General features: G+C 68.6%; 30 protein-coding genes and 1 pseudogene. 24 read left to right on the forward strand and 7 right to left on the reverse strand.

Annotated elements, in window-relative coordinates; all coding sequences use genetic code 11:
• Positions 1 to 94: 94 nt before the first annotated feature.
• From ACFULV_RS10835 to ACFULV_RS10865, 7 genes are all read left to right on the forward strand, one after another.
• Positions 95 to 868: a hypothetical protein gene (locus ACFULV_RS10835; RefSeq protein ID WP_378655416.1), complete on the forward strand. Its 774-nt coding sequence runs from the start codon at positions 95 to 97 to the stop codon at positions 866 to 868.
• On the forward strand, positions 865 to 1,803 hold the full coding sequence (gene miaA / locus ACFULV_RS10840) for a tRNA (adenosine(37)-N6)-dimethylallyltransferase MiaA (protein WP_378655418.1): 939 nt from the start codon (positions 865 to 867) through the stop codon (positions 1,801 to 1,803). The genes ACFULV_RS10835 and miaA overlap by 4 nt, the downstream gene beginning before the upstream one ends.
• Complete coding sequence (locus ACFULV_RS10845; RefSeq protein WP_378626618.1) at positions 1,800 to 2,636, forward strand: TrmH family RNA methyltransferase; 837 nt, start codon at positions 1,800 to 1,802, stop codon at positions 2,634 to 2,636. The genes miaA and ACFULV_RS10845 overlap by 4 nt, the downstream gene beginning before the upstream one ends.
• Before the next feature lie 44 nt (positions 2,637 to 2,680).
• Positions 2,681 to 3,562, forward strand: a complete 882-nt coding sequence (gene dapF / locus ACFULV_RS10850) for a diaminopimelate epimerase (RefSeq protein ID WP_378628272.1) — start codon at positions 2,681 to 2,683, stop codon at positions 3,560 to 3,562.
• Positions 3,563 to 3,734: 172 nt separating this feature from the next.
• Positions 3,735 to 5,168 (forward strand): GTPase HflX, encoded by a 1,434-nt coding sequence (gene hflX / locus ACFULV_RS10855; protein ID WP_378628273.1) that lies wholly within the window; start codon positions 3,735 to 3,737, stop codon positions 5,166 to 5,168.
• 127 nt (positions 5,169 to 5,295) lie between these two features.
• Complete coding sequence (locus ACFULV_RS10860) at positions 5,296 to 6,159, forward strand: lysophospholipid acyltransferase family protein (RefSeq protein WP_378655421.1); 864 nt, start codon at positions 5,296 to 5,298, stop codon at positions 6,157 to 6,159.
• A 128-nt stretch (positions 6,160 to 6,287) separates the two neighbouring features.
• Entirely contained in the window at positions 6,288 to 7,034 is a 747-nt protein-coding gene (locus ACFULV_RS10865) for a pirin family protein (protein ID WP_378655423.1), read from the forward strand.
• Here ACFULV_RS10865 and lexA read toward each other — a convergent pair.
• The gene (gene lexA / locus ACFULV_RS10870; RefSeq protein WP_266295581.1) at positions 7,031 to 7,669 is read right to left on the reverse strand and encodes a transcriptional repressor LexA; all 639 of its coding nucleotides are present in this window, start codon (positions 7,667 to 7,669) and stop codon (positions 7,031 to 7,033) included. The two genes, ACFULV_RS10865 and lexA, sit on opposite strands and share 4 nt — an antisense overlap.
• Positions 7,670 to 7,975: 306 nt before the next feature.
• Here lexA and ACFULV_RS10875 point away from each other — a divergent pair, with 306 nt between their 5' ends.
• The 3 genes from ACFULV_RS10875 to nrdR all read left to right on the forward strand — a co-directional run bounded on the left by ACFULV_RS10875 (position 7,976) and on the right by nrdR (position 10,590).
• Positions 7,976 to 8,680, forward strand: coding sequence for a hypothetical protein (locus ACFULV_RS10875; protein ID WP_378655425.1), 705 nt, complete (start codon positions 7,976 to 7,978; stop codon positions 8,678 to 8,680).
• Positions 8,681 to 8,841: 161 nt separating this feature from the next.
• Positions 8,842 to 10,068, forward strand: a complete 1,227-nt coding sequence (locus ACFULV_RS10880) for a hypothetical protein (protein ID WP_378655427.1) — start codon at positions 8,842 to 8,844, stop codon at positions 10,066 to 10,068.
• Between the two features lie 57 nt (positions 10,069 to 10,125).
• Complete coding sequence (gene nrdR, locus ACFULV_RS10885) at positions 10,126 to 10,590, forward strand: transcriptional regulator NrdR (RefSeq protein WP_378626625.1); 465 nt, start codon at positions 10,126 to 10,128, stop codon at positions 10,588 to 10,590.
• 33 nt (positions 10,591 to 10,623) lie between these two features.
• Here nrdR and hrpA read toward each other — a convergent pair whose 3' ends face one another.
• On the reverse strand, positions 10,624 to 14,850 hold the full coding sequence (hrpA, locus tag ACFULV_RS10890) for an ATP-dependent RNA helicase HrpA (RefSeq protein WP_378655430.1): 4,227 nt from the start codon (positions 14,848 to 14,850) through the stop codon (positions 10,624 to 10,626).
• Positions 14,851 to 15,107: 257 nt separating this feature from the next.
• Between hrpA and ACFULV_RS10895 the strand changes: the two genes are divergently transcribed.
• From ACFULV_RS10895 to ACFULV_RS10910, 4 genes are all read left to right on the forward strand, one after another.
• On the forward strand, positions 15,108 to 15,749 hold the full coding sequence (locus ACFULV_RS10895) for a Pr6Pr family membrane protein (RefSeq protein ID WP_378655432.1): 642 nt from the start codon (positions 15,108 to 15,110) through the stop codon (positions 15,747 to 15,749).
• Positions 15,750 to 15,802: 53 nt separating this feature from the next.
• Positions 15,803 to 17,026, forward strand: coding sequence for an aspartate aminotransferase family protein (locus ACFULV_RS10900; RefSeq protein ID WP_378626629.1), 1,224 nt, complete (start codon positions 15,803 to 15,805; stop codon positions 17,024 to 17,026).
• A gap of 103 nt (positions 17,027 to 17,129) precedes the next feature.
• Positions 17,130 to 18,188: an AAA family ATPase gene (locus ACFULV_RS10905; protein WP_378626631.1), complete on the forward strand. Its 1,059-nt coding sequence runs from the start codon at positions 17,130 to 17,132 to the stop codon at positions 18,186 to 18,188.
• Between the two features lie 2 nt (positions 18,189 to 18,190).
• Positions 18,191 to 20,017: a hypothetical protein gene (locus tag ACFULV_RS10910; protein ID WP_378655435.1), complete on the forward strand. Its 1,827-nt coding sequence runs from the start codon at positions 18,191 to 18,193 to the stop codon at positions 20,015 to 20,017.
• Positions 20,018 to 20,052: 35 nt separating this feature from the next.
• On the opposite strand, the gene ACFULV_RS10915 is transcribed toward ACFULV_RS10910, so the two are convergent.
• Positions 20,053 to 20,550 carry a GNAT family N-acetyltransferase gene (locus ACFULV_RS10915; RefSeq protein ID WP_378626633.1) on the reverse strand — a complete coding sequence of 166 codons (498 nt, stop codon included), beginning with the start codon at positions 20,548 to 20,550 and terminating at the stop codon, positions 20,053 to 20,055.
• A gap of 77 nt (positions 20,551 to 20,627) precedes the next feature.
• On the opposite strand from ACFULV_RS10915, the gene ACFULV_RS10920 reads away from it, so the two are divergent.
• Positions 20,628 to 21,272: a DUF5134 domain-containing protein gene (locus ACFULV_RS10920; RefSeq protein ID WP_378655437.1), complete on the forward strand. Its 645-nt coding sequence runs from the start codon at positions 20,628 to 20,630 to the stop codon at positions 21,270 to 21,272.
• A gap of 58 nt (positions 21,273 to 21,330) precedes the next feature.
• The gene (locus tag ACFULV_RS10925) at positions 21,331 to 22,668 is read left to right on the forward strand and encodes a hypothetical protein (RefSeq protein WP_378655440.1); all 1,338 of its coding nucleotides are present in this window, start codon (positions 21,331 to 21,333) and stop codon (positions 22,666 to 22,668) included.
• Here the strand turns inward: ACFULV_RS10925 and ACFULV_RS10930 are convergent.
• From ACFULV_RS10930 to ACFULV_RS10940, 3 genes are all read right to left on the reverse strand, one after another.
• Positions 22,665 to 23,366: a PhzF family phenazine biosynthesis protein gene (locus ACFULV_RS10930; RefSeq protein ID WP_378655442.1), complete on the reverse strand. Its 702-nt coding sequence runs from the start codon at positions 23,364 to 23,366 to the stop codon at positions 22,665 to 22,667. The two genes, ACFULV_RS10925 and ACFULV_RS10930, sit on opposite strands and share 4 nt — an antisense overlap.
• Before the next feature lie 143 nt (positions 23,367 to 23,509).
• Positions 23,510 to 24,049, reverse strand: a complete 540-nt coding sequence (locus ACFULV_RS10935) for a carboxymuconolactone decarboxylase family protein (protein ID WP_378626640.1) — start codon at positions 24,047 to 24,049, stop codon at positions 23,510 to 23,512.
• A gap of 41 nt (positions 24,050 to 24,090) precedes the next feature.
• Entirely contained in the window at positions 24,091 to 24,678 is a 588-nt protein-coding gene (locus ACFULV_RS10940) for a peroxiredoxin (RefSeq protein WP_056811330.1), read from the reverse strand.
• An 80-nt stretch (positions 24,679 to 24,758) separates the two neighbouring features.
• Here ACFULV_RS10940 and ACFULV_RS10945 point away from each other — a divergent pair, with 80 nt between their 5' ends.
• From ACFULV_RS10945 to ACFULV_RS10980, 8 genes are all read left to right on the forward strand, one after another.
• Positions 24,759 to 25,667 (forward strand): hydrogen peroxide-inducible genes activator, encoded by a 909-nt coding sequence (locus ACFULV_RS10945; protein ID WP_378626641.1) that lies wholly within the window; start codon positions 24,759 to 24,761, stop codon positions 25,665 to 25,667.
• A gap of 623 nt (positions 25,668 to 26,290) precedes the next feature.
• Complete coding sequence (locus ACFULV_RS10950; RefSeq protein ID WP_378655489.1) at positions 26,291 to 44,437, forward strand: amino acid adenylation domain-containing protein; 18,147 nt, start codon at positions 26,291 to 26,293, stop codon at positions 44,435 to 44,437.
• A gap of 218 nt (positions 44,438 to 44,655) precedes the next feature.
• Positions 44,656 to 45,186 (forward strand): biotin transporter BioY, encoded by a 531-nt coding sequence (locus ACFULV_RS10955; RefSeq protein ID WP_378655492.1) that lies wholly within the window; start codon positions 44,656 to 44,658, stop codon positions 45,184 to 45,186.
• Positions 45,187 to 45,198: 12 nt separating this feature from the next.
• Entirely contained in the window at positions 45,199 to 45,879 is a 681-nt protein-coding gene (locus ACFULV_RS10960; protein ID WP_378655445.1) for an energy-coupling factor ABC transporter ATP-binding protein, read from the forward strand.
• Complete coding sequence (locus ACFULV_RS10965; RefSeq protein ID WP_378655448.1) at positions 45,876 to 46,478, forward strand: energy-coupling factor transporter transmembrane component T family protein; 603 nt, start codon at positions 45,876 to 45,878, stop codon at positions 46,476 to 46,478. Before ACFULV_RS10960 ends, ACFULV_RS10965 begins: the two co-directional genes overlap by 4 nt.
• Before the next feature lie 44 nt (positions 46,479 to 46,522).
• Positions 46,523 to 47,113 (forward strand): TetR family transcriptional regulator C-terminal domain-containing protein, encoded by a 591-nt coding sequence (locus ACFULV_RS10970; RefSeq protein ID WP_378655451.1) that lies wholly within the window; start codon positions 46,523 to 46,525, stop codon positions 47,111 to 47,113.
• Positions 47,114 to 47,229: 116 nt separating this feature from the next.
• Positions 47,230 to 47,970 (forward strand): SDR family NAD(P)-dependent oxidoreductase, encoded by a 741-nt coding sequence (locus ACFULV_RS10975; RefSeq protein WP_378655453.1) that lies wholly within the window; start codon positions 47,230 to 47,232, stop codon positions 47,968 to 47,970.
• 96 nt (positions 47,971 to 48,066) lie between these two features.
• Positions 48,067 to 48,279, forward strand: a complete 213-nt coding sequence (locus ACFULV_RS10980; RefSeq protein WP_378626646.1) for a 4-oxalocrotonate tautomerase family protein — start codon at positions 48,067 to 48,069, stop codon at positions 48,277 to 48,279.
• Positions 48,280 to 48,351: 72 nt separating this feature from the next.
• On the opposite strand, the pseudogene ACFULV_RS10985 reads toward ACFULV_RS10980, so the two are convergent.
• Positions 48,352 to 49,026, reverse strand: a pseudogene (locus ACFULV_RS10985) (hypothetical protein); the annotation flags it as partial.

Consider the following 49,026-nt stretch of genomic DNA (forward strand, 5'->3'; position numbering starts at 1 on the left):
GGCGGGCATCACTACGCCGGACACTCGCAGACCGCCGCGCGCCCGCGCCGCGCCGGATGTGGGCCCCGGTGCGCGCTGCGGCTACGGTTACCGCGTGTTCTCGATAGCGGCCCTGGTCCCGTCGCCGCCGATGCTGGTGCCCGAACTGTGTGGGCGAGTCCCGGTGTCCGGCAGCGATCCCGACGATCCGACCGTGGTGCTGCGCGCGGCCGCCCTCGACGCCGCCGCGGCCCTCGCCGAGGCCGCGGGCCGGTGGGTCGTCGTCGGGGTCGGTAGCCATGACCTGACCTACGGTTCGGCGACCCGGGGGACCTTCCGTGGGTTCGGCGCCGATGTCGTCGTCGGGCTCGGTCCGGCGGGCGAGGACACCGGTCCAGCAGACGCTCAGCTTCCCCTTCCGGTACTGGTCGCCGGATGGTTGCGGGAGCAGGCCGCGCCCCGGATCTCGGTGCGGGCCCGGCTGTTCGCCGCGGGCACGTCGGCCACCGAGTGCGCCGCGGCGGGCGCCGCGTTGCGCGCCGAGCTGGACAGCGAGCAGGACCCGTGCGCGGTGCTCGTCGTCGCGGACGGTGCCGCGACGTTGACGGTCAAGTCGCCCGGCTATCTCGACGAGCGGGCCACCGCTGTTCAGCACGACCTCGACGCGGCGCTGCGCACGGGTTCGCGGGCCGGTTTGGCCGCGCTCGACCCGGAACTGTGTGCGGCGCTGCTCGTCGACGGACGCGCCGCCTACCAGGTCCTCGGCGGTCTGTTCGCCGCCGATTCGGCCGATCCGCGGGTCCGTACCCTGTACCAGGGCGCACCCTATGGCGTCGGCTACGACGTGAGCGTGTGGCAACCGGGTGGACGGGAAGGGATCGACGAGTGACGAGCAGACCGATCGCGGTCGTCGGCCCCACCGCCACCGGGAAATCCGACCTTGCCCTCGATCTCGCCACCGAACTCGGCGGCGAGATCGTCAACATCGACGCGATGCAGCTCTATCGCGGAATGGACGTCGGCACCGCGAAACTGCCGCCCGACCAGCGGCGTGGCATCCCGCACCACCTGCTCGACGTGCTCGACGTCACCGAGACCGCGACTGTCGCCGCCTACCAGAGCGCGGCTCGCGCCGTCGTCGAGGACATCATGGCGCGCGGAAAGACCCCGGTCATCGTCGGCGGTTCGATGATGTACGTGCAGGCGCTGCTCGACGAGTGGGATTTCCCGGCCACCGACCCCGAGGTCCGCGCCCGCTGGGAAGCGCTCCTGGAGCAGGGCGGGGTGCAGGCGCTGCACGCGGCGCTGCGAGAGGCCGACCCGGTCGCCGCGGCGACCATTCTGCCCACCGACGGCCGGCGCATGGTGCGCGCGCTCGAGGTGGTCGAGCTGACCGGTCGCCCGTTCGCCGCCTCGGCCCCGACCATCGGCGCCCCGCGCTGGAACGCCGCGATTCTCGGCGTCGACCGGGAGACCGCCGCCCTCGATGCCCGCATCGAGACCCGCACCGCCCTGATGTTCGAACACGGTCTGGTCGACGAGGTCCGCGCACTGATCGACCGGGGCCTGCGCGAAGGCCAGACCGCCCGCCGCGCGATCGGCTACGCCCAGGTGCTGGCCTACCTCGACGACGAATACGACCTCGACCACGCCCGCGAACGCACCCTGATCGGCACTCGCCGCTACGTGCGACGGCAGCGGTCGTGGTTCCGCCGTGACCCCAGGGTCTCCTGGGTAGACGGTGCCGATCCCGAGCTCGCCGCGACCGCGCTGGCCCTGCTCTCCCCAGCGAACACCGACCCGATAGGACGGACAGCGCAGTGACGCGACGAGTGAGTACCCGCAACGCCTCGGTGCAGGTGTGGCAGGCATACCTCAACAACCGGACAAAACGTCATCGTGACGGCCGGTTCCTCGTGCAAGGCGTGCGCCCGATCACGCAGGCGCTGGCCAATGACTGGCCGCTGGAAACCATGCTCTACCGGCTCGGTGGCCCCGAGCTGTCGAGCTGGGCGCGCGAGATCCTCGACACCGCCGACGTGCCGCAGGTGGGCCTCGTGCCCGAGCTCATGGCGGAGTTGGGGGAGAAGGCGGCGAGCGCACCGGAGATCGTGGCGGTCGCGGTGTCGCGACACCCTGACCTCGCCGACTACGCCCCCGGTGAGCCGGGGGAGGACGCACCGGTGGTCGTCGTGTTCGATCGCCCGAACTCGCCCGGCAACCTCGGCACCCTGATCCGCTCGGCCGATGCGTTCGGCGCGTCCGGGGTGATCGTGACCGGCCACGGCGCCGACCAGTTCGACCCGCAGGCCGTGCGCGCCTCGACCGGCTCGCTGTTCGCCGTGCCGGTGCTGCGCGCGGCGGGCCCCGGGCAGGTGCTCGAATTCCGGGACCGCCAGGCGGCGCGCGGCATCCCCACCCGCATCGTCGGCACCGATGAACACGCGCCGGGCACCATCTACGACCACGACTTCACCGAGGCGACGATCCTGGTCGTCGGCAACGAGACCACCGGCATGAGCTCAGCCTGGGCCGACGCGTGCGACGACCTGGTCACCATCCCGATGGGCGGCACCGCCAGTTCGCTCGGCGCGCCGTCGGCGGGGGCGATCAGCCTCTACGAGATCGCCCGGCAGCGGCGTACCTTCGCCCGGTAGTGAAACCGTCGACGGCGCAGAGGAGAATGACGGACGTGTCCGACATCGAATTCAGCAAGGGCCACGGCACCCAGAACGACTTCGTGGTGCTGCCCGACCTCGAGGTGCGCCTCGACCTGACGGCCGACCGCGTCGCCGCACTGTGCGACCGGCAGCGTGGCCTCGGCGCCGACGGCGTGTTGCGGGTGGCGAAGGCCGGTGCGTTGCTCGCCGCCGGTGTGCTGGAAGCGCTGCCGGAGGGCGTCGGCGCCGACGACTGGTTCATGGACTACCGCAACGGTGACGGGTCGATCGCCGAGATGTGCGGCAACGGAGTGCGGGTCTTCGCGCACTACCTCAATGCCACCGGGCTCGAACAGCGCACCGAGTACGTCGTCGGCAGCCGTGCGGGCGCCCGTCCGGTCGTGGTGCACGCCGCCGGCCGGACCGACGGTGAGGTGACGGTGGACATGGGCGTCGTCCGCGAACTCGGCCCGTCCACCGCGACCCTGGCGGGCTGGGCACTGGCCGGCATCGGCATCGATGTCGGCAATCCGCATCTGGCCTGCGTCGACGACAGTCTGACCGTCGACGCGCTCGCCAAACTCGACCTGAGCGTTTCCCCTGGCTTCGACCCGGACCTGTTCCCGCACGGGGTGAACGTCGAGATCCTCACCGCGCTCGACGCGGACAACACCGTCGACATGCGCGTGTACGAACGCGGCGTCGGCGAAACCCGTTCCTGTGGCACCGGGACCGTGGCCGCCGCCGCTGCCGCGCTGACCGCCGCCGGTGTGTCGATCGGCACCGAATCCGGCGAGGTCACCGTGCGTGTGCCGGGCGGGCAGGTGCGTGTCGGGATCGCCGACGGGCGGGCCTGGTTGCGCGGTCCCTCGGTACTGGTGGCCTCGGGAAGTCTGTCGCAGTCCTGGTGGGACGCGCAGTAGCACCGATAACCGCGTGCACGCTGTCACCCGGACGTGGCAGCATAGAGAACGTATGACGAAACCAGTAGAACCCACAGAATCCACATCGGCCGAGCACACCACCGCGGCCGATCCCGACGTGGCCGCCGATCGCGGTGACGTCGATGATGCGCTGGCCCGCCACGCGGCCCGCATGAAACAGCCCGGTTGGGCGGCCGATCCGACCGTCGGCGAGATGCAGCTCGACGAGCGCACGTCGCTGCGACGCGTCGCCGGGCTGTCCACCGAGCTCACCGACATCACCGAGGTCGAGTACCGCCAGCTACGCCTCGAGCGCGTGGTGCTGGTCGGTGTCTGGACCAGCGGTAGTTCGGTCCAGGCCGAGGGGAGCATGGTGGAACTGGCCGCGCTCGCCGAGACGGCGGGCTCGGAGGTGCTCGAGGGGCTGATCCAGCGTCGCGACAAGCCCGACCCGGCCACCTACATCGGCTCCGGCAAGGCCGAAGAGCTGCGCACGGTCGTTCTCGACACCGGCGCCGACACGGTGATCTGCGACGGTGAACTCACGCCCGCGCAGCTCACCGCGCTGGAGAAGGTCGTCAAGGTGAAGGTCATCGACCGCACCGCGCTGATCCTCGACATCTTCGCCCAGCACGCCACCTCTCGCGAGGGCAAGGCCCAGGTCGCGCTGGCGCAGATGGAGTACATGCTGCCGCGCCTGCGCGGCTGGGGTGAGTCGATGTCTCGTCAGGCCGGTGGCCGGGCGGGCGGCGCCGGCGGTGGCGTCGGCACCCGTGGTCCCGGTGAGACGAAGATCGAAACCGATCGTCGCCGCATCCGCGAACGGATGGCCAAACTGCGCCGCGAGATCCGGGAGATGAAGACCGCCCGTGACACCATGCGCGCGCGCCGCACCGAGAGCGGGGTGCCCTCGATCGCGATCGTCGGCTACACCAACGCGGGCAAGTCCAGTCTGATGAACGCGCTCACCGGCGCGGGCCTGCTCGTGCAGGACGCGCTGTTCGCCACCCTGGACCCGACCACCCGCCGGGCCGCGCTCGACGACGGCCGCGAGATGGTGTTCACCGACACCGTCGGTTTCGTCCGTCACCTGCCGACCCAGCTGGTCGAGGCCTTCCGCTCGACCCTGGAAGAGGTCACCGGCGCCGATCTGCTGCTGCACGTCGTCGACGGCGCCGACCCGTTGCCGCTCGAACAGATCAAGGCGGTCCGCGAGGTGATCACCGATGTGATCAGGGAGCAGGGCACGCCCGCGCCGCCGGAACTGCTGGTGGTCAACAAGATCGACGCCGCCGACCCGAACGAGCTCACCCGGTTGCGCGGCATGCTGCCGCAGGCGGCGTTCGTCTCCGCCCAGACCGGCGCGGGCGTGGAGGAGTTGCGTGAGCGGCTCTCGGAGGTGCTCGGCGGACTCGACGTCGACGTCAGTGTGCTGCTGCCCTACAGCCGTGGCGACCTGCTCGCCCGCATCCACGCGGACGGCCGGATCGTCACCGCCGAGCACGAGGAGGGCGGTACCCGGGTTCGCGCGCGCGTGCCGCACGCGTTGGCCGCCGCCCTGTCCGAGTACGCGCACTCCGGTCCCGCGGAACCGGTGCTCAGCTGATCTTTTTCGCTGATTTGCCCGCCGGTTGCGGACAAATGCCGATGCGACACAGGGATTTTCGAACGCTATGGTCGAATATCGACAGCAGGAGGGTGTTATGTCGAACGACCATCAAGGTACGGAAAATGTGACGAAGAACAGGGTTGCGGTGGGCGACCCTGTTCTCTCGGATGGAGCGCCGCTGAACCCGGCGCCGAGCGAATGGGACATCCGCGCGTTCGAAGCGGTGCTCGCGCCGCTGCGGGCGTGGACCAGCCCGAAGTTCTACGGTCTGGACAATATTCCGGCCGAAGGGCCGGTGCTGATCGTGGCCAACCACAATCTGCTCGGCGGGATCGACGCACCGCTGATCATGCCGGAGATCCTGCGCGTGCGCGGCAGGCTGGTGCGCGGTCTGGCCGAGCATGTGCTGATGGTGCCCGGCGTGCGGGATTTCCTGCATCATTTCGGCGCGGTCCGCGGTACCCGCTCGAACTGCCTGGCGCTGCTCGAGCGCGGGGAGGCGGTGGTGGTGTTCCCCGGCGGTGGCCGGGAGGCGATCCGCCGCAGCGGCGAGAAGTACGAGCTGAAGTGGGAGGGCCGTACCGGTTTCGCGCGGATGGCGATCCAGGCGGGGGTGCCGATCGTGCCGCTGGCGATGATCGGCATCGACGACGCCTACGACATCGTCTTCGACGGTCAGCACCCGGTGATGTCGCCGCTGCGCTGGACCTGCCGCCTGCTCGGGATCAATCCCGAGCTGAGCCCGCCGCTGGTCAAGGGCGTCGGCCCGACGCCGCTGCTCCGCCCGGAACGGTTCTACTTCTCGGCGGGCGCGCCGATCGACCCCACGCCGTGGATGGACGCCGACGATATCGACGGCGCGTCCGCCGATCTGCGTGATGTGGTGCGCAAGGGCCTCGAGGAAGAACTGCAGTTCTTGTTCAACGAGCGTGACCGCGACAGCGGCCGTACGCTGGTCGGCCGCCTGCGCAACGCATTGCCCTGGTGACCGCGACCGCCTGAGCGGCTGGATCGGCGCCGCGGGGCAGATGCGCTCAAGGGGGTGTGGAATGCCCGCGGTGCCGATCTGGTTACCCCAGTTATGCGGACCAAGGTCCGGATAACGAGAGGGTGGCGATGATCGTGACAGAACAGGTCCAGGTCGTGCCCGGCGCCGACCGCAGGCGCTGGCGCAACGAATGGCTCGACTCGCGCCAATCGTTCCCGGCCACCGGCAACTTCGTGCTCGAGGACTACGCGCACGGGCTGCTGCTCGTGCACAACGAGGACATCGTCGACCCGGGCGAGGGCTTCGACACCCATCAGCACCGCGACACCGAGATCCTCACCTGGGTGCTGGAAGGCACCGTGGTGCACCAGGATTCGACCGGACACTCGGGCTTGATCCGCCCCGGCCTCGCGCAGCGGATGAGCGCGGGCGCGGGCATCCTGCATTCTGAGCGCAACGGGGCGGGCTACCGCGAGAAGGAGCGCCTGCACGTCGTGCAGATGTGGATCCCGCCGGACGCGACGGGCGTCGCCCCGAGCTACCAGGAACTCGATATCGAGGGTGACCTCGCCCGCAACGCCCTGGTGCCGGTGGCATCCGGTATGGCGCGCCATCGCGGCGAGGCGGCGATCGGCATCGGCAACCGTCACGCCGCCTTCCACGTCGCGCGGCTGGACCCCGGCCAGGCCGTCACGGTCCCCGATGCGCCCTACGGTCACGTCTTCCTCGCTCGCGGCACCGCCGACTACGAGGGTTACGGCACCCTGGAGCAGGGCGACGCCGTTCGCCTGACAGCGACCGGCGGCCACCGCGTGACCGCGGTGACCGCCGCCGAGCTGCTGATCTGGGAGATGACCGCGACCGCGCGCCGCTAGACCTTGCGGATGACGGTGACGACCTTGCCCAGGATTTGCGCGTCGTTGCCGGGGATCGGCTCGAAGTGCGGGTTGTGCGGCATCAGCCACACGTCCTTACCGCTGCGTTTGAAGGTCTTCACGGTGGCCTCGCCGTCGATCATCGCCGCCACGATGTCGCCACCCTCGGCGACATTCTGCTGACGCACCACCACGAAGTCGCCGTCGCAGATGGCCGCGTCGACCATCGACTGGCCGACGACCTTGAGCAGGAACAGTGATCCCTCGCCGACGAGTTCGCGCGGCAGCGGGAACACGTCTTCCACGGCCTGCTCGGCCAGGATCGGGCCACCGGCGGCGATCCGGCCGAGGACCGGGACGAACGTCGGGGTCGGGCGGCTCGGGTCGACCTCGTCGGTCTGCTGGGGCAGCGTGGTGACCGAGCGGACCGCCTCGTCGAGTCCGCGGACGTTCACCGCGCGCGGCCGGTTCGGGTCGCGACGTAGGTAGCCCTTGCGTTCGAGGGCGCGCAGTTGATGAGCCACCGAGGAGGTGGAGGTGAGGCCGACCGCGTCGCCGATCTCACGGATGCTGGGCGGGTAGCCGCGTTCGGTCACCGAGGAGCGGATGACATCGAGGACCGTGCGTTGACGCACGGTGAGATCCGTCCCGGATCCCGATGTGACGGTGCCGGTGCCGCTTTCGTCACCCGTGTCGTCTGTGTGGGTCACCGTGTCCCGCCCTTCCAGTTGTCGAATTCGCCATCTCGAGGCTAGTCGTGCCACGCCGAACTATCAAACATCTGTTCGAGCATGTCGGGCGTTTCGTGCTGACAGCGGCGCGGGGATCTGGTAGAAATCGAACATCAGTTCGTCGCACAGGTGTTCGAATAGCGGGAGGCATTGCCGCCTCACCAGTACTTTCTCGCAGCAGCGGAGCACACCACCCCGGAGGTTCTTCCGATGAGCACAGCAACCAGCGCCCTGCGTTCCACAGACCCCATCGCCGCCCCGGAGCCCGTGCTCCGCCGGCGCCGGTCCGCCCGCGCCCCACGACCTTTCGCCTTGGTTCGATCGGCGATGTCGCGCCCGGCGGGCATCGAACGCCAGGCCGTCGAAGCATCGTCGGCCGCTCCCATCGCAGGCTCCGCCTCGCCTCGCCGGGTCGCGCCCGCGAGCGTGGCACGCAGTATCGTCCGCTCCGGCGTGTTGAGCCCGCCCGCCAACGGCCTGCCCGCGGCCGAACCCGCCGACATCGTCCGCGTCCCCCGGCGGATCGACCTCACCGACGCCGAACTCGACCTCGCCTTCGCCACCGTGCCCCGCAGCGCGCCGGCGCGCCGTTCCCGTGAGGTCGTTCGCCCGCCGGCGGCGGATCGCGGCCCGCGGCACCGCGCGCCGCACAGCGACCTCTCGCTCTATGCCCGCGGTCCCGTGCGTACCGGCCGCGCGCGGGGCATCCATCCGCTGGATCGAGTCGAGCAGGCCAAGGCCGGGTTCGCCGCGCTCGCCGTGACGGCGCTGGTGACCGCGCTGATCGTCGTCGCCTTTCTCGGGCTCGCCCACGTGCGCGCGGGTAGTTTCGCCGACCACGTCGACTCGACGACGCCCGGAATCTCGGAGCAGGCCGGGTTCGGGTCCGGAGCGCGGTCCGAGCCGGGGCGATGAGTCGAAAATCGCTGCGCGGAAGCATTTTCGGAGCGGGTTCCGGCAGTGTGCGAGATCATCTGTATCGACGAATCACACCCTGAAACTAGAACACGTTGCTACGGTGACGAGCATCCTGAATCGGGGCGGGGGCCCCGGTCGAACCCGGATGTGAGGTCTCGGTGCGCCGCTGCTCGATCGCTCTACTGCTCGGTGTGGTGCTCGGTGCCCTACTGGCACCCGCCGCGCACGCGGTACCCGCCTACACCGAGTATCTCGACCTCCCCGCGCTCAACGGTGTGGGCGAATACGGTGGCGGGCTGCACCCGGCGCTGCCCTCGGCGCAGCAACCCCTGCGGGACGCACTGGCCCAGGCGCGCGAGGACGGCATCGACCCGGCGCGGTACGCGACACTGCTGCACCAGTACTGGCTCGTCGTCGCCACCGACAACGCCGGGATCGACCTCGAAGCCTGGGCGCCCGAGCGTGGCGTCGCGGCCAATTCCGCCACCTTCAGCCAGGTGTACGTGAACTACTTCCGCCTCGCCGCCACCCGCTCCGATCTCTACTGGGCGGGCATGGCGGGCATCGCGGGCGCGTCCTTCGCCGCCGGCTTCTTCGACGTCGGTGACGTCGCCGCCGGTGTGTCCGTGGGCGGAATCCACGAACTCGGCAACGCTGTCGCCGACCTGTTGCGTGCCACCCCGCCCGAATTGCTCACCGGCGTCCCGGCCGATATCAGCGGCCTGGCCGCCCTCGGCCCCCGGCTGACCGCCGCCGACCTCGCCTGGTACCAGACCCGGCTGATGATCATGCAGAAGCACATCTTCATCGATCTGGTCCCGATGCACGAGGCCTATCTCGCCGACAGGATTGCGGGCATCGAGGAGATGTCCGCGGCCGGCCTGCTCGACGACGGCATGCGGGTGGCCTGGACCGGGATCGACGGCGGCACCGAAGCGGGTCGCGGCGACGCGCTGGTCGCGATGGCCGATCGGGAACAGAACCAGATCATCGCCGACCAGTGGGATGTGACAGCACGCGGTCGTGCCGGAATGGGCCGGGTGCTCACCTACGTCACCACGGTCGCGGGCAAGCCCGCCGTCCCCGGCACCCGCCCTCCCGGCGTGTACGCCCCGGTCACGGTGTGGTCGCCGATCGCCGCGGGGCGGCCGATGGGTCTGCGGACGCCACTGCCCGCGTTCAACTGGGCCGACCGGGAGACCCGCTGGGACTACATCACCGCCGATCTGCTGCCGCGCCATCTCGACCTCGCGACCGACGCGGCACGCGCGGTGACGGTGTATCGCGAACCGTTCACCGTCAAGCTCGACCGGGGCCGGATGCTCGCCCGGCTACCCGACATCATCGCGGACCTGGCCACGCAGTGGCAGGTTGTGCCATCCTGACCGGTATCCTGTCAAGAGCCATGGAATAGAAATGCGCATCGACGAAGGAACCCTCGGATGCATTGCCCGTATTGCCGACACCCCGACTCGCGCGTCGTCGACTCGCGGGAAGTCGAGGAGGGCACCGCGATCCGCCGCCGTCGTTCCTGCCCGAGCTGCGCGCGTCGATTCACCACCGTCGAGACCGCGATCCTGTCGGTGGTCAAGCGCAGTGGCGTCACCGAGCCGTTCAGTCGCGAGAAGGTCATCGTCGGTGTGCGCCGGGCCTGCCAGGGTCGTGAAGTCGATGACGACGCCCTGAACCTGCTCGCCCAGCAGGTCGAAGACGCGGTGCGCGCCAAGGGATCTCCCGAAGTGCCGAGCCACGAGGTCGGCCTCGCCATCCTCGGCCCCCTGCGTGACCTCGACGAGGTGGCCTACCTGCGCTTCGCCTCGGTGTACCGATCCTTCACCAGCGCAGCCGATTTCGAACGCGAGATCACCGAGATGCGGGCTGCTCGCGCGGTCGCCGCGACCGACTGATCCACGCCCGGCGCCGCCTCGGCGGCGGATGTCTCAGCGCCGGATCGAGCTGATCGCCTTCTCGATGCGCTTGGCCGACACCGGATACGGCGTACCCAGCTTCTGGGCGAACAGGCTGACTCGCAATTCCTCGATCATCCACCAGATCTCGGTGACGTCGCGGGCGTTCTTGCGCGCCGGGGGCAGCGCGCCGACGAGCTTGTCGTAGGCGGCGAGCATCCGGTCCACCTCGACCATCGCCTGCCGGTCGCGCACCGCCGAACCCGGAAGTGATTCCAGGCGCTGGGCCGCCGCGAGGAGGTAGCGCGGGAGTTCGCGTAGCCGCACCCGGCCCCATTCGGCGACGAAGCCGGGGAACAGCAGGTCGTCGAGCTGCTGACGCACGTCGTCGGCGATATCGGATTCGAGGGTGTCGGCCAGTGCGGCACGCGCCTGCTGGGCAGCGGCCAGTACGGGCACGACGGTACGGATCAGCGCGACGACCGCCGTGGACAGTTGCGGGCGGACGGCGGCCACCAGCTTGTCGAACTCCTCCGGCGAGCGCACCGGGCCGCCTGCCTTGGCGATCAGTTCGTCGGCGGCGGCGATCCGGCAGTCCTCGACCAGCTTGTCCAGGGAACCGTCGGGGTTCTGACTCAGTGCCAGCCGATCGCGGGCGGGCAGTCCGGCGGTGACGGCCCGCGTCGAGGTGGGGATCGCGGTGAGCAGCAGGGTGCGCACACCCGCTCGCATCGCGGCCGCCTGTTCGCCGGGCGAGCTCAGGACACGCACCGCGACGCCCTCGCCCTCGGGCACGAGTGCCGGGTACCCGGTCACGGTCTGGCCGGCGACTTCGCGGCTCACGGTCGGCGCGACCGAACCGAGCGACTCGGAGGTCCACACTGTCGCCGGCGCGCGTTCGGCGCCGGCGGTCGCCCGCGCGACCGATGCCGAAACCTGATCGGCCAGTGCCGCTTTGAGCTGTTGCAGGCTCTTGTTCTTGGCCAGTACCTTGCCGCTCTGATCGACTGCGGCGAACGTCATCCGCAGGTGATCGGGCAGTGCGGTGGGGGAGAGGTCGTCGGTGGTGATGGTGACCGCACCCAGCCGGGACAGCTCCCGTGCGAGCCCGGTGCGCAGCGGCTCGGCGCGCGGAGTCAGCCCCCGCAGGGCCGCCGACGCGAAGTCCGGCGCGGGAACGACCGCGCGGCGCAACGTTTTCGGCAGCGTTTTGATGAACGCGGCAGCCAGTTCCTCACGCATGCCGGGCACCAGCCAGTCGAAGCCGACCGCCCGCACGTGCGCGAGCTGTTCCACCGGGATCCGCGCGGTGACGCCGTCGTCGTCCTGGCCAGGCTCGAACTGGTAGGTCAGCGGGAAGCTGAGTTCACCCTGGCGCCAGGCGTCGGGGAAGTCGGTCGGGTCCAGGGTGGCGACACCGGCATTGACCACGGTGTCGGTCGAGAAGTCCAGCAGCGCGGGGTCATCGCGCTCGGTCTTGCGCCACCAGCTGTCGAAATGGCGCACCGACACGATATCGGCGGGGATGCGCTTGTCGTAGAACTCGAACAGCACTTCGTCGTCGACGAGGATGTCGCGGCGCCGTGCCCGATGCTCGAGGTCGGCCACATCGTCGATCAGGGCGCGATTGCGGGCGAAGAACCCGTGCCGCGTCTGCCATTCGCCCTGTACCAGCGCATGGCGCAGGAACAGCTCGCGCGACAGCTCCGGGTCGATGCGCCCGAAGTCGACCGGGCGCCCGGTCACCAGCGGTACCCCGTACAGCGTCGCCCGCTCGTAGGCACGCGCCGATCCACGCTTGGCCGACCAATGCGGTTCGGAGTAGGTGCGTTTCACCAGATCACCGGCGAGCCGTTCGGCCCACTCCGGCTCCACCTTCGCCGCGATCCGCCCCCACAGCCGCGAGGTCTCCACCAGTTCGGCCGCCATCACCCAGCGCGGCGCCTTCTTGGCCAGCGACGACCCGGGGAAGATCATGAACTTCGCATTGCGGGCCCCGAGGAACTCGCGCGATTCCGCCTCACGCACGCCGATATGCGAGAGCATGCCCGCCAGCAGCGACTGATGGATCTGTGCGCTCGGCCACGGCATCGCATGGTCGTCTGCCGAATCCGAGGACCCGCCAACGGGTGTGGCGGCTGCTGGGTGCTGCCCACCTGTCGCTGCCTCACCACCGCGTCGAGACCGTCCACCTGCCCGGCGTGGGTCTGTGCCCTTGGTCTCGGCCCGGCCGGAGGTGGTGTTCGCTCCGGCGGTCGGCTCCGCCACCGCGCGGGGGGAGTTCCCGCGTCCGCGGCCACGCCGTCCGCGATTGCCCCCTGCGCCGACGGCGCCGTCCACGGTGGTGAGGGCGTCCGCCTGTCCCCGGCTCGCGCCCGCGTCGTTCCAGCCCATCCCGCGGGCGATGGTGCGCAACTGACCGTGCAGGTCCTGCCACTCCCTGATGCGCAGGTAGTGCAGGAACTCGTCGCGGCACATCCGCCGGAACTGGTTGGACGACAGCGACTTCCGCTGCTCGGTGAGGTAGTCCCACAGCCGCAGGTAGGCCAGGAAGTCCGAGCCCTCGACGACGAAGCGCGCGTGCTGGGTGTCGGCCGCCTGCTGGTGCTCGACGGGCCGTTCGCGCACATCCTGGATCGACAGCGCCGCGACGATGATCAGTACCTCGTCGAGGCACCCGTTGCGCTGGGCCTCGACGAGCATGCGCGCCATCCGAGGATCCACCGGCAGCTGCGCCATCTCCCGCCCGATCGGCGTGAGCGTGAGATGTTTACCCGAATCAGCTTCGCCGTCAACAGATTTCGTGCTGCCGTGCGCCAGCGCGCCCAGCTCTTCGAGCAGGGCGATACCGTCGCGGATGGCCCGGCGGTCGGGGGCCTCCACGAACGGGAAACTCTCGATATCGCCCAGACCCAGCGCCGTCATCTGCAGGATGACCGCGGCGAGGTTGGTGCGCAGGATCTCCGGCTCGGTGAACGCGGGCCGCGCCTCGAAATCGTCCTCGGAATACAGCCGGATACAGATACCGTCCGCCACGCGCCCACAGCGACCCGATCGCTGCCGCGCCGAGGCCTGCGAGACCTCTTCGATCGGCAGGCGCTGCACCTTCGTCCGCATCGAATAGCGCGAGATGCGCGCGGTGCCGGGGTCGATCACGTAGCGGATACCGGGCACGGTCAGCGAGGTCTCGGCGACATTGGTGGCCAGCACCACCCGGCGACCGGTGTGCGGGGCGAACACCTTGTGCTGCTCGGCGGCCGACAGTCGCGCGTACAGCGGCACGATCTCGGTGCGGGGGAGTTTCAGGTCGCGCAAAGCATCGGCGGTGTCGCGGATCTCGCGTTCGCCCGACAGGAACACCAGCACATCACCGTCGCCCTCGGCGAACAGTTCGACGACCCCGTCGGCGATGGCGTCGGTGGGGTCGCGATCGACGACCCGGGTGTCCTCGTCGTCGTCGGATCCGGGCAGTTCCAGCGACAGCGGCCGATACCGCAATTCCACCGGATAGGACCTGCCCGACACTTCGACGATCGGCGCGGGCGTGCCGTGCGCGTCGGCGAAATGGCGGGCGAACAGTTCGGGATCGATCGTCGCCGAGGTGATGATCACCTTGAGATCGGGCCGCTGCGGCAGTAACTGCTTCAGATACCCGAGCAGGAAGTCGATATTGAGGCTGCGTTCGTGGGCCTCGTCGATGATGATCGTGTCGTAGCGGCGCAGCATCCGGTCGCGCTGGATCTCGGCGAGCAGGATGCCGTCGGTCATGAGTTTGACCAGGGTGCGATCGGAGGCCTGATCGGTGAAGCGGACGGTGTAGCCGACCACGTCGCCGAGTTCGGTGCCCAGTTCCTCGGCGATGCGTTCGGCCACGGTGCGGGCGGCGAGCCTGCGCGGCTGGGTGTGACCGATGGTGCCGCGGATTCCGCGACCGAGTTCGAGGCAGATCTTCGGGATCTGGGTGGTCTTGCCCGAGCCCGTCTCACCGGCCACGATCACGACCTGGTTGGCGGCGATGGCCGCGGCGATGTCGTCGCGGCGCGCGGAAACCGGCAGTTGTTCGGGGTAGGTGATCTGCGGAAGCGCCGCGCGGCGATTGGCCACGCGGGTCTCGGCGGTGGCGATCTCGGCCTCGACGGCGGGCAGGTCGTCGGGGCGCGCACGGTCGAGCTTGCGCCGGAGCCGATGTTCGTCGCGCAGCGAGACCTCCGCCAGGCGGGTGCGCAGCGCGCGGGTTCCGGTGCTAGCTGTCCTGGTCATTGCGCCTACCAGCCTAGCGAAGCCCGCCACCGGTTTTCCCCCGCGTCGCCCGCTCGCGCCGTCGCGGAGACCAACGACACACCACGACACCCGCCTGTCACGGTCCGCGCGTCCGGTCCGTACCGCGCGACGCGACGGCCGTGCGCACACGAACTCCCGGTCAGCCGGGGCCCGTCGTGCGAGGATCCGGGCATGAGCGGTCAGCGGGCACCTCGCGTCGCCAGGCAGGCCGCCCGACCATGCGGAAGGGACACAGCATGAGCGCTTCGGTGCGAACGGCGTGGTGGATCAGGGCCTATCGGCTCGGTTTCGGGTTGCTCGGGATCCTCGCCCTGGTCTGGATCCCGCTGCGAAACGTCGACTCGGCGACGTTCTCGCTCACGAACTATCTGAGCTACTTCACCATCGAGTCCAACATCTTGGCCGTGATCGTGCTGCTCGTCGGTGGCCTGACAGCGCCGCAGAGCCCGCGCTGGCAGACGTTTCGTGGCGCGGTCACCCTGTACATGCTCATCACGATGGTCGTCTACGCGGTCCTGCTGGCCAATGTCGACGTGATGCTCACCGACAAGTGGATCAACGATGTCCTGCATCGCATCGTGCCGCTGGTCCTGCTGCTGGACTGGCTGTTCGTCGCGATGGCGCAACGCCTGCGACCCAGCCTCGAACTGATCGGCCTGTGGCTGATCTTCCCGGTCGCCTACGGCGTCTACAGCCTGATCCGCGGCCCGATCGTCGACTGGTACCCCTACCCGTTCATCGACCCACGGACGCAGGGGTACGTGTCGCTGACGATCGGGTTGGTGGTGTTGCTGGTGGTGTTCGTCGTGCTCGCGGTCGCGATGGCCGGCCTGGGAGATCTGCCCGCTCGGTGGCGGGAACGCAAGTCAGAAGGCTGACCGGCGGCGGGCCAGGTGCGCGCCGGTCGGCACAGTGGGGTAGATGTGGAGCCATGAATGCGCTCTGGCATGGATTCGCCGATATGGGTGCCGTCGATCGTGACGGTGCGTTCGTTGTCGCTCGCGGTGAGGGCGCCTACGTCTTCGACACCGCGGGCAAGCGGTACCTCGACGCCACCGCCGGGCTGTGGTTCGCCAATGTCGGGCACGGCCGTGGCGAGATCGCCGACGCCGTCGCCGATCAGTTGCGCACCATCGCGCACTACTCCAACTTCGGCGACATCACCGAAGCGCCCACCCAGGAACTCGCCGAGAAACTCTCGTCGATCGCCCCCGTTCCCGGCAGCAAGATCTTCTTCACCTCCGGCGGTTCCGACTCGGTGGAGACCGCGGCGAAACTGGCCCGCCGCTACTGGCACGAGCAGGGCCGCACCGACAAGAAGATCCTGGTCGGGCGACGTCTGGCCTATCACGGCATGCATTACGCGAGCACCGCGCTCGGCGGTCTGGCGCCGAACAAGGAGGGCTACGGCGTGCTGGTGGACGACACCCGCACCGTCGAATGGAACGACGCCAAGTCCCTGCTCGCCCTGATCGAAGAGGTCGGCGCCGAGCGGATCGCCGCGTTCTTCTGCGAACCGATCATCGGCGCGGGCGGGGTGTACCTGCCGCCCGAGGGCTACCTGGCCGAGGTCCGCCAGATCTGTCGTGACCACGACATCCTGTTCGTCGCCGACGAGGTCGTCACCGGTTTCGGCCGCATCGGCGGTTCCTGGTTCGCTTCCACCCGCTTCGACCTGCAGCCCGACCTGATGACCACCGCCAAGGGCCTCACCTCCGGCTACCTCCCGATGGGCGCGGTCTTCATCGCCCCCCACCTGGCCGAGCCCTTCTTCGCCGGCGGCACCTGGTTCCGCCACGGCTACACCTACGGCGGCCACGCCGGCGCGGCCGCCGCGGCCCTGGCCAACCTCGCCATCGTCGAACGCGAGGGCCTCTTGGAGGAAGCCGCCCGCCTCGAATCCACCCTCCACACCGCGTTGGCGCCGTTGGCCGACCACCCCCGCGTCGCTGAGGTTCGCAGCGGACTCGGCGCAGTGGCGGCGGTGCAGCTCGCCGACCCGTCCGAGGGCCCAGCCCTGGTGAAAACCCTGCGTGAACACGGCATCTCGGGCCGGGCCGCCGGTGCGGGCGCCATGCAGATCTCGCCGTCGTTCGTCATGACCGACGCCCAGGTCGCCGAGCTCGCCGCCGGATTCGCCCGCGCCCTGGGCTGATTCGGGAGTCGATCGACACCGGGCCCGTCGGCGAAACTCGCTGGCGGGCCCGGAGTCGTGCGGGCTAGCCTGCTCTGTTCTGATCGAACAGGGGAGGACCTGCGTGCAAGCATCGGTGACCGTGACACCGGACCAACTACCGGAATTGCTGCTGCATGTCGCGGTGGTGCGGCCGGTATTCCTGTGGGGTGCGCCGGGAATCGGTAAGAGCTCGCTCGTGCGGACCTTCGCCGATTCGCTCGGCCTGGAGTGCGTCACGCTCCTCGGCACCCAGCTCGCCCCCGAAGACCTGATCGGTGTCCCGCAGATCGTCGATGATCGCAGCCGCTTCGCACCGCCGGAGCTGATCGCGCGACCGGAGCCCTACTGCCTGTTCCTCGACGAACTCAACGCTGCCTCACCGGAAGTGCAGAAGTCGTTCTACTCGCTGATCCTGGACCGCCGGATCGGGACCTACGAATTGCCCGCCGGTTCGGTGGTGATCGGCGCGGGCAATCGCGCCACCGACAACGCGCTCGCCCGGCCGATGGCGTCGGCACTGGTCAACCGGATGGTGCACCTGCACCTGCGCGCCGATGTCGACGACTGGCTGAAGTGGGCCGCTACCCACGACATTCACCCCTGGATCATCCGCTACCTCACCCAGCGCCCCGATCACCTGTGGTCGGCGCCGCCCAAAACCGAGGCACCTTTCTCCACGCCGCGCGGCTGGCACATGCTCTCCGACGCCCTGCACTCCTGCGGCGACGACATCGACGACACGACCCTGCAGGTCCTCGCCGCGGGGACGCTCACCCTCGGCCACAGTTCCGGCTTCCGCGCCTTCGTGACAACGATCCGCCACGCCTACGACCTGGACGCGGTACTCAAGGGCGACGCCGGATGGCCGCGTGACCCGGCCGACCGTGACCTGCTCTATTTCCTGTCCGAGACGATGCGCGTCCGGTTGATCAAAGATCTCCCCGGCGACCGCGCGCACACCTCGCCGACGGTGCAGCGCTTCGTGATGCGCGCCAAGTCGCTGCTGGTGGAACTCGCCGAGATCTCGGTGGAGTGCGCGCAACTGGTGATCGCCTCCGATGCCGAGGGGATGCCGGTACTGCCGTCGTGGTTCCTCATCGAGGTGTCGCGGGATCTGCCGCGCCTGGCCGCGCGGCGCTGAGCATGGCCACCGCACGCAAGCGGCGCACGGTCGCGGATCCGTGGCAGCAGGCGGTCGACGACGGCTGGCAGGCGGCGTGCGCTCACCCGGCGTTGCGGCCGCTGGCCACCCAGCTGTACCGCCTCGACGAGCGGACTCCTCGTGCGGTGTGGGCGCGGCTGAGCGGCAGTTACGTGGGCTATCACCCGAAACGCCGTGCCACCGCACAGGAATGGGCGTGGGTGTTCGCGCATTGCCTGCTCCACGCCGGATTCGGTCACCTCGATCCGCGAAACACGGTGCCCGCCAACATCACCGGCCTCGATTCAGGCGACCCCGAGGGCCGGCGAGACGTGCGCGCACCGCATCCGGCCTATCGTGCGGCCTGCTGCGCCGCCGTCGACACCTACCTGACGACGATGAAGATCGGCACCCGCCCCACCGACATCCCGCCGACACCCGAGTTGGCCGACGAGCACGCTGCCGCTGCCCGGTGGCGCGATACGGCGGTGCCGGATGCCTTCGCGCGCACCGGGTTCGCCGACTTCCTGCTCACCTCGGCCGAGACCGCGAAACGCGTCGACAACCCCGCCCGGTTCGCCAGGGGTATCGCGGCCGCCGCCCGTGCGGCGCTGGCCACCGCGGGCGGAGAACGCACCGCCGACGGTGTACTGCGCCACCGCACCCCGTGGGACAGCGCGCTCGGCTGGTTCGTATCGTCGTTTCCGTTGCTCGGGGCCCTCGCCGCGGGCATGACCGTCGTCGCCGACGCGGAACTGGCACGCAGCTGGAATATTTCGATCGCCGCGGTGAATGCCGAAGCCGCCGAGATCTACGTCAACCCGCTGATCGGATTCGGTGAGGAGCAGTGGCGGTTCGTGCTCGCCCACGAAATGCTGCACGCCGCACTGCGTCACGGCGAACGCGCCGACTGGCGCGACCACTACCTGTTCAATATCGCCTGCGACTATGTGGTCAACGGCTGGCTGGTCGAGATGAAGGTCGGTCAGATGCCGGAGGGCCTGCTCTACGACCCGTCGCTGAAAGGCTGTTCCGCCGAGGAGATCTACGACCGGATCGCCGTCGACCTGCGCCGGCTCCGCAAACTCGCCACCCTGCGCGGACGCGGCCTCGGCGATGTCCTCGGTGAACCGCTGGCCCACCCCGGTAGCGCGGGCCGCTACGTCGACCTCGACGAGTACTACCGCAGCGCGCTGACGACGGGGTTGGCGTACCACACCGACAGCGGCCGCGGATATGTCCCGGCCGCACTGGAACAGGCGATCCGCGCGCTCGACCAGCCACCGCTGCCGTGGGACGCGCAGCTGGCCCAGTGGTTCGACGAACACGTTCCCACCATCGACACCCGGCGCAGTTATGCTCGCGCCTCCCGCCGACAGGCCTCGACACCCGACATCCCGCGACCGGCGTGGGTGCGCCCCGAGGAGAACGTGCGGTTACCGACCTTCGGGGTAGTCCTCGATACCTCGGGTTCGATGGACGTAACCCTGCTCGGCAAAGGGCTCGGCGCGATCGCGTCCTACGCGCTGGCCCGAGACGTGCCACGAGCCAGAGTCGTCTACTGCGACGCGGCCGCCTACGACGCGGGCTACCTGCCGGTGGAGGAAATCGCCGCCGGCGTGCGGGTCCGCGGGCGCGGCGCCACGTTCCTGCAGCCCGGCATCCGCCTGCTCGAACGAGCCGAGGACTTCCCGGTCGACGGCCCGATTCTGGTGATCACCGACGGGCAGTGCGACGCGGTACGGATCCGCCGCGAACACGCGTTTCTCGTCCCCGCGGGGGCGTGCCTACCGTTCGCCCCCAAGGGCCCGGTCTTCCGTCTGCGCTGAGCCGAAAGCATGGCGGGGCGGACGCCGATCCGGGATCAGCGAGGATCGAGCCGCAGGGTGAAGAAGCGGCTCAGCGGGTCGATGGAGTAGCTACCGAACGGGCCGCATTCGGCGAACCCGTGGCGCAGGTACAGGCGGCGGGCGGGGGCGAAGAAGTCCTCGGCGCCGGTTTCCAGGCTCAGCCGCCGGTACCCGCGCTCCCGGGCTACCGCGACCAGGTGGGCGAGCACGGCGGCGGCCACGCCACGGCCGGTATGCCCGTCGGCGGTGCGCATGGACTTGATCTCGGCGTGCTCGGCGTCGAGCTCCTTCAGCGCGCCGCACCCGACGAGGTCGTCGCCGGACCACGCGCTCCACACCGTGACCGCGGGATCGCGCAGGGCGGTGAGGTCGAGGGCGTGCATGCTGCAGGCAGGGGTGGTGTCCGCCATTTCCGCGTGGTGGGCGGCCAGCAGAGTCCGGATTTCCGCGCCGGTGAGGTCATCGGCCACCACGCGAAGCTGGTCGACCGCAGCAGTCGGGTTATCGGTCATAAGTCCAGTTTGCAGATCGATACCGGAGCCCGTCGATCCGGGTCGCCCAGGGATCACCCGACCGCGGAAAACGCCCCGTGGCGACCAGTACGGGTGCGAGCATGGTGACGCGGGTGTCGACTCGAAAGTGGTGGGGTGTGGCCGATTTCGTGCAGCAGTATGCGTTCGTGCGGTGGCCGGTGGTCGCCGCGTTCGTCCTGGCATCGCTGATCGTGGCCACCCGGTTGACCAGGCGAACCCCGTCGGAGCACCGGATCGATACCGCCTCCGACAGCGCGCACCTGCTCATGTGCCTGGTGATGCTGGCGATGCTGGTGTTCCCCGCCGCGACCGACCCGCACGCGATGCGCGGACTGCTCACCGCCCTCACCGTGGCGTTCGCGATCCTGCTCGCCGAACGCGTCATGGGATGGCGCACCGGTTCGCTGCCCGACGGTGTGCCGGCGCTGGGCTATCACACCGTCGCCGCCGCGGCGATGCTGTACGCGATGGCCGGGCACGGGGCCGTGCACGGCACCGGTGCGGCGGGCTGGCCCGCCGTCGTGCTGGCGGTGCTGTTCGGCCTCGACGCGCTGCTCGTCCTCGGTACGGCCGGTCACCGGTCACGCTGGCACCGCTTCGTTCATCCCGCCGGCTCCCACCCGCTGACCTCGGCGCTGGTGCCCCATGTGGTGATGGACATCGGGACCGCTTTCATGCTGATCGCCGCGATCGGCCGGTGAATACCGATCCACAACCGCTCGCGCTGCGAATTGCCTTAGTGCGGGCAGGAATTCGACGATGAGTGGGCAGCGCGGTCCCCAACCGCCGCCGGGGTCGCGCGGCGCCGGTCCGCGGATACCCCCGATCGTGGCCGGTGCCGACGATCGCGAGGAGATGCGCGCGCTCTATCGCGCCACCGGCGCCGCCGCGTTCGGGCTGGCCCTGCGGGTGCTGCACCGTCGCGGTGCCGCCGAAGACGTGGTCCGCGAAGGTTATCGACGGGCGAGATCGGCGCAGTGGATCGTCGACGAGGACGACACCGGCCGGGAACCCGATTTCCCCTCCGCGGAATCCGGGGACGACCACACCGAGCCGGCCCCGCTGTCGCGTCCCGGGCCGGACCTCGGGACACCGTGGGGGCGTTCGGCGTTCGTCGCGACCGAACAGCGATCCGATCTGGCCCCCCGCACCTACGGTGGGATGGATGTCGCCTTCGGTCGCGGCGTCGTCTACTCCCACGACGGTGCCCGCCTGCCCGACGGCGCGAGCACCGAGGATCCGGATCACCTCGGCACGGACCACCCGGACCGACGCCACACGGGCGCTGAAGACGCAGTCCACGGTCTCCCCGGCTCCCACGCGGACCACCCAGCCGAGGTCATCGGCTCGGGAAATACCGGTACCGAGCGTGTAGACGCCGACCAACGGGCTTTCGGCCACGTCGATGTCGAACGATCGAGCACGGTCGGCATCGACACCGAACGTCTCGGGACGGATTGTTCCGGGATCGCCCGCGACAGCCCGGCATTCACCCCCGATCAATCCTGGCTGCTGGCCCAGATCCATCGACTCGCGGTCCAGCGCCTGCGTCTGGACCGCCGCGGCGGCGACGACATGCCGTGGCTGGCGGCCGCGGCCAGACTCGGTTTCGACGACCCCCTCGACAGCCACTGCGAGGTCTTCGTCCTCGCCTACTACGGGGGCCGCACCTACCGCACCATCGGCCGTGAACTGGGCCTGCGGGTACCGATGGTGACGAGGCTGCTGGCCGAGGGCATCGAACGGCTCGCCGAACAGCGGATCCCCCGGTGGACGGCCAGGCAGTCGTGGTGCCCGCCCGGCTCGGTCCTGTCCCTGGCCGACGCCTACGCGCTCGACGCGGTCGCCGAACTCGAACACCACCACATCGAGAACAAGCTCACCGCCACCACCCCGAACAGTCTGTCGCAGTTCGCCACCCGCGTGCGCGGTGTGCACGACGTGCTCGCGCTGCTGGCCGCCGACGACCAGCACACCCCGCCCCGCGCGCTCGAAACCCGCATCCTCGCCGACCTGGGCGCCGCGCCACAGCGACGCGGCCACTGGGCGGCCAGACCGCCCTGGTTGCGCCGCTTCGGCGGTCAACCGGAGAGTTAGAGCACCACCACGTGGTCTTCGGCGACCCGTCCGCCGAGGCGAACCCATCCGTCGGAGTCCCACTCGGTGTAGAGCTGCGAGCCCTGCCCCTGGGTGATGATCAGCCCGCGGCGCAGCTGGGCGGTGAGCGCGACCGCCGCCGCCCCGGTCGCCTCGTCCTCGGCGATGCCCATGGCGGGCGCGAACATCCTGGCGCGCAGCGCGCCACGTGACTCGTCGGTCCAGGCCCAGAAGAAATGCTGGCCGTCGGTGAAGTCGACGGGTGCCAAGGCCGCCAGCGCCTGCACCGAATCCAGTTGCTGGAAGGCGAACTTCGGTGCCCACTCGGCGCGCGCGGTGATCCAGGTCAAGCCGTCGGTCTGGTTGACGGCCACCGGCCCCGCGGGCACCCGCAAGGTGTGCACAGGTGTGCGTTGTACATCCAGCCACCACGCGGTGCCGACGGTGGGATGCCCGGCGAAGGGCAACTCGACGGCCGGGGTGTAGATGCGGACGTCGGCGACGCCGTCGACCGGATCGGAGACGACCGTGGTTTCGCTGAACCCCAGCCGGGCCGCCAGTTCCTGCTTGTCGAGGGCGACGACATCGCCCGCGCGGGCGATGCCGAGCGCGTTGCCGAGATTTCCGGCCGGATCGGTGAACACTCGGACGACCTCGACCTGGATGTCCGGGGCATCGGGCACATCATGTGCGTTCATGATCGCGAGCCTACCGGGCCGCCGCGCGGGGCCCACCGACCCGCGAGCCCCCGGACACGTCCGCTCCCAGCACGGCAACGGCCCCGATCCGGAATCCGGATCGGGGCCGCCGGGCCTCGAAAAGCAGGCGCGAAACCGACGAATCAGACGGCCGCCGAAGCCAGCGCCTCGGTGGACGCGACCGCCTGGCCGACACCGGCGACGATCGCCGCCGCACGCAGCGACTCGAAGATCACCTCACGCGACACACCGGCCTCGCGCAGCGTCTTCTCGTGCGCCTCGAGGCAGTGCGCGCAGCCGTTGATCGAGGACACCGCGAACGACCACAGCTCGAAGTCGGCCTTGTCGACGCCGGGGTTGCCGATGATGTTCATCCGCAGACCCGCGCGCAGATCGTCGTAGCGACCGTCCAGGAACGCCTTACCGCGGTAGAACACGTTGTTCATGCCCATGATCGACGCGGCGCCCAGCGCGGCGTCGTACGCCTCGGCCGAGAGCACGTCGGCGGCCTCTTCGGCGACCTCACGCAGGGTGGTGGCCGAGCGCGTGGCGGCGGCCGAAGCGAGCAGGGTGCCCCACAGCTGCTGCTCGTTGAGCACCGTGGTGCGGGCCAGCGAGGACAGATTGAGCTTGAGGTCCTTGGCGTACTCGGGAAGAGAGTTCTTCAGGTTCTCGATGCTCATGACAGTGGGGCTCCTTCAGGGTGTTTCGGTGGGGAAGTGGTTCAGACGCTGGCGGTGAGCAACTCGCCCGCGTTGATGGTCGGGTCGCCCTTCTTCCAGTTGCAGGCGCACAGCTCGTCGGACTGCAGGGCGTCGAGCACGCGCAGCACCTCGTCGACGTTGCGGCCGACCGAACCGGCGGTCACCGAGACGAACTGCACCTCGTTGTTCGGGTCGACGATGAAGGTGGCGCGGTCGGCGACGCCGTCGGCGTTGAGAACGCCGGCGGCGGTGGCCAGTTCACGCTTGAGGTCCGACAGGATCGGGAAGGGGAGGGTCTTGAGATCCTCGTGCTGTGCGCGCCACTGGAAGTGCACGAACTCGTTGTCGACCGAGGCGCCGAGCACCTGCGCGTCACGATCGGCGAACTCCTCGTTCAGCTTGCCGAACGCGGCGATCTCGGTCGGGCACACGAAGGTGAAGTCCTTGGGCCAGAAGAACACGATGCGCCACTTGCCGGCGTGGTCGTCGCTGGTGATCTGGGTGAAGTAATCGTCGGGCTGCTGCGCGTCGACCTTGGAGAGGTCGCCTCCGATGACGGCCTTGAGGTTGTATGCCGGGAACTGGTCGCCGATGGTCAGCAGAGCCATGCTTCGTCTCCTCATTCGTGGTGTGGTTGATGTCAGCCTACTGAAAGGTAAAGCCGATTGCTGGTCGTACACTGATAGGTGTGAGTGATCAGACTTATCAGCCAACCCTGTCGCAGCTGCGTGCGTTCGTGGCCGTCGCCGAATACCGGCATTTCGGCACCGCCGCAGCGCGTTTGACTGTGAGTCAACCCACGTTATCGCAGGCACTCGCATCACTGGAAAACGGACTCGGGCTCCAGCTGATCGAGCGCAGCACCCGCCGCGTGCTGGTGACCGCCGCCGGAATGCGACTGCTGCCGCAGGCCATGGCGACCCTGGAAGCCGCCGATCGATTCGTGGCCTCGGCGACCGGCGACACCCTCGGCGGCACACTGCGTGTGGGGATCATTCCGACCGTCGCCCCGTATGTGCTGCCCGGACTGCTGCCCGAGTTGCGCCGCAAACTGCCCGGGGTGCTGCCCCAGGTGGTGGAAGACCAGACCGCGCGGCTGCTGGACGGGTTGCGCACCGGTGTGCTCGACGTGGCGGTGCTCGCCTTACCGACCGAAGCCAACGGCTTGGTCGAGATCCCGCTCTACAGCGAGGAATTCGTGCTGGTCACGCCCCGCGGACACGACCTCGCCGGCCGCACCGACCTGGCCGCGCCCGCTCTCGCCGACCTGCCGCTGTTGCTGCTCGACGAGGGTCACTGCCTGCGCGATCAGACTCTGGACCTGTGCCGCTCGGCCGATGTGCAACCCGGGACGGTCGGCGATACGCGTGCCGCCTCGCTGACCACGGTTGTGCAGTGTGTGGCCGGCGGGCTCGGGGTGACGCTCATCCCGGAGATGGCGGTGGCCGCCGAGACCGCCCGCGCGAATCTGGACACCGCGCGCTTCGCGGCTCCCGCTCCCGGCCGCACGATCGGGCTCGCTTATCGAGGGTCTTCCGCGCGGGCCGCGGATTACGAATACCTCGCGGCGGTCATCCGGTCCAAGCGCCCTTTCTGATCTGCACAATGCTGGTGGGACAGTGAGCTCGTTGTCGGGCCCGCGAATTGTCGTCGTTGTGGAATAAATTTCGCAAAATGGACTTTTCTCCGCTCGTCACCGAGGGTGAGCGGATATTTAACAGCCCAAATCAAAATAACTATTCGGCGATCCAGCGATGCATCAGTTGCTTCGACCGGCCCGCGAATCATTGCAGTTAACTATTGGCATTCACGTATTCGGGAATGCTGTAGCCGGGGGGTTCGGTCCACAGCCCCCACGACACGGTATAGCGATCGGAGCGGTGCGGCAAGGGTCTGAGCCACCTTTGTGGATCGATTCCGAATCGTGCTGAATTCGGTACCCGATGCATGTTACGCGGGCGATCTGAGTATGGGCGGACGGCCGGGACGGCGTATCGAAGAGGATGCCGACCAGGGGTCGGCCTGGTCGGGGTGCCGATCGCCACTGCGGCGGTGTCCTAAACGTCCTTCCCTGTGTTCGTGACCATGTTGAAAGGTTCCGGAAATCTGATTCGGCAACTTTGCGGCTATATAATCGACCTCTTGAAGTGAGCGGTATGAACGGAGGTCGATATGGGCCGAAAGAGTCGCGTCGATGGCAGTCAGGACCGGTCGAAGCGGTTGGAAATCGGCTCATTCCGTTATTCCCGAAAAAAGAATTCCGGTAACGGTTCCGGCACTGATTCCAACGGCAGTGGACACCCGTCTTTCGAAATCTTCCCGCTGACGGCGGCGCAGCGGGGGATCTGGTTTGCCCAGCATCTCACGGAATCGTCACCGATTTCTGTGGCCCAATACGTCGAGATCGCGGGCGAGGTGGACGCCGAGCTGCTTGCCGAGGCCTGCCGAACCGCCAGTCGTGAGTTCGGATCCGGGCATACGCGACTGATCGAGGTCGACGGAGAGCCCTGTCAGTTCGTCGACGAGGACCGTGGAGGTCCGGTATCGGTCATGGACTTGCGCCATCACGCCGATCCGGTGGCGACCGCCCGCGCGATGATGACTCAGGACTATTCCGCGCCGCTGGACATGCTGAACGACGACCTCGTGACGAGCATCGTGTTCCGGGTCGGCGAGGACCATTTCCTCTGGTACCAGCGCGCGCACCACATCGCGCTCGACGGATTCGCCGCGGTAACGATGCTGCACCGGATGACCGAGTTGTACAACGCTTGGGTGAAGTCCGAGGAACCGGCATCGTGCGCGGCGCAGGACCTGGGAGTCATCGTCGAGCAGGATCTGGCGTACCGGGGTTCGACGCGTTTCGACAACGACCGCAGATACTGGCTGGAACACCTGGCGGGCGCGCCGCCCGCCGTCAGCCTGGCCGGTCGCGTCGGCAAGCCCACCATTCATCCGGCGCTGGTCAGCACAGAGCTGCCCGATGCCACTGCGCGGCTGCTGGACAGTGTCGCGCTCGAACACGGTCAGAGCGTGGCTCCGACCATCGTCGCGGCGTTCGCCGCCTATCTCGCGCGAATGACCGGAAGCGACGAAGTAATGCTGAGCCTACCGGTTTCGGGTCGGCACTCCGCCGTGCTGCGCCGTTCCGGGGGGATGGTGGCGAACGTGGTCCCGTTGCGGGTGCGGGTGGCCGGCCGCAACGTCGGTGAACTGATCGCCGCGGTGCAAAGTGAGTTGACGAGTGCACTTCGGCGGCAGCGCTACCGCCAGGAGGACATATTCCACGATATGGGGATCGCGCGTGACGAGGCGGCGTCCTTCGGGCCTGCGGTGAACCTGATGCTGATCGAGAACGAGGTGGTGCTCGGTAACACGACAGGCCGCCTGAACGTCCTCACCTCGGGCCCTACCGCCGACCTTTTCGTCAATATCTATCCGGGTGCGGGCAAAGACAGTACGCATATCGACTTCCAGGGAAATCCGAATGCCTACACCCCGGAAGAGCTCGCTGGTCACCACCGGCGATTCCGCATGTTCCTGCACGAGTTCCTCGCCGGGGGAGCGGAATGTCCGGTCAGCGGATTGTCGCTGCTCGACGTGCACGAACGGTCCACGCTGCCGCGAGTGCGGGGGCCGAGCGGAGTCGAAACACGGCTGCTTCCCGAGATTCTGACCGAGAGCGCGCGCCGCAATCGCAGTGCGTGCGCGATCACCTCGGCCGGGCAGACGATGACCTACGGCGAGCTGGACGACAGATCCTCCCAGCTGGCCAGGCATCTGACAGCGCTGGGTTGTGGCCCGGACACAGCGGTGGCGATCATGCTGCGACGCTCGGTCGAATCCGTCGTGGCGACCTGGGCGGTCGCGAAATGTGGGGCCGCGGTCGTCCAGCTGGCCCCCGAGTACCCGTGCAAGCGGATAGAACACATGGTCGCCGACAGCGGCGCGGCTGTGGCGATCACGATCGACGAGCTGCGCGACCAACTCCCACCGGCGACGCGTTGTGTGGTTCTCGATGATCCCGCGACCCTGGGGGAAGACGGCGCCGGCAGCGGGCCGATCTCCGACTACGACCGGATCCGGCCACTGCGCCCGTCCAATATCGCCTACATCACCTATACCTCGGGATCCACCGGAACGCCGAAAGGCGTCCAGGTCACCCACACCGGCCTCGCGAATCTGATTGCCGACCGCGTTTCCACCTACGGAATCGACACGACCTCTCGGGTGTCGTATGCGCTCTCGCCCAGTTTCGACGCCTCCATGGAACAGTTTCTGACCTGCTTCGCGAGCGGAGCCACACTGGTGATCGTGCCGCCCGAGGTGACCGGCGGCGAGCCGCTCACGCGACTGCTGGCCTACGAGCACGTGACCCACCTGACGCTGACGCCCACGATGCTGGCAACCGTGGACCCCGAACCGGCGACCGACGTGCGCGTGCTCGTGGTCGGCGGCGACGTATGTCCACCGCACGTCATCGAGCGGTGGGCGCAGTCGCTGTCGATGTACAACGAATACGGTCCCACCGAAGCCACCGTGACCGCCGCCGGCGCCATGCTGAGACCCGGTCACGACCACTTGGTCGGTGGCCCCATTCGTGGCGTCGCGGCGATGGTGCTGGACCGAACGCTGCAACCGGTGCCGAACGGCACCGCGGGCGAGCTGTATCTCGCCGGGCCGGGATTGGCCCGCGGATACAGCCATCTGTCCGTCGAAACCGCCGCCCGGTTCGTCGCGGATCCGTACGGCGGCGCCGGCGAGCGGATGTACCGCACCGGCGACCTCGCACGCTGGACCGGCGACAACGCCGAGATGACGCTGGAATTGATGGGACGCAGCGACTTCCAGGTCAAGATCCGTGGCTACCGGATCGAACCGGGTGAGATCGACGCCGCGCTCACCACACACGAGGACGTGGATCTGTCCGTGACGGTGCCGGTGCCCAACAACGCGGGCACGACCGTGCTGGCGTCGTATGTTGTCCCAGTTAGCGGCCGTCGGATCGAACCGCTCGAACTCCAGCGCTTCGCCCGTGATTCGCTGCCGCCGCAGATGGTTCCGGCGGTGATCGTCGCGTTGGACAGCCTCCCGGTGAACGCGTTCGGCAAGCTCGATCGCAGCGCTCTGCCGAAACCGGAATTCGGGACCGCGCCAGTCGGCCGGTCGCCGGCCACCGCCCGGGAGAAGGCGGTCGCACGGCTGTTCACCGAGGTGCTCGGCGTGCCTCTCGTCGGGGCGGACGACAGCTTCTTCGCCCTGGGCGGCGACAGCATTCTGTCGATCCAGCTGGTGGCGCGGGCCAAGGCCGATGGTCTGAGTTTCTCCACCCAGGATGTGTTCGTGCACAAGACCGTTGCGGGCTTGGCGGCCACGGCGACGACAGCGAGCGATACGCCCGAGTTGGCGGAGTTGCCCGGAGGCGGCGAAGGACCGATGCCGTTGTCGCCGATCATGTGCGCAATGCTGGATCGGGGTCACTACGACCGATTCGCACAGGCCGCGCTCGTGCAACTGCCCGAAGGGGTCGACCGTGCGGGCCTCGTACGCGCAGTGGGATCCCTGCTGGACCGCCACGACATGCTGCGCGCGGTATTGCGCGGCGATTCGGCTGATCGCTACGTCGAGGTGCTCGAGCGGAACGCGGTCGACCCGGACGCCGCGCTCGTCGATGTTCGCCTCGATCGACGTGACGCCGCCGAGGTCGACCGGCACCTGCAGGAGGCCGCCGATCGACTGGACCCGGGCAGGGGGGTGCTCGTTCAAGCCGTCTGGATGCGGGATCGCGACGGTTCGGGACCGGACCTGATGTGGCTGGTGATTCACCATCTCGCCGTCGACGTGGTGTCGTGGCGCATCATCCTCGCCGACCTCGCGCGGGCCTGGTCGCAGATCTCCGCCGGCGGCGAACCGGATTTCGGCCCGGTCACCACCTCGTTCCGGCGGTGGGCGCACGGCCTGGTCGAGCGGGCACCGGGCAGACGGTCGGCGGAACTCGACAGGTGGAAGGACGTCCTCGCGCCGGGTGATCAGCTACTCGGATCGCGCCGTCTGGTTCCCGATCGTGACGTCGGCGCCACGGCGGGCCGGGTCCATCAGCGCATCCCGGCAGCGGTCACCGAGGCGGTTCTCACCACCATTCCGGATCGCTTCCACTGCAGCGCCAACGATCCGCTGCTCGCGGCGCTGGCATTGGCACTCGGTGAGTGGCGGCGCAGGCGCGGTACTGCGGCGGACGCGGGCGAGTTGATCTCGCTGGAGGGACACGGCCGCGAGGAGCGGGCCGTGCCGGGCGCCGATCTCAGCGGCACCGTGGGTTGGTTCACCACACGCTTCCCGGTCCGGATCGACTGGGACGGTGTCGATCTCGATGACGCGCTGGCCGGCGGCGTGAGTGCTGGGCTGGCGATCAAACAGGTGAAGGAGAAGTTGCGGGCGGTGCCGGGCAACGGCATCGGCTACCAGGTGCTGCGTCATCTCGATCCCCAGGGCAGTGCCGAGCTCGCGGACCTGCCCGAACCTCAGATCAGCTTCAACTATCTCGGGCGGGTGAGTGTCGGTGAACGATCGATGCCCTGGGCGCCCACCACCGAGTTCACCGCACTGACCGCGACGAACGATCCGGGGATGGCGCTGCCGGCCGTGCTCGATGTCAATGCGATCGCCGAGGAAGGACGCGACGGGCTCGAACTCGACGTGACCTGGGAGTTCGCCTCGCAGGTAGTGGGTGGCGAGGAGGTCGACGAGCTCACCGGGCTGTGGGCTCGCGCGCTGGGGGCACTCGCCGATCACGTCCGATCCGACACCGGCTACGGCTTCACTCCCTCCGACTTCCCGCTCACCGCCGTCTCGCAGGACGATGTCGACCACTGGCTGGGGAAATACCCGTCGATGATCGATGTGTGGCCGCTCACCGCCTTGCAGACCGGGCTGCTGTTCCACACCATCTACGACCGCGACGGCGACGATGGCTACATCGTGCAGGTGGCGCTGACATTCGCTGGGCAGGTGGACGGTGCGCGGATGCGCCGCGCCGCGCAGGTGCTCATCGACCGGCACGACAGCCTGCGGACCGCGTTCGTCGAGAGTGTCGATGGGCCACGGCAGATCGTCCTGCGCGACACCGAAGTCGAGTGGGGCGAGTCGAATCTCGCCGGCATCAGCGATGCGGGCAGGCGGGCGCGAGCACTTCGGCGACTCGCGACGGCGGCCGTGGCTCCGTTCGACCCGGCCCGTCCACCGCTGGTGCGTTTCCACCTCGTGCGCACCGGCGTCGATACTTTCCAGTTGCTGGTCACCAACCACCACCTCGTGCTCGACGGCTGGTCGATGCCTCTGCTGATCCACGAGCTGCTCTCGCTGTACACCTCCGATGGCGACACCGCCGAGCTCGCGCCCCCACGTTCGTACCGCGAGTATCTGCGGTGGCTGCAGGCACAGGATCGTGACGCCGCAACCGCCGCGTGGCGGGAGGCGCTCGCCGGAATCGACAGTCCGACACGGGTCACGGGCAGGCCGGATCGGTCCGTCGCCGCGCACGTCGGTGAGGTCGACCTGAACCTGGACGCGGCGACCACCGCCGCGCTTCTCGATCTGGGCCGCTCGCACGGCGTCACTGCCAACACGGCCCTGCAGGTGGCGTGGGCACTGCTGGTCGCCGCGCAGACCGGACGGTCGGACGTGGTCTTCGGCAATACGATCGCGCACCGCCCGCCGCAGATTCCGGATGTCGAGCGCATGGTCGGGCTTCTCGTCAACACCCTGCCTGTCCGAGTCCGCCTCGAACCCGGCGAAACCGTCGGCGACCTGCTCGTCCGCGTGCAATCCGAGCAGGCCGCCATGCTGGATCACCAGTACGTCGGCTTGGCGGAGCTGCAACGGGCCACCGGCATCACCGATATGTTCGACACCGCGACGGTGCTCGAGTCCTATCCGCTCGACCGGGACCTGCTGGCGCGCGATCTGTCCGACGCGGGCTTGCGGTTCGTCGAGATCGACGCACACGATGCCACGCCGTATCCACTGAGTTTGCAGGTGTCCCCGCCGCGGTCGAGTCGCGACCGGCGATCGGATGCCGCCGACGAGCCGAGCACCTACACGGTGACGCTGAAGTTCGCCACCGACCGATTCGATTCGGACGAGGTCCGCACGCTGCTCGAACGCTTCGAACTTCTTCTCACGCAGATCGTCAGGTATCCCGCCCGCAACGTCGCCGCGATCTCCTCCTGCTGGGATTCCGAACGCGCGGAACTGCTTTCGGTCGGCAGCGAGGAGCCGCCCGCCGCGGAACTCGTGCTGCGCGACATCCTGTGGGGGACCGCGCGCAGGTATCCGGATGCCGTGGCCCTGCGCAGCGGTGACACCACGTGGACCTATCGTGAGCTCGAGCGCCGCGCCGACCGGTTCGCTCATCTGCTGGCCCGCCATGGTGCTCGCGCCGAGTCGATCGTCGCGTTGGCCGTTCCCCGTTCGGCTGAACTGGTGGTCGCGATCTGGGCGGTGGCGAAGGCAGGCGCCGCCTTCCTGCCCTTGGATCCCGGCAATCCCGCCGCGCGGATCGCGGAGTTGCTGTCCGACTCCCGGACCGGTCTCGGCGTGACGACCAGCGATGTCGCACCGAGCCTTCCGGATACTGTCGACTGGTTGATACTGGACGCTACGGCTTCGGATGCTGACGAGGATCTACCACGTCTGTCCGACATCTCGGCCGGGGGCGATCGGCTGTCGGCCGACAACGCGGCATACGTGATCTATACGTCCGGATCGACCGGTAAACCGAAGGCGGTCCACCTCAGTCATCGCGGCCTGGCCGACCTCGTCTCGGCGCAGATCGACGCCTTCGGTGTCGGTCCGGGTTCGGTGGTTCTGCAGGTCGCGTCGCCGGGTTTCGACGCCTGCTTGTCGGAGTTGCTGTTGGCGCACGGTAGTGGCGCCGGTCTCGTGGTGTCGCCGCCGGAGGTGTACGCCGGCACCGATCTCGAGGAATTGCTTCGGTCGCAGCAGGTTTCGCACGCGATCATCACCCCGTCGGTGCTGAAGACCATGGATCCGACGCGGACGCCGTCGTTGACATCGCTCGCGGTCGTCGGCGAAGCGACCGAGCCGGACACCGTGAACCGGTGGGGGCACGGTCGACGGCTGATGAATCATTACGGGCCGACCGAGTGCACGATCTGGGCGACGGGGTCGGACGCCCTGGTACCGGGCGAACCGGTGACGATCGGCGGCCCGATCCGGGGCGCGTCCGCGATGGTTCTCGACAGGTGGCTGCGACCGGTGCCGGTCGGTGTCGTGGGCGAACTCTATATCGGTGGGCCCGGACTTGCCCGCGGGTACGTCGATCGACCGGACGTGACCGCGTCGCGCTTCGTCGCGGATCCGCGATCGGTTCGCGGCGAACGGATCTACCGCACCGGTGATTCCGTGCGCTGGGTGCGCGGTCGCGCCGGACTGGCGCTGGAGTATCTGGGCCGAGGCGATCAGCAGGTCAAGATCCACGGCCTGCGGATCGAGCCAGGGGAAATCGATGCTCACCTGGCTCTGCATCCGGAGGTGGCGAGCGTCGCGACCGTCGTGGTGAAGGGGCCTGCCGACGAACCGGTTCTGGTGTCCTATTTCGTCTCCCCCTCGGGCGCCGCGGTAGACGTGGCGGCACTCGGCGACGATCTCTCGCGCACGCTACCTCGCTATATGAATCCCGCGGCGATCGTGCAGCTGGAGGAGATGCCGCGCACACCTACGGGAAAACTCGATCGGAAAGCATTGCGGCAGCGGGCTTTCGATTCCCACGCCACGGACGGCAGAATGCCGTCCACGCATGCCGAACAGGTCATGGCGAGACTCTTCGCCGACGTGCTCCATCTCGACACCGTGTCCGCCGACAGCAATTTCTTCGCGCTCGGCGGTGACAGTATCGTCTCGATGCGACTGGTGGCGCTGGCGCGATCGGCCGGGCTCACGCTCACGCCGCGAGATGTCTTCGAAGGCAAGACAGTTGCCGCCCTCGCCGCGATGGCCGACGCCGATGTGGCTCCGCCGGTGGAACGCGTCTCGGATTCTCCGCTCGTCGCCCTCACCCAATCCGACCTCGATCGGCTCGAGCAGCAGTACCACGGCCTGTCCGACGTCTGGCCGTTGTCGCCCATGCAATCCGGTGTGCATTTCCACTCGACGTTCGATCCGGATGCCGGGGACAACTACACCGTCCAGACGATGATCGGATTTTCCGGCGAGGTCGACGGTGAACGCCTGCGCCGTGCCGCGCAGGCCGTGGTCGACCGGCACGATATTCTGCGGGCCGCCTTCGTGGAGACCGTGGGCGGGCCGCGCCAGATCGTGCTCGACCATGCCGAGATCGGCTTCCGGGAGATCGATCTCGCCGGTGACGGCGGCGCGGAACTCCCGGCCGATGCGGCGACGATTGCCGCAGCGGACGCGGCGGCGGGATTCGACCTGTCGGCTCCGCCGCTGCTGCGCTTGACGCTGATCCGTCTCGACGCGGGGTCCTTCCGGCTGCTCGTCACGAATCACCATGTGATCCTGGACGGCTGGTCGATGCCGCTGCTGATGCGCGAACTACTCGACTACTACGGGTCTCCCGCCCATATCGACTTCGCCGGACCCGCACCCTCCTACCGTGACTATCTGTCCTGGCTGGGGCGGCAGGACACTGCCGCATCCAAGGCGGCATGGGCACAGGCCTTTTCGGATGTCGACGCACCCACCCGGGTGTCTCGCGACGTGCTCGCGACGGGTTCGGTGTCCGCCGCCGAAATCGAGGCCGAGCTGACGGCAGATCGTTTCGGCGAACTCCGCCGAGTGGTGGCCGAGTCGGCCGTCACCATCAATACGGCGGTCGCCGCGGCTTGGGCTCTGAATCTGCGCGTACTGACCGGTGAGACCGATGTGATCTTCGGATCCGCGGTGTCGGGACGGCCACCGGAGTTGCCGCGGGTCGATCAGACGCTCGGCATGTTCCTGACTACGATTCCCGTGCGAGTCCCGCTCGACCCCACCATGACGGTGCGCGAGTTGCTGACCGGCATACAAGAGCGGCACGCTCGCATGCTGGATCATCACCACATCGGCCTCCCCGAGATTCACCGCAGCGTCGGTCTGCCCGAACTCTTCGACACCGCCGTCACCTTCCAATCGTTTCCCGTCGACCGGACGGCACTGCAGCAACTCATCGAGTCGGCGGGCCTGCGAGTGGACGAACTCAGCGGTGTCGACGCTACGCCGTACCCGTTGAGCCTGGTCGTGGCACCGAAACAGTCCGCGCTCGGCGAAGCGCAGGCACTGCGGATCACCCTCCGGTTCCACGACCACGCGTTCGGCGCCGCGGCGGCGCGCCGGATCCTCGACCGCTTCGTCGCGTTGCTCGGCCGGATCGCCGTCGACGCCGACGTACGGCTGGGTGAGCTGCCGCTCGACGAGGAACGGGGGCCGTCGTGGCCGGTTTCGGGTGCGCGACCGGCGATCCCGGACACGCTGGACCGGATCCTCGCCGCTCGCGCTGCCGCCGAACCCGCCGCGATCGCCGTGCGATGCGGTGCGACCGCCATGACGTACCGGCAACTCGACGAGCGATCCACCCGTCTGGCCCGGATCCTGCTGCGCCACGGCGTCCGGCGGGGACAGGTCGTCGCCTCGGTGCTTCCGCGATCCCTCGCGGCAACGGTGACCCTGTGGGCCGTGGCGAAGACCGGTGCCGCGGTCCTGCCGATAGATCCGACCCTGCCGTCGGAGCGGATCGACTTTCTGCTGTCGGATTCGAAAGCCGTGCTCGGGCTGACCGACTCATCCGCCCGGACGCACCGTCCCGACGGCGTCGACTGGCTGTTCCTCGACCAGGAACAGATGCTCGGCGACGCGGATTCGGTTCCCGCTGTGCCGATCACCGATGCCGAACGCGGCGGACCGATTCGGCGGGATCAGACCGTGTACGTGAGCTACACCTCCGGGTCGACCGGTATGCCCAAGGGCGTGCTCGTCAGCCATCGCGGCCTGGCCGACATCGTCGCGGCGCAGCGGCGGATTCTCGGCGTCGACCCGAGCTCGGTGGTGCTGCAGGTGGCCTCGCCCAGCTTCGACGCCTCGATGTTCGAGTTGTTGATGGCGCACGGCTCAGGCGGCCGACTGGTCGTCTCGCCTCCCGATGTCTACGCCGGACCCGAGCTGGCGGATCTGATCGGGCGCGAACATATCTCGCACGTGGTGATCACTCCCTCGGCGCTGGCGACACTCTCGTGCGACGGTCTCGAGGGGCTGCGTGTGCTGGCAACAGCCGGTGAGGCGGTCGGGCCGGAACTGGTCGATCGGTGGGCGCCGCATCGCACCATGGTCAATCTCTATGGGCCCAGCGAAAGCACTATCTGGGCTACCGCCAGCGACGCACTGGTGCCCGATGCCGCGATCACGATCGGCAGGCCGGTCGGCCCCGTCGCGGTCGTCGTTCTCGATACCTGGTTGCGGCCCGTGCCACACGGTGTCGAGGGCGAGCTGTATCTGTTCGGCCCCGGCCTGGCCGATGGGTACGCCGCCAGGACGGGGTTGACCGCGTCGCGGTTCGTCGCCTGCCCGTTCGCGGAGCCGGGTCAGCGCATGTACCGCACCGGCGACGTGGTGCGCCGTGGCGTCGATGGCGACCTGGAGTTCGTGGGACGCAACGATTTTCAGGTGAAGGTGCACGGCACCAGGATCGAGCTGGGGGAGATCGACGCGGTGCTCGACGCGCGGGCGGATGTGGCGTATGCGGTCACGGTGCCGCGCCGCGACGGCGGGCGAGCGGTGCTGCTGGTGTCCTATGTCGTGGTTGCGCCGGGGGCGGAGGTATCGGGCGAGCAGTTGCGTGCGGCACTGGCCGAGGTGTTGCCCCGGTACATGGTGCCGTCCGCGGTGATGGTGCTGGACGAGGTGCCGCTGACCGTCAACGGGAAGCTGGATCGCGAGCGGTTACCCGAGCCGGTTTCCCTCACGCGAGAATTCCGGGCGCCATCGCCAGGGGTGCAAGAGCTGGTCGCGCGGACATTCGAGCAGGTGCTCGACGTGGATCGGGTGGGAGTCGACGACGACTTCTTCGCGCTGGGCGGCGACTCCCTGAGCGCCTCGATGGTGGTGGCGCGCCTGGGCGCTGCCCTGGATACGCGGGTACCGGTGCGGTCGGTTTTCGAGGAGCCGACCGTCGGCGGATTGGCCGGTCTCGTCGCGGCGCTCAGCGGTGGGGGCCGGTTGCCTCTGCTGCCGGGAGCGCACCCCGACTCCGTGCCGCTGTCGCTGGCACAGCAGCGGATGTGGTTCCTGAACCGGTTGGAGCCGGATTCGGCGGTGCACAACATTCCGGTGATGCTGCGGCTGTCCGGACGGCTGGACACCGAAGCGCTGGCTGCCGCGCTCGCCGATGTGGTCGCGCGCCACGAAGTATTGCGGACGATATATCCCGAAGTCGCCGGTGAGCCGCGCCAGGTCGTTCTCGACGAGACCGCGGTGCCGGTGCGGGCGGTGCGAGTGCCCGCGGATTCCGTCCCGGAGGTGGTGGGCGAGTTCGTGCGGCGTGGATTCGATGTGACCGTCCGGGTGCCGATACGAGTGGGATTGTTCGAACTGGGCACCGAGCGCGACAGTGACACAGGAGAATTCCTGCTGGTGCTCGTGGTCCATCACATCGCGGGCGATGGTCAGTCGATGGGGCCACTGGCCCGTGACGTGATGGTGGCGTATGCCGCGCGACTGGCCGGGCAGGCACCGCAGTGGGAGCCGCTCGCAGTGCAGTACGCGGATTTCGCGTGGTGGCAACGGCAGATGCTGGGGGCCGCGGACGATCCGGCGTCGTTGATGTCGGAGCAGCTGGAGTTCTGGCGCTCGACGCTCGCGGGCGCACCGGACCGGCTGGAACTTCCGGCCGACCGCCCACGTCCGGCCGTCGCATCGCTGTCGGGAGGCCGGGTACCGGTGGAGATCGATGCGAGGCTGCACGAGCGGCTGGTCGCGCTGGCACGGTCGAGAGGGTCGTCGCTGTTCATGGTGATGCACACGGCGCTGGCAGCGCTGCTGGGGCGGCTCAGCAGCAGCGATGACGTGGTGATCGGCACCCCGGTCGCGGGACGGGGCGAGCCTGGTCTGGACGACCTGGTGGGGATGTTCGTGAACACGCTGGCATTGCGGACCCGGGTGGATACGGGCGAGCCGTTCGCCGAGTTGCTGATGCGCACCCGGCAGACGGACCTGCTGGCGTTCGAGCACGCGGACGTGCCGTTCGAGCGGGTCGTGGAGGAGTTGAACCCGGAGCGATCGGCGGCACGACATCCGTTGTTCCAGGTGGCCTTGGCGTTCCAGAACGTGTCGACGATCGAAGTGGTGCTGCCCGAGGTCCGGGTTGCCCGGGCGGAGGTGGATACCGAGGCGATCCAGTTCGATCTGCAACTGGTGCTGGCCGATTCATCCGGCAATGCCGCTGTGGCGCAGGGTATGTCGGGAATGTTGACCTTTGCCCGGGATCTGTTCGACGAGGTGACCGCGGCGGCGATCGTCCGGCGGCTGGTGCGGGTACTGGAAGCCGTCGCCGACGATCCGGCCGTGGTAGTCGGCGATATCGACTGGCTGGAAGCCGGCGAGTGCTCAGCGCTCACCTCGCGGGTCGGGGCGCACACCGTGGCGGCGCTGGAGCCGTCCGGACTGCTGCCGGAGGTGTTCACCTCGGCCGTGCGGGACAACGGCGACGGTATCGCCGTCGTCGCGGGGGATGCCACGCTGTCGTATGCGCAGCTGGACGAACGATCGAGCCGGCTGGCGAGGGTGCTGATCCGCCGTGGCGCCGGACCGGAGAATCCGGTGCTGGTGGCAGCGGCGCGGTCGACGGAGTCAGTCGTCGCGTGGTGGGCGGTGGTGCGGTCGGGTGCGCCTTACGTGCCGGTCGACCCGAGCTATCCCGATAGCCGGATCGAGCAGATGGTGTCGGATTCTGGTGCGACGCTGGGGGTTACGGTGTCGTCGGTGCGTGCCCAGCTGCCCGATTCGGTGGACTGGATCGTGCTCGACGACCCGGCCGTCGCCGCGCGGATCGACGCGGCGGCGAGCGGCCCGATCGGCGACGACGAGCGGACGCGGCCGCTGCGGGCCTCGGATGTCGCCTACGTGGTCTTCACCTCCGGATCAACCGGAGTGCCCAAGGGCGTGGCCATCACACATTCCGGCATCGCCGGCTTCGTCGCGGGGCGGCGCGCCGACCGCGAGCTACAGCACACGTCCAGGGTGTTGCATTTCGCGTCGCCGTCGTTCGACGCCGCGGTGATGGAGATCCTGATCGCGGCCAGTCGAGCCGGTGCGCTGATCGTGGCGCCGACGGGGATCTACGGCGGCGACGAGCTGGCCGAGTTCTTGCGCGTGCAGCGGGTCACTCACGCCTTCATCACCCCGGCCGCGCTCGCGTCGGTGGATCCGGCCGGACTCGACGACTTGCGGATGGTGATGTCCGGTGGTGAGGAGGTCCCGGCGGATCTGGTGAGCCGATGGGCGGGCACCGACGTGGCGGGCGCCCGGAAGTTCCAGGTGCTGTACGGGCCGACCGAGGCCACGATGCTCGCCACGGCGACGCGCGCGCTGCGACCGGATGATCGGCCGACGATCGGTGCTCCACTGCCGGGGATACAGGCGCTGGTCCTGGACGACCGGCTGCGCCCGGTGCCGGTGGGGGTGGCCGGAGAGTTGTATCTCGCGGGTCCGGCGCTGGCGCGCGGATACCTGAACAGGGCGGCTCTCGACGCGGTGCGGTTCGTGGCGCATCCGTTCGGGGAACCGGGACGCCGCATGTACCGGACCGGTGATGTGGTGCGCTGGAATACCGGCGGCGACCTGGAGTTCCTGGGGCGCAACGATTTCCAGGTGAAGATCCGCGGTTACCGGGTGGAGCTGGGCGAGATCGACGCGGTGCTGAGCGCGCGGGCGGAGGTGGCCTACGCGGTCACGGTGCCGTGGCGTGCGGGCACCGGTCCGGCACAGTTGGTGTCCTATGCGGTGCCCGAAACCGGCTCGAACGTCTCGGGCGAACAGTTGCGCGCGGCGTTGGTCGAGGCGCTGCCGTCGTACCTGGTGCCCGCCGCGGTGATGATCCTCGACGCGATCCCGCTGTCGCCGAATGGAAAGCTCGACCGCGCGGCCCTGCCCGCACCCGTCGTCCAGGTCAAGCGGTTCCGGGCACCGGTGTCACCGGCGGAGGAAATAGTGGCAGGCGTATTCGCCGACGTCCTCGGTAACGACGGTCCCGTGGGCGCCGACGACGACTTCTTCGACCTCGGCGGCAACAGCCTGGTGGCCACCCGGGTTGCCGCGCGGATCGGTGCCGCGCTCGATGTGACCATCCCGGTGTCGATGATCTTCGAAGCGCCGACGGTCGAGAGGTTGGCCGCGCGCGCCGAATCGCACGCCGACGCCGGTCGGGTAGCGCTGACCGCGCAGCCGCGGCCGCAGCGAATTCCCCTGTCGTACGCACAGCAGCGGATGTGGTTCCTGAACCGGCTCGAGCCCGGCTCTGCCGCCTACAGCATTCCGATGGTGCTACGGCTGTCCGGTCAGCTGAATGTCGACGCGTTGCGCGCGGCGATCGAGGATGTACTGAATCGGCACGAAGTACTGCGGACCGTATACCCGTACGCCGAGGGCGAGCCGTCACAGGTGGTCCTTTCCGCCGCTGACGCCTCCGCGCCGATCACCGTGACCTCGATCGCGGAACCGGAACTGGCCGAATCGTTGTCGGCGTTCATCTCGACGGTGTTCGATGTGACGGTCGAGGCGCCGGTGCGGGCACGGTTGTTCGAGCTCGGCCGGGACGAGTGGGTCTTGGCCGTGGTTGTGCATCACATTGCCTGCGACGGGTCGTCGCTGGGCCCGCTGGCACGGGACATGATGACCGCGTACACAGCTCGCCTGCTCGGGCAGTCGCCGAGTTGGCCGCCGTTGCCGGTGCAGTACGCCGACTACGCGATCTGGCAGCGGACCGTACTGGGGGGCGAAGACGATCCGGAGTCGCTGCTCCGTGCCCAGATCGACTACTGGACAAGCGAGTTGGCCGAGCTCCCGGTGGTGCTGGGGCTGCCGACCGACCGCCCGCGTCCGCCCGTGCAGTCTCACGCGGGCGCGAGCGTACCGATCACCGTCGGCGCCGATCTGCATGCGGGATTGCAGCAGGTCGCGCGAGCACACAACACGACGCTGTTCATGGTCTTCCATGCTGCGCTGGCGGCCACGCTGGCCCGGCTGGCCGATACCGACGATATAGCGATCGGCACGCCGTTCGCGGGACGCGGCGAGCCCGAACTCGACGATCTGGTCGGGATGTTCGTCAACACCCTGGTGCTGCGGACCCGGTTGACGCCGGGGATGACGTTCACCGAGCTACTCGAACACCAGCGGGGGACCGATCTGGCCGCGTTCGGGCATGCCGATGTTCCGTTCGAGCGCCTGGTGCAGGAGCTGAATCCGGTGCGGTCGCACGCCCACCATCCGCTGTTCCAGGTGATGCTGGCGTTCCAGAACGTCGGCGGGGCCCAGTTCGAACTCCCGGGGCTCTCGGCGTCCGCCGCGACGGCCGACACCGACCTCGCACTGTTCGATCTGCTGGTCACGATGTCGGATTCCTATGACTCCGCCGGTGACCCGGCCGGCATCAGCGGCGGGGTGATCTACGCGAGCGACCTCTTCGACGCCACGACAGCGACAGCGATCGTCGATCGCCTGCTGCGATTGCTCGGCGAACTGGTGACCGATGCGACACAGCCGGTGCGCGAGGTGGATCTGCTCGGCGCCGATGAGCGGGAAACCATCCTGACGCAGTGGAATTCGACCGATCACCGCCTCCAGCCGGAGGAGACGCTGCCCTCCGTCTTCGCCCGCTCCGTGCAGGCGCGAGCGGACCAGCCCGCGGTGACAGCCGGAGAGCAGACATTGACCTATGCGGAATTCGCGTCCCGCGTCAACCGGTTGGCGCGGTGGCTGATCTCCTGCGGAGTGGGGCCGGAATCGTTGGTGGCGCTGCGGATGCGGCGTTCACTGGACCAGGTCGTCGCCGTCTACGCGGTGCACGCCGCCGGGGGCGGATACGTGCCGGTTGATCCGGACCTGCCGGCGGACCGCATCGACTACATGCTGTCCATCGCCGCACCGGTGCTGGAGTTGTCGTCCCTCGACGGGCTGGAGCTGTCGGGATTCGATGACGGGCCGGTCACCGACGCCGATCGGCTCGCACCGCTGCGCTCGCACAATGTCGCGTACGTGATCTTCACTTCGGGGTCGACCGGTCGACCGAAAGGTGTAGCGGTATCGCACTGTTCGGTGGTCAACCAAGTGCGGTGGGTCAACGACACCTACGCGCTGACGCCGAACGACGTCGCGATGCTGAAGTCCCCGGCTACGTTCGACATGTCGGTGTGGGAGTTGTTCGCGCCGCTGGCGGTGGGCGCGCGGCTGGTGATCGCGCGGGCGTACGGGCATACCGACCCGGCCTATCTCGCCGAAACCATTGCCGCTCAGCGGGTCACGGTCGCCGCGCTCGTGCCGTCGATGCTGGCGGTACTGGCGGACATGGCGCCCGCGCGATCGCTCGAGTCGGTGCGCACGCTCCTGGTGGGCGGTGAGGCATTCGACCCCGAGACGGTGGCCGCGGCACGGCGAACAATGCCCGGGGTCGCGTTGCACAATCTGTACGGGCCGACCGAATGCACTGTGTGCGCGACCGCGCATCGGCTGACCGAAGCCGAGAGCGCGAACATGCCGATCGGCTCACCGGTATGGAACACGCGGGCGTACGTACTCGACGACCGGCTACATCCGGTACCGCCCGGCGTCGCCGGGGAGCTGTACCTGGCGGGCACTCAGCTCGCGCGCGGCTACCAGTCACGTCCGGGCCTCACCGCGGAACGGTTCGTGCCCGACCCGTACGGTGACGGCCGGCGCCTGTACCGCACCGGCGACCTGGTGCGCTGGCGCCGCAACGGCGAATTGGATTACCTGGGCCGCACCGATTTCCAGGTGAAGCTGCGCGGCCTGCGTATCGAACTCGGCGAAATCGAGGCAGTACTCGCCGAGCACCCCAGCATCGCGCGGGCGATCGCTGTGGTGCGCCCCATCGGCACGATGGAGCACCTCGTCGGCTACCTCGTGCCTGCCGCGGGCACCACGGTCGATACCGCGGCGGTGGCGGCGCACGCGGCGACCAAACTGCCCGACTACATGGTGCCCGCCACGATGATGGTGCTCGACACGGTGGCCTTCCACTCGTCGGGCAAGCTGGACCGTCTGCGGCTACCGGAGCCGGTGCTCGCGGTAGCGGAGTTCCGGGAGCCCTCGTCGTGGCTGGAAGGTGAGGTCGCACGGGCCTTCGGAACGGTACTCGGCGTGGATCGGGTGGGCGCCGACGACGACTTCTACGCATTGGGCGGCAACTCGCTGAAGTCGGTGCAGGTGGTGAGCGAGTTGCGCAAGGAACTCGACTACGAGGTTCCGATCAGCTGGATGCTGTCCGATCCCTGCCCGGCCGACCTGGCGAAGCGAATCGAATCCAGAATCCGCTCCGGTCCCGCCGCCGACGGGGCCGATGCCGGCTTCGACACCCTGCTGCCGATCCGCACCGGTGGTGAGCGACCCCCACTGTTCTGCATCCACCCGGCCGTCGGCCTGTCGTGGTGTTATCGCACCCTCGACCACTACCTCTCCGACGGTCGACCGATCTACGGCATCCAGGCGCCACAGATCGCCGGCGAGATCCCCGGTCCGACATCGATCGAGGAAATGGCCGCCCGCTACTTCGACGAGATTCGCGCGGTCCAGCCACACGGCCCCTATCACCTTCTCGGCTGGTCGCTGGGTGGTGCGATCGCCCATGCCATCGCCGTCGAGATGCGCGCCGCCGGTGAACAGGTCGCGCTGCTGGCGCTGCTGGACGCCGAAGTGGGCGGTGTCGACGCGTCGACGCTGCGCGCCGTCACGGCCGGTGAGCTGATCAGCAATCTCGGCCCGGTCATGGGCCTTGATTTCGTCGACCCCGATGCGACTGCCGAGGAGGCCGCCGACCTGATCGAACGGCACCTGGGGAGCAGCCTCGGGATCGACGCCGCCCGGATCCAGCGCCTGACCGATGCCTACAACCTGGCGATCCGGGCAGCCGGTGCCTGGCGTCCCGCGGTCTTGGACAGCGACATGCTCTATTTCACCGCGACACGCGACAGGCGATCCGATGCCGCGGGCCACGAGGGATGGGCGCGGGTGGTCCGCGGCCAGATATCGATTTTCGACATCGACGCGGCCCACCTCGAAATGACCCAACCGGATGCGATCGCCCAGATCGCCCGGATTCTCAACGCGCGACTGGATCGATGACCGGATAGCCACGCGCGAGGACACGGTCAGCCGTCAGCGCCGGGGTGCTCCCACCCCCGGCTTCAGCTGGTGTCGGCCCGCGGCGGCGTCGTTCCGGTTGCGGCGCCGACCTGGTCGCCTGCTATTTTGAACGTTGTTCAATTCTGTTAGCGAAGGATGTCTGCGTGCCCGAAGTCGAGAAGTCCCCGAAGTGGGCAACCGCGTTCACCGCACGGGACATGGCGCAGATCGCGGTGTTCGCCGCCCTGATCGCCGCGCTCGGCCTCCCCGGCGCGATCACCGTCGGATTCAGCGGAGTGCCGATCACGCTGCAGACGCTCGGGGTAATCCTCACCGGTGCGATCCTGGGCGCGCGCAAGGGCACGGCCGCGGTGGCGGTGTTCATCGCGTTGACGATGATCGGCCTGCCGCTGCTGTCCGGTGGCCGCACCGGACTCACCGCGCTGGCCTCGCCGACCGCCGGTTACCTGATCGGCTGGATTCCGGCGACGCTGGTCATCGGGTTGTTGACCGCGATGATCCTGCCGAAGTATCCGATCGTGTTCGGTCTGCTGATCAACGCACTCGGCGGCATCGTGATCATCTACCTGTTCGGCACCGCGGGACTGCTGGTGCGCACCGATCTCGACCCGTGGGCGGCGGTGTCGACCAACTTCGCGTTCATACCGGGTGACCTCGCCAAGGTCGTGATCGCCACGGTCGTCGCCAAGGGCGTGCATCGCGCGTATCCCGGGCTGATCCGTGGCTGATCGCAGCGCGTCGTGAGCGAGATCGTCGTCGAGGCGGTGGGTCACCGTTTCGGTGACCGGACCGTGCTGCGCGACATCGATCTGCGGATCACCGAACGCCGCGTCGGCTTCATCGGCGCCAACGGGTCGGGCAAATCGACGCTGGCCCGCATGCTCAACGGACTGCTGAAGCCGACCACCGGCACCGTCACCGTCGACGGGCTCGACGTCGCCCGTAAGGGCGCGCAGGTGCGGCGCAAGGTCGGCTTCGTGTTCACCGACCCCGATACCCAGATCGTGATGCCGACGGTCGCCGAGGACCTCGCGTTCTCGCTGCGCCGCAGCGGCCTGAGCAAGACCGATATCGCCGCACGGGTCCAGCGGATGCTCGACCGCTTCGGGCTCGCCGCGCACACCGACCACCCGGCGCACCTGCTCTCCGGCGGACAGAAACAGTTGCTGGCCATCGGTTCGGCGCTGATCCGCGAGCCCGAGGTGATCGTCGCCGACGAACCGACCACGCTGCTCGATCTGCGCAACGCGCGGCGGGTCTCGCAGGCGCTGAACTCCCTCGATCAGCAGGTGATCGTGGTGACCCATCAGCTCGGATTGCTCGACGGGTTCGATCGAGTCGTGGTGCTGGACAACGGTCGCGTCGTTTTCGACGGCGCGCCGGTGGCGGCGATCGACGCGTATCGGCACCTGATCGAATGATCGGCCTGTACTGCCCCGGCGACTCGCCGCTGCACCGGATGCCTGCGGGAGTGAAGCTGGCGCTGTTGCTCGGCTCGATCCTGGCGATGACGGTGTTCGTTCGCGGGCCGCTCGGTGTGCTGGTCGCCGTGGCGCTGGTGGCCGGTTTGTTCGCGCTCGCCCGTGTCTCCTGGCGGGTGGCCTTCGCCCAGGTGCGCCCGGTGCTGTGGATGACCGCGATCATCGGGGTGTTCCAGCTGCTCACCACCTCGCCGACGCGGGCGGTGGTGGTGTGCGGGGTGTTGCTCGTATCGGTGGCTCTCGCGGCCCTGGTCACGGTGACCACGCGGGTGAGCGCCATGCTCGATGCGCTGACTCGCGCGCTCGGCCCGCTGCGTCGCGCCGGAGTGAACCCGGAGCGGGTGGGTCTGCTTCTGGCGCTGGCCATTCGGTGTGTTCCGCTGCTGGCGCAGATCGTCCACGATGTCGGCGAGGCACGGCGTGCGCGCGGGGTGTCGTGGTCGGCGACCGCACTGGTCACGCCCGTGCTGGTGCGGGCATTGCGGACCGCCGACGCGATGGGGGAAGCCCTGGCCGCACGCGGTGTCGACGACGACTGAGGTCGGCCTTGCGATTCCTAGACGACCGGTCGTATAGTTCTCGCATGGCACGACCACGGCGCAGCGACGACACGAGAGCGCAACTCATCGAGGAGGGCGCGGTCGGTCTGCTGTCCAACGGCTACCACGGCACCGGCATCAAGCAGGTGCTCGACAAGGTCGGGGTGCCGAAGGGTTCGTTCTACAACTACTTCGACAGCAAGGAGAGTTTCGCCCAGGCGGTCATCGAGCATCACTCGCAGTGCGTGCGGCGCAATCTCGCCGCCGCGTTCGCCGTGGCGCCGGACCCGCTCAGCGGTGTCCGCGCCTTCTTCGCCACCCTGACCGACGATTTCGTCGCCTCCGAGTACACCGGCGGCTGCCTGATCGCCAATCTCGGTGGGGAACTGGAAGGCAGTGAGCTGCTGCGGAAGTCGCTGTCGGAGGCCTGGGCGGTCTGGCGCGACGGCATCGCCGGCGCCTTGGGTGAGGCGCAGGCGCAGGGCACCGTGCGCGCCGACATCGATGCCGTGGATCTGGCCGATCTCCTGCTCGAATCCTGGGAGGGTGCGGTGATCCGGATGAAGATCGACCGCACCGTCGAGCCGCTCGACAAGTGTCTGCGCCGGCTGCTCGACGACTACTTCCGGCCGTAACTCCTGTCGGCGCCGATCCGGCGCCGATCTGATCAGCATCGTCGGCCTTCGGGGCGGCCCCCCTGTGGTCGCTATTAAAAGACGACCGGTCGTATATCTATCGAAAGGATCAGTTCATGTCCACATCGAAGACGGTCATAGTGACCGGTGGTTCCAGCGGCATCGGGCGTGATGTCGCGCGTGCTCTCGTCGCCCGCGGCGACAACGTCGTTCTCGGCGGGCGCGACGCGGACAAGCTCGCCGAGGTCGCCGCCGAGCTGGCCGCGCCCGAACAGGTGGCTGCCGTGGTCGGTGACATCGCCTCGCCCGCAACGGGTTCGGCGTATGTGCGCACCGCGCTCGATCGGTTCGGCCGGGTCGACGCGCTGATCAACAGCGCGGGCGTCTTCGGGGCCACGCCGTTCGTCGACGTCACCGAGGCCGAACTCGATCGCTACCTCGGCGGCAATCTCAAGGGCACCTACTTCACCACCCAGGCCGTCGTTCGACAGCTGCTCGCCCAGGGCGAAGGTGGCAGCATCGTCAACATCGGCACGGTTCTGATCGACCACGCCCTCGCCGGCCTGCCCGCCTCGGCCGCGCTCATCAGCAAAGGCGGTGTGCACGCGCTCACCACCAGCCTGGCTGCCGAACTCGCCTCCGCCGGAATCCGGGTGAACGCGGTAGCCCCCGGCATCATCCGCACGCCGCTGTTCGGCGACGGCGACGAGCGCGCGTCGGGCGCGCTGGCACTGCTTAACCGGATCGGCGAGGTCGCCGACACCACCGCGGCCGTGCTGTATCTCACCGACGCCCAGTTCGTCACCGGCCACATCCTGCCCGTCGACGGTGGCTTCGTTTCCGGCCGAGCCGCCTGAATCGTCGAAAAGAGCTACTACACAACGGATTCGGGTGCGCAGCGCCCCGACCTCCGGTCATCCTGTGAGAGCTGCACCCATCGAAAGGACACGCTCATGCCGTACGTGAACATCAAGGTCACCGACGAGAACGTCACCCCGGAACAGAAATCGCAGCTCATCAAAGGCGTCACCGACCTGCTCTTCGACGTGCTCGGTAAGGCGCCCGACAGTACTTATGTCGTGATCGACGAAGTGCCGCTGACGGATTGGGGTGTCGGTGGAGTGAACGTCGCCGAGTATCGCGCCCGTCGCGCCGCCACGGAGTGAGTTATCGGTACCGGGCCGTCGGCTCAGTGCCCCGGCTCGGGCACCGTCACCGGGCGAGAGCGCGGGGCCGACTCACAGTGGGCCGTCGAACTCGATCGAGGCGTCCAGGGCGAACCAGCCCATGGACATCAGGGTCGCACCGCGCTTGAAGTAGCTGGGTCCCAGCCACAGACCCGGTTCTATCTCGCGCAACTCGTCGTAGATCCGGTGGGCGGGACCGGGCCTTCCGACCCGGAGATCGTCGTAGTCCAATCGCACGGCCGTACGTCCGTCGACCGAGGACGCGCCGACCGTTGCCACGAAGTTCAGTGCCCGCATGCCGCCGAGCAGGCGGAAGATGTTGTGCCCGAATGCCATCCCGCCGTCCACGTGACGAAAGGACTTGCCCACCCAGAAGTAGGTGGGACGGTCCATCAGCGGTCCGAGCAACCGGGAGCCGGTCGCGGGAAAGGACCGCATCACCAGATCGCCGGTCAGCCGGCCGAAATCTGATGCTGTCGTTTCCGGCGCCGCGGTGAACAGCTGCGTGAACGCGGCGATACCCGCCGCGGACAGGGCATCGAGGCGCGGACGTCGGTCAGATGGTCGGTGGACCGGCATCTGACCGTTCGCGGACAACGGTGTCGGCTTCATGGGCGGACTCGATTCTGTCGGAACACGGTCCTCGCATCGTGCCAAGTGGCGGCGCCCACCGGTGCCGTTTTCGCCGGAGGCGACGACAGCGGGCCGCGACGCATACTGCGTCGC

This window comes from Nocardia sp. NPDC057272, assembly GCF_042668615.1.
Classification (GTDB): Bacteria; Actinomycetota; Actinomycetes; order Mycobacteriales; family Mycobacteriaceae; genus Nocardia.

Excerpts from the sequence above, each read along its gene's own strand:
- hflX (WP_378628273.1), top strand. The coding sequence starts at position 3,735 with ATGAAACAGCCCGGTTGGGCGGCCGATCCGACCGTCGGCGAGATGCAG.
- ACFULV_RS10865 (WP_378655423.1), top strand. The coding sequence starts at position 6,288 with ATGATCGTGACAGAACAGGTCCAGGTCGTGCCCGGCGCCGACCGCAGG.
- ACFULV_RS10875 (WP_378655425.1), top strand. The coding sequence starts at position 7,976 with ATGAGCACAGCAACCAGCGCCCTGCGTTCCACAGACCCCATCGCCGCC.
- nrdR (WP_378626625.1), top strand. The coding sequence starts at position 10,126 with ATGCATTGCCCGTATTGCCGACACCCCGACTCGCGCGTCGTCGACTCG.
- hrpA (WP_378655430.1), bottom strand. The coding sequence starts at position 14,850 with ATGACCAGGACAGCTAGCACCGGAACCCGCGCGCTGCGCACCCGCCTG.
- ACFULV_RS10895 (WP_378655432.1), top strand. The coding sequence starts at position 15,108 with ATGAGCGCTTCGGTGCGAACGGCGTGGTGGATCAGGGCCTATCGGCTC.
- ACFULV_RS10900 (WP_378626629.1), top strand. The coding sequence starts at position 15,803 with ATGAATGCGCTCTGGCATGGATTCGCCGATATGGGTGCCGTCGATCGT.
- ACFULV_RS10910 (WP_378655435.1), top strand. The coding sequence starts at position 18,191 with ATGGCCACCGCACGCAAGCGGCGCACGGTCGCGGATCCGTGGCAGCAG.
- ACFULV_RS10915 (WP_378626633.1), bottom strand. The coding sequence starts at position 20,550 with ATGACCGATAACCCGACTGCTGCGGTCGACCAGCTTCGCGTGGTGGCC.
- ACFULV_RS10925 (WP_378655440.1), top strand. The coding sequence starts at position 21,331 with ATGAGTGGGCAGCGCGGTCCCCAACCGCCGCCGGGGTCGCGCGGCGCC.
- ACFULV_RS10930 (WP_378655442.1), bottom strand. The coding sequence starts at position 23,366 with ATGAACGCACATGATGTGCCCGATGCCCCGGACATCCAGGTCGAGGTC.
- ACFULV_RS10935 (WP_378626640.1), bottom strand. The coding sequence starts at position 24,049 with ATGAGCATCGAGAACCTGAAGAACTCTCTTCCCGAGTACGCCAAGGAC.
- ACFULV_RS10940 (WP_056811330.1), bottom strand. The coding sequence starts at position 24,678 with ATGGCTCTGCTGACCATCGGCGACCAGTTCCCGGCATACAACCTCAAG.
- ACFULV_RS10955 (WP_378655492.1), top strand. The coding sequence starts at position 44,656 with ATGGCGCAGATCGCGGTGTTCGCCGCCCTGATCGCCGCGCTCGGCCTC.
- ACFULV_RS10965 (WP_378655448.1), top strand. The coding sequence starts at position 45,876 with ATGATCGGCCTGTACTGCCCCGGCGACTCGCCGCTGCACCGGATGCCT.
- ACFULV_RS10970 (WP_378655451.1), top strand. The coding sequence starts at position 46,523 with ATGGCACGACCACGGCGCAGCGACGACACGAGAGCGCAACTCATCGAG.
- ACFULV_RS10975 (WP_378655453.1), top strand. The coding sequence starts at position 47,230 with ATGTCCACATCGAAGACGGTCATAGTGACCGGTGGTTCCAGCGGCATC.
- ACFULV_RS10980 (WP_378626646.1), top strand. The coding sequence starts at position 48,067 with ATGCCGTACGTGAACATCAAGGTCACCGACGAGAACGTCACCCCGGAA.